This window comes from Arthrobacter mobilis (genome assembly GCF_012395835.1).
Lineage (GTDB): Bacteria > Actinomycetota > Actinomycetes > Actinomycetales > Micrococcaceae > Crystallibacter > Crystallibacter mobilis.
This window is the reverse complement of the sequence record NZ_JAAZSQ010000007.1, coordinates 1-54,410: the sequence shown is the minus strand read 5'-3', so window position 1 is coordinate 54,410 and position 54,410 is coordinate 1. Positions and strand designations below refer to the sequence as shown.

The window sequence follows — 54,410 nt, the reverse complement described above, 5'->3', positions numbered from 1 at the left end:
CCGGCGCTGAACATCATGGCGATCCAGGAGAGCGTGGAGAATTCCGCCTCTTCGCCTTCCTGCGCGAGCGGAATGTTGCCGTACCGGCCGAAGGCCAGCACCAGGGAAAAGACCACGAAGCCGGTGGCGGCCAGAATAAAAAGCCAGCCGAAGGTCCCGGTGACCCAGCCCAGGGCGGCTCCGGCCGCGTTCCCGACAGCGTCGGTGAAGACGACGCCCAGGATGCACACGGCCAGGATAATGGCGCCGGCGATGCCGAACACGGTCTTGTCCACGGTGGCCCAGCCTGCCGCAGCCGGCGCGCTGATGGCGTCTCCCAAACGTGTTTCGGGTGCATGGTCCGGCTGGTCGCTGCTCATGGAATCCTCATTGGCTTATGACCGCTGCGGTGCGGTGGGAATCCGGTATGCGGGAGGCACATCTCGTCGTCGTGAATCGTATCGTTCAGTATAGTGGCAGCCATGGACGGCACCAGCGGATCCGACTTCAGCCGGGGGGACTTCGGCACCACGGTATTCGGCGGCCACGGCGAAATCTCCAAGAACGATGTGCGGGTCCGTGCCTACGACGAGTGCGACGCCGCGAATGCGGCGGTCAGCGTCGCGATGGCCGGAGGCGGCATGCCTGTCCAGCTGACTGCCGTCCTGGTCAGTGTGCAGAACGACCTCTTTGATCTGGCGGCCGACCTGAGCGTTCCCCTGGCCAGCCCGGAGCCCGCGCAGGCCAGGATCATTCCTGCGCATACCGAACGCCTCGAACGAGCGATCGGCCATTTCCGGCAGGAGGTGGAGGGCCTGGCCGGCATGGTCCTGCCCGGCGGGACCATGGCCGCAGCCCTGCTCTACCAGGCCCGCACGGCCGTGCGGCGAGCCGAACGGACGGTCTGGCTGGCCATCGAGCACCACCCCGCCACGGTCAATCCTGAAACCGCCCGCTACCTGAACCGGCTCTCCACCCTGCTGTTCGTACTGTCCCGGCGCGCCAATGCCGAGCACGGGGATGTGGTCTGGGTTCCGGAATCGTCGGTGCGCGCGGTTGCCCCGTCCGAGGACAAGGGCGGCCCGGAGACGGATTAGCGCCGACCTGCGGCCGGTTTGTCCAGCCCGGCCGCACGGAGCATACTGGTACCCCGCCTGATTTTCCCGAGGATTCCCGTGCCCGCACCCCGCGCGATGCGCCCGTTTGCGCACCGCAACTACCGCATCCTGATCGCAGCCCTTGCCATCTCCATCTTCGGCACCGGCATGTGGGCTGTCGCCTTGGTCTACCAGGTCATGGCCCTGGGCGGCGGTCCGGTCGAACTGTCCCTGGTAACCGCCGCCGCCGGTGCCGGCCTGCTCGCCTTCGTCCTGCTCGGCGGGATCGCGGCGGACCGGCTGCCGCGGCGCCGACTGATCATCGCCGTCGAAGCCGTCAACCTGCTCGCCGTCGGCAGCACCGGGGTGCTGGCGCTCACGGGCACGCTGCAGCTGTGGCAATTGGCGGCGGCCGCGTTCCTGCTCGGCGTCGGGGCGGCGTTCTTCTTTCCGGCGTACTCGGCGATCCTGCCCCGGATCCTTCCGGCGGAGGACCTGCTGGCGGCCAACGGCATGGAGGGGACCATGCGGCCGCTGCTGCAGCAGGCCGCCGGCCCCGCCGCGGCGGGCATGGTGGTCGCCGCCTTCTCCCCGGCGGCCGCCATCGGGTGGATCGCCTGCTGCCATCTGACCGCCCTCGGCATCCTGAACCTGCTGGGCCGCGAGCCGGCGGCTGCCTCCAGGGAGATGGGCCCGGACGGCACCTCGGTGCCCGCCAAGCGTTCGGTCCTGGTGGATCTGCGCGAGGGCGTCGCCTACACGGTGAAGACCCCGTGGCTGCTGTGGACGCTGCTGTGGGCCGTGGTGGCCGTGCTGCTGTTCATGGGGCCGATCGAGGTACTGCTGCCGTTCGCCGTACAGGAGCAGCTGGGCGGGGATTCGAGGACCTTCGGCTTCCTGCTGGCCATCTACGGGGCCGGCGGCGCGGCCGGCTCGCTGGTGACCGCCTCGCTGCGGCTGCCCCGCCGCTACCTGACGGTGATGCTGATGCTCTGGGGCCCGGGCTCGCTGCCGCTGGCCGCCGTCGGCCTGACCGGAAGTTTCTGGGTGATGGCCGCCTGCCTGTTCGTGGTCGGGGCCACCGGCGGGACGGGCATGGTCATCTGGGGCACGCTGCTGCAGCGCCGGGTGCCCCCGCACCTGCTCGGCAGGATCTCCAGCCTGGACTTCTTCGTCTCCCTGGCCCTGATGCCGGTGTCGATGGCGGCTGCCGGCCCGCTGGCCGGGCTGGTGCCGATCTGGTCGATCTTCCTGGTGGTCGGGCTGGTCCTGCCGGTACTTTCGGTCCTGGCGCTGGTCCTGGGCCGGATGCGGAAGGACGAACTGGCCCACCCGCTGGAGCGGTCCCTCCCGGCCGAGGTGGCCGGGTAGGGACCGCAGGCGGTTACTGCGAATACTGCTTGCACAGGCGGTTACTGCGAATACTGCTTGCGCAGATCCGCCTTGCGGATTTTGCCGCTGGCGGTGCGGGGCAGGTCCTCGACGATGATGATGCTCTTGGGGATCTTGTAGCGGGCGAGCCGGCCCTGCAGGTGGTTCTGGATGTCTTCGGCCGTGACCTGGTAGCCGTCGCGGACGGTGACGATCGCCCGCGGCACCTCGCCCCACTTCTCATCCGGGACGCCGATGACGGCGGCGCTGCTGACCGCCTCCAGCTCGACGATGATCTGCTCGACCTCGGCCGGGTAGATGTTCTCGCCGCCGGAGATGATCATGTCCTTGAGCCGGTCGGAGATGTAGAGGTAGCCCTCCTCGTCCACATAGCCCATGTCCCCGGACCGGAACCACACGCCGTCGGCATAGCTTTCGGCGGTCGCGTCGGGCCGGTTCCAGTATTCCTTGATCACGTTCGGGCCCATGATCTGGATTTCGCCCACCTGGCCGGCCGGCAGCACCTCCCCGGCCGGATCGGCGATGCGCACATCGGTGAAGAAGTGCGGCAGGCCGGCGGACCCTGCCTTGTCCCGGGACTTGTCCGGGGCCAGGCTGGTGGCCCCGGGCGCGGTCTCGGTCATGCCGTAGCCGCCCGTGAAGGACAGCCCGCGGTTCTCGTAGGCCTCCAGCACGCGCATCGGCACGGCCGAACCGCCGCAGGTGAGCTTGGTCAGGGAGCTGATGTCGGTGCTCTCCCAGTCCGGGTGCTCGCAGAGCATCTGGTAGGTCGTCGGCACCCCGCTGATGCTCGTGGCCCGGTACTTCTCGATCAGGTGCAGCGTGCGGCCGGGCTCGAAGCGCGGCTCCAGGATCACGGTGGCGCCCTTGAGCAGGGCCGGCAGCACGCCCATGCCCAGCGAGGCGACGTGGAACATCGGGGCGATCATCAGGGCGATGTCGCTGCTGACCATGTCGTAGTCGACCAGCACGTTGACGCTGTTCCAGGTCATGTTCCCGTGCGTGAGCAGGGCGCCCTTGGGCCGGCCGGTGGTGCCGGAGGTGTACAGGATCATCGCCGCGTCCTCCAGCGAGACCTCCACGTCCGGGTGGGTGTCCTCGCCGCCGGCAATCACGTCCTCGAACAGCTCGACGGCCACGCCCGGCAGCGGTTCCTGCCCCCCGGCGGCACCGGCATCTTCGACCACCAGGCGGTGCGTCAGCGCGGTGTCCTTCCCGCCCCGGACCGCCAGCGGCTCCAGGGTGCGGGCATGGACCAGGACCCGGCTGCCGGAGTCCTGCAGCGCGAACTGGATTTCCGGCGGGGCCAGCCGGGTGTTCAGCGGCACGAACACCGCCCCCAACGTCCCGCAGGCGAAGAAGGTCTCCAGGAAGGCCGCGTGGTTCTCGCCCAGGTAGGCCACCCGGTCCCCCTTGGCAACGCCGCGGGCGGCAAAGGCGTTGGCCAGCCGGTCCACCCGGCGGGCGAACTCGTCATAGCTGAGCTCGGCCCCGCCGCTGATCAGCGCGGTCTTGCCGGCGGACTTCACCCGGCGACGATGGATCCACGTTCCCACGCCCTGGTTGCGCATCCTCACACATACCCTTCACGATGTCCCCGCTGCGGGGAACTGCATTTGCCTGTCCGGAGCCCGCGTGAGCACAGTCACGTTGGCCAAGACTTACGCTAGAGGCGATTGGTTGAAAAAGTCAATAGTTGTTAAAGATGGGATAAATGGCCGGGCCGGCCGCACAAAGAGGGGAAGGCGAAGCAGCACGCTTCAGCCTCCCCCTCCTGGAGCACGGATGTGGCTGCCGGCCCGGTTCACTCGGGCAGCAGCGCCTGCATGTCCGGCTTCTCCTCGATCAGCCCGTTCTTCAGCGAGATGTCCGCGATCGTCTCGATCGAGTCGGCGTTGACTTCCTGGGCGAACTTGGGCAGGGTCAGGTCCTTGATCACCGACGGGTCCAGCTGGGTGTACTCGGGCAGGATGGCGCGCACCTTGTCCGGGTTCTCCTCGGCGAAAGCCTGGGACTTCTTCATCGCGGTCACGAAGGCCTCGGTGACCTCCGGATTCTGCTGGGCGAACTGCTCGGAGGTGAAGTAGACCGCGACGGTCAGGTCATCCACCGGATGCGCATAGTTGGAGAAGACAGGCACGGCGCCGTCGCCCTTGGCCATGGTCACGAAGGGTTCCACGGCGGCAATGGCATCGACATTGTCCTGCTCCAGCGCCGCGCGCATGTCCGGGAAGGGCATTTCGACGAAGTCGATCTGCTTCGGGTCTCCGCCGGCTTCCTCGACCGCGGCACTGATGGTCGAGTCGCTGATGTTGTTCAGCGTGTTGACCGCGATCTTCTTGCCCACCAGGTCCTTGATTTCCTTGATGCCGCTGTCCGGCTTGACCATGACGGCTGCAAAGTCCGCGTCCTGGTCGCCGGTGGACGAGGAACCGCTGGCCATCATCTTCAGCGGCAGCCCCTTGGACCGGGCGATGATCAGCGAGGTGACGTTGCTGAAGCCGAAGTCCATCTGGCCGTTGGTGATCGCCGGCACGATGGCGGCTCCGCCCTGGGCCTGGGTGAGCTCGACGTCGAGCCCTTCGGCCTCGAAGATGCCCTCCTTGACGCCCAGGTAGATCGGCGCGACATCGACGATCGGGATGACGCCGACGTTGACCGGCGTCAGGCCGGGGCTGCCGCCGGCAGCAGGCTCGGTTTCCCCGCCGGACGGGCTGCCGCCGCCGCAGGCGGTCAGGGCCAGGACGGCCACCAGGCCCAAGGCCGCACTTAGTTTCCTCATGCTTTTGCTCCCTACCGATGGTTGGCATGGACCGCGGCGGGACGCCGCAGCGATGTGTCGCACATCACGCTACCTATGGCCATAGGGAGTGGTCAACGGGCGTCACCGGATCGTGTCCTGGCCGGTTTGGGCAGCCGGACGGCGGCGCAGGATAAGCCTGCGCCGCCGTCGTGGCCTCACTCTTCGTCGAAGGTGTGCGCCAGCACCCAGGACGGGAACGAGCTGATCTTCGCGTCGACCACCAGCGGGGTGGTCCGCTCCCCGGCCAGCCAGTCCCGCACACCCTGCAGGTCCTGTTCGGACCGTACCGTGACCCCGGTGCAGCCGAAGCCTCGGGCGATCGCGGCGATATCGGTCTCGGGGAACACTACGGTGCCCATCTTGTCGGTCTCGTGGATGAAGTGGTGGACCTCCGCTCCGTAGGCGTTGTCGTTGTAGACCACCACCACCAGCGGCAGCTTCAGGCGCACCGCGGTATCCAGCTCGGCCAGGCTCATCATGAACCCGCCGTCGCCGATGCCGGCCACCGCCATGCGGTCCGGGTTGGCCACCGCCGTGCCGATGGCGCAGGAGAGGGCCAGGCCGATGGACTGGAAGGCCAGCGGCAGGCAGTAGCCGCGGGCATCGGGGATCTGGAAAAACATCGCCGGATAGCCGTTGAAGTTGCCGCCGTCGGGCACCACCACGCGCTCCATCGGCAGCATGTCGTTCAGCGCCAGCGTCAGGGTGCGCGGGTCGATGGTGCCGCCGGAGCTGACCGGTTCGAATTCCACGTCCACCCACTGGCTGCCGGCCTTGATCCGGGCCTGCACCTCCTCGGAGCGGTAGCCGGCGGACTGCACGCCGCGGCTGGCGAGTTCGCGCTCCACGGCGGCGGCCACCAGGGCCGAATCGCCGATGACCCCGAACTCCACCGGCCGGTGGAAGCCGATGGCTTCGGGGCTGAGGTCCACCTGGACCACCGTGGCCGAGGGCAGCAGCGAGCCGCTGCGGCTGGTCCAGCGGTTGAGGCTGGCGCCGAAGGCCACGACGACGTCGGCACCCTGGATCAGTTCCGCCGTCGTGTCCGTGGAGAAGCCACCCATCACGTCCAGGTACCAGGGGTTGCCGGTGAAGATTCCGCGGCCCACCGCCGAGGTGGTCAGCAGCGCGCCCGTCCGGTCGGCGAGCGCCTCGATGTCGGCGCGGGCGGCGAGGGCCCCGCGGCCGCCCACCAGCACCGGCCGGCGGGCGCCGGCGAGCAGGTCGGCCAGCCGGGAGACCGCCTCCGGGGAGGGGCCCGGGACCAGGCGCGGGGCGGGGACGGGCACCGCTTCCGGCGTCCACTCGATCTGCTCCTCCTGGACGTCCAGCGGCAGGTTCAGCAGCACCGTGCAGCGCTCGTCGCGGGCCAGCGCAAAGGCCCGCACCGCGTCGGCGACGGCGGTTTCGGCCGAGTGGATGCGCTCCACCTTGGCGCCGAGGGCGGCCACGGCAGCTGCCTGGTCGATCCAGAAGTTGGAGGTCTTCTGCGTGGGTGGGGTGTCGCCGGAGAGCACCAGCATCGGGGTGCGGCTCTTGGCCGCCTCGCCGATGCCGGTCATGGCATTGGTCAGCCCGCAGCCCTGGTGCACGCTGACCGCCGACACCCGGCCGGTGCTGCGCGAGTAGGCGTCCGCCATGCAGGCCGCACCCATTTCGTGCCGTGCGGCGGTGAACTTCACGCCGGCGTCGATCAGGGCGTTGGTGACGTGGAAGTTCCCGCTTCCGGTCACCCCGAACACATGCGCCAGGCCCAGCTGCGCCAGGGTGCGGCCGACGGCTTCGGCTACTCTCATTGTTCGATTTCCTTTCGCATGGCTCAATTTCCTTCGGCGGGGAGCAGGGCGTCCAGGTCCGGGGCCTTCTTGATGGTTTCGTACTTGAGGGCCGCCTCGCCGAGCCTTTGGGCGGCGTCGCGGTGGAACTCAGGGGTGAAGCGGGGCAGCGTGATCTTCGCCAGCAGTTCCTTGTCCGTCTTGGTGTAGGTCCCGATGATTTCGCGGACCTCCTCCGGGTGCTCCTGGGCGTACTGCATGGACTTGGTCATCGCGGCGTCGAACTTCTGAACCAGCTCCGGCTTTTGCTCGATGGCCTGCGCGGTGGCGAAGTAGCCGCCGATGTCCAGGTCCGGGTGCGTCTGGGCGTACGGCCAGGCGACGGCCCGGGCTCCGCTTTCCAGGGCCGGGGTCAGGAACGGCTCCAGGATCAGCGCGGCGTCGACCTGTCCGTTCTCGACGGCGGCGAGCGCATCCGGGAACGCGACCTCCACGAAGGTCAGCGAGGAACCGTCCCCGCCGGCCTCGTCCACGGCGGCGCGGATGGTGGTGTCGCCGATGTTGGCCAGGTTGTTCGAGGACACCGTCTTGCCCTCCAGGTCGGTCACGGACCGGATGTCCGAATCCGCGGCCACGACGACGGCGGCGAAGTCCTTGCCGACCTCGCCGGTCGTCGTCGTGCCGTTGGTGACGTACTTCAGGTCCAGCCCCTGGTCCCGGGCGACCATCAGGGAAACCATGTTGCCGAAGGCAAAGTCGAAGCTGCCGCTGACCACGCCGGGGACGGCGACGGCACCGCCGGTGGTGCTCTCGATGGCCAGGTCCAGGCCTTCCTCCTCGAAGAAGCCCTTGGCCTTGCCCAGGTGCAGCGGTGCGACGTCGCCGATCGGGATGGCGCCGACGGTGACTTCGGTCAGGCCGGCCTGGGTTCCGGGGCTTTCCGCGGGGGCGGTGGTGCCCGAGCCGCAGGCTGCCAGCAACAGAACGGAGGCGGCGGAGGCGAGGGCTGTGGCGAGGCGGTTCATCATGCACTTCCTTGTGTTGAGTTCCCTTCCCCTGCAGTCTAGGAACATCGAAGGCATGCGGCTACTGAATATTCTCTCTAGCCTGAATAGATGCGCCTAATGAAGGCTTAACGGAGGGCGTCGAGCACCGTCCGCTGGAACCAAGCCAGGGCCGGGGATTCGCGTTCCGCGGTCCGCAGGTGCAGCGTCACCTCCAGCGCGGGCACCTCGAACGGCAGCTCCGCCGTCTTCAGCGGCCACTTCTGCAGCCAGCCGCGGGCCATGCTCTCCGGCGCGATGGCCACGAGGTTGCATTCGGAGACGATGTGCGGCAGGACCGCGAAATGGTGGACGGTGACCGTGGCCCGGCGGACGATGCCGAGGGAATCCATCACTGTTTCCGGCAGCTGGTGCCCGGTGGTCCTGGCGACGATCGCGTGGCCGGCTTCGGCGAACTGCTCCAGCGTGATCGCGCCGTTGCTAAGCGGGTAGTCGGCGCGCAGCAGGCAGACGTACTTCTCGGCCTTGAGCAGCGTGCTGTTGAAGGCGCCGCGGATCGGCCAGGAGGCGATCGCGGCGTCCACGCTCCCCTTGGTCAGCCACTCGGCGAGCAGTTCGATCTCCATCGGCACGACGTCGATCTCCACCAGCGGCGCTTCCCGGGAGACCCGCTTGAGGATCTGCGGCAGGAACCCGAGTTCGCCCAGGTCCGACAGCGCCAGCCGGAACCGGTGCGTGGAGGTGGCCGGATCGAAGCTGCGCACGCTGTCCACGGCCAAATCGATCCGGCCGACGGACTCCTTGAAGACCGGGTACAGCTCAACGGCCAGCGGGGTGGGCTCCATCCGGCCGCCGCCGCGGACGAAGAGGTCGTCGGCGAGTTCGCGGCGCAGCCGCGAGAGCGCGTGGCTGACCGAGGGCTGGGTGACGAACATGGCCTGGGCCGTGCGGGTAAGGCTGCCGGTCTCGTAGACGGAGATGAAGGTCCGCAGCAGGTTCAGGTCCAACGTCAGAGCCTCCGGCCGGATGGATGGTGTCTATGGTCATATGAAACCATGCGCGCCGACTTCTCCCCCGCAAACTTGAGTTCCCGGAACTTCTGCCGGCCCGGATCCCGAGTTGACGGGGCGGATACGGCCCTTTTCAGGCCTGAGAAGGGCGCTTTCTACGTCGTCAACGGGGAGGGGCGCTACCTTTTGCGGCCGAAGAGGAAGTAGGCAGAGGCGAGCGTGCAGCCGGCGCCCCGCACAGGGACTCTCCTGACCCGCCGAGGGCCGCAGAGCATAATGGGCCCATGACCATTATCAAGATCAATGCCATTACCGTTCCCGCCGACTCCGGCGACGAGCTCGCCAAGCGCTTCGCCGCCCGCGCCGGTGCGGTGGACAACCAGGACGGCTTCGAGGGCTTCGAGCTGCTGCAGCCCACGGACGACCGCAACACCTGGCTGGTGGTGACCCGCTGGCGCGACGAGGAGTCCTTCGAGGCGTGGCAGAAGTCCCGGGCCTTCGCCCAGGGCCACGCGCAGGAATCCGGCGGGGCGCCGGCGCAGAAACCGGTGGGCATGTCCTCCGAGCTCTGGAGCTACAAGATCGCCGGCGGCAGCACCGGCAACGCGGGCTAGCCCGAAGGACTTCGGTACAGAAGGTGGCGGCGCCTTGACAGGCACCGCCACCTTCCATCACCGGGCCGCTATTTTCCGGGCACCTCGGCCAGCTCCGGTTCCCGAACCGGAGCATTCACCGTTGACGGTCCCAGCATCCGCACGGCAGCCGCAGCGATCAGGACTACGGCGCCGACGCCGAGGTAGAGCTGGACCGGGGTCCACGCCGCATCCAGGAGGGCACCGGTAATCATCGGGGCGACAATTGCACCGATGCGCCCAATGCCGATTGCCCATCCCACGCCGGTGCTGCGCGCCCCGGTTGCGTAGAGCGATGGAGTGATCGTGTAGAGGCCGGCGATGCAGCCGTTGATGAGCATGCCCACGGCGACGCCGGCGGCGAAGGCCAGGGCCAGCACGCCGGCGGAGCTAATGAACAGGACCATGGACACCGCGGAAAGGGCCGCGAAGCCGGTGAATACGCCCCGGCTGCTCCACTTCGTCGCCAGCACCCCGTAGAGAATGGAGCCGAAGGTACCGCCCAAGGTCAACATCAGGCCGCCGACGACGCCTTGCTGTTCCGTCATGCCTGCTTCAACCAGCAGCCTCGGGGTCCAGCTGTTGACGAAGTAGAAGCCGAACATCGTGGCGAAGAATGCCAGCCAGATCAGCAGCGTGGCACGGCGGTTTGCCGGCGTGAGCAGGTCACCGACCGTGTTGCGGCTCCTGGCCGAGTTGCCCGGTCCGGCACCAAGCCTACCTGCCTGAACTTCGGCCAGGACGCCTACCGGGGGCTGGCCGATGCGGCGGGCGATTCGGTTGAGCCGCTCCACGACGTTGCGCGGACGCCTGGTCAACAGGAAGTCCACGGATTCGGGCAGCAGTGCGGCCAGCAGCGCCAGCGCCGCGGCAGTGGCGATCCCGCCAAAGACGAAGACCGAGCGCCACCCGTAGCTGCTCTGCAGCGACACAGCCGCCATGCCGCCCAAGGTGGCGCCGACACCGTAGCCAGCGGTGTAGATGCCGATGCTCAAGCCGCGCCAGCGGTCGGAGGAGTACTCACTGGCAATCACGTTGGTGCAGGCCAGGATGCCGCCTACGCCCAGGCCCGTGACCACGCGCCACAGCCCGAGCTCAACCGGCGAATGGGCCAGCGAGGACAGGAACATACCGGCGGCGGCCAGCGCCACGGAAGCCAGGATCATCGGCCGCCGGCCCACGATGTCGGCGAACGGCGCCAGCACGAGGGAACCGACCGCCATCCCTACCAGGCCGGCGCTCAGGAGCAGCCCGAGTTCGGCGCCGCTCAGCGCGAAATCATTGGTTACACTGGTGGCCGTGAAGGCCATGGCCATGACGTCGAACCCGTCGAGGGCATTCAGCAGGACACAGAGTCCGACAATGAGCCATTGATAGGGCGACATCCTCGAACGGTTGATGCTGTCACGCAGTTCCATTGGTGTTTCAGTCTTTCGGTGGCTTGTGTGCAGTAGTGGTCAAGGCTCAGGAGACGTCGATGGTGACGACGGCGGGCCCGCGGGACGGGTCGGCGTCGGCCCTGGCCCCGGTTTCGGTGGTGACGGCACGGGAGACGCAGCAGCACATCTTCGCGGCGGAGCGCTGCTGGCGCTCGCTGTAGAAGACGTCGCGGTGGTCGATGGTGCCGGCCAGGTCCAGGATGCGCACCTCGCAGAGTCCGCACTCGCCCTTGCGGCAGTCGAACATCATGTCCACGCCGGCGTCCTCGAGCGCCTCGAGCATGGACCGGCCCTGTCCGACCTTGGCCTCCACGCCCAGGCGCGGGATGCGGACCAGGAATTCCTCCGGGTCGTACCAGCCGGAGTTGCCGAAGGTCTCGTAGCGCAGGTTGGGCGCCTCCAGTTCGCGTTCGGTCCAGGCCCGGCGGACCGCGTCCATGAGCCGGATCGGCCCGCACATGTACAGCTCGGTGGCCAGATCCAGCCCCGCCACGAGGCCGGCCACGTCCAGGATGCCGTCCTCCTCGTCCACATGGACCACCAGCCGCTCCCCGTGCAGCTCGCGCAGCTGGTCCAGGTAGGCCATGGCCGTCCGGTTCCGGCCGGCATAGACCAGCGTGTAGTCCGCCTTGACGTTGCGCAGCACCGAGGCCATGTTCATGATCGCGGTGATCCCGATGCCGCCAGCCAGCAGCACGTAGCGTTCGGCCCCGACGCGCAGCGGGAAGTTCTGCAGCGGCTGGGTGATGCGCAGGCTGTCCCCGGCTTTCAGGGTGTGCATAAAGACGGACCCGCCGCGGGAGGCCGGGGCCTTGAAGACGCTGATGACCAGGCGGGTGCCGTCCTCGCTGGATTCGACCACCGAGTAGGAGCGCTTCTGCTGCTCGCCGTCGATGGTGACCATCAGGTCGATGTGTGATCCCGGGTCGGCCTTCTTCGGCATCGACGGCGCCAGTTCGATCCGGACGATGTCCGCGGCGACGTCGGCCACGGCCAGGACGCTGGCCGACTGCCAGACTTCGGTGTTGGTTGCTGCCATGGTGTTCCCCTCAGGTTTCCCGGCCGCCTACAGCGCCGCCGCCAGGCGGCCTTCGGCCACCAGCATCCGCTCGATCAGCCGGCGCACCCACATGCCGCCGGCGTCGATGTTCAGGCTGTAGAACTCGTAGTCCGGGTTGGCGTCGATAGCCTCCTGCTGGGCCTTGAGCATGGCCTCATCCTCGCCGAAGACGCCGTGGACGCCGTTGCGCAGCTGAGTGGTGATCAGCTGGCTGTCCAGGCAGTAGTTGCGCATGAAGGCCCAGAAGTAGTGGCAGGTCTTGTCCGTCTCCGGGCTGATGGTGTTCATGACGTAGCCGTTGACGCCCTGGCTACGGTCCCCCTCGGGGGCGCCGGTGCCGGCCTTGGCGACGCCGACGTCGATGCGGATGGTCGACGGCGCCTCGAAGTGGATGATCTGCCAGCGGTCCACCTTGCCCTCGAAGCCGGGGAACTTGTCCCGCATGTTCTTGAGCCAGAAGGGCGGGGCGTCGATATTGAGCATCCAGCGCGTAACCGTGACCGTGTTGCCGTCGTGGCTGACCACGAAGTCGGATTCGCTCAGTTCGTCCTGGCCGATGGACGAGGAGTGCACGAATTCCTCGTGGGTCAGGTCCATCAGGTTATCCAGGACCAGCTGGTAGTTGCACGGGGCGTAGATGGTTTCGCCGTCGCCGGCCCACTCCGGGTGGTCCATCTGGTGCATGTCCGGAACGAGGTCCGGGTCCGCCTTCGCCGGGTCGCCAAGCCAGACCCAGACGAAGCGGTGGCGCTCCACCACCGGGAAGGACGGCACGACGGCGGAGGGATTGATGGTCTCCTGCGCCGGCATGGAGGTGCAGCGGCCGGCCGAGTTGTAGCGGATGCCGTGGTACGGGCACTGGATCTCGTCCCGGCCCACCACCTTGCCCATGGACAGCGGGGCCAGCCGGTGCCAGCAGGCATCCGCAAGGGCCACGGCCTTGCCGTCCTCGGTGCGGTAGAGCGCCAGCGGCCGGTTGGCGATCTTCCGGGCCAGCGGCTTGCGGGTGACCTCATGGTCCCAGCCGGCCACATACCAGGCGTTCAGAGGATGGCCAAGGGTCTTGTTGGTGGTGGTGCTGCGGGTCTGGACTGCTGTCACGGTTGTTCCTTCCCAAGTGCAGGACTGCCGGCGGTGCCGGCGGCGGAAAGCTGGGTTCACTAACTATCTATGCACATAGTTAGTGTGTTCAGTCACAGATTATCTATCGATATAGTGATTGGCAACACTTCTCTGCCGGCTGTTGCCGCACCGGACCTTGGGAGCTCCGCATGAGCCTGCGCGCCGCGCTCCTGGCGCTGCTGACCGTCGAGCCGATGACGGGCTACGACCTGTACAAGCAGTTCGAGTCCTCCGTCGGCTACGTCTGGCATGCCCCGGACTCGCAGATCTATCCCGAGCTGCGCAAGATGGAGAAGGACGGGCTGCTGGTAGGCAGAGAAGTGCCCTGGGGCCAGCGAGGGCGCAAGACCGAGTACCACGTGACCGAGGCAGGCATCGCCGCGTTCCGGGACTGGATGAACTCAACCCTTGAGTACAGCCGCGAGCGGGACCCGATGCACCTGAAGGCGGCCTACCTGGAATGGGCCGAACCGGAAGCGGCCCGCCGCCAGCTGCACGCCCACGAGGAGCATTACCAGGCGCGCAAGGCACAGTGGGAGGAGAAGATCCGCGAGATCGACACGGGCAACAGCGAGATGCTCAACCGCCGGCTGGCCACCCTGCCGGCAGGCGAGCACCGGGCAGCCACGGCGTTCAAGCGGTTCACCTACCAAGGGCTGGTGGCCCGGGCGGAGCAGGAGATCCAGTGGGCCCGACAGGGGCTGGCCCTGGTGGATGAGCTGTACGAAGATTGGGGTGCTCCCGCAGTGTCGGCTCCGCCGCCACAGCGGGACCCTCGCACCCCACTCTAGGGGTGCTCCCGCAGTGTCGGCTCCGCCGCCACAGCGGGACCCTCACACCCCACTCTAAGAGGTGCGTTCGTAAACCCAGGGCAGGCGGGTCATGACCAGCCGGTTCCGGCCCGACGGCGGCGCCTGCCCCGGCTCGTAGTCGGCGTCGCCGGACCAGGTAATGATCCGGGCTCCGCCGGCATCGTCCAACATCCGGCTGCGGAAAACTGCGGGCCGGCTCCGCCGGGCCTGGGCCAGCACCGCGTCCACCGAGGCGGCCTGCAGCAGCCCGTGCAGCGTCACCCAGGTGGGCGGCATCAGCAGCAACTCTCCCTCGCCGTGCCGGCGCAGCACCTCCCGAGGCGTGAGCCAGGCGTGGGCCACATGTTCGCCGGGGTTCAGCACGACAGTGCCGTCCGAGGCCTGGCCGACGAAGAACCAGGTGTGGAAGCGCCGGGGTGCCTGGGCCGGCGGAATCCAGCAGGACAGTTCCACGAGTGCGGCCGGATCCAGCTCCAGGCCGGTCTCTTCCCGGACCTCCCGCACGCCCGCCCGGCGCGCGGCCGGCAGCTCGCGCTCCCCCGCGCCGGTGCCGTTGCCGGCACTGCCGTCCGCGGGAGCGCCGTCGTCATAGTCTTCCGGATCCACCCTGCCGCCGGGGAAAACCCAGGCGCCGGCGAAGGACCCGGTGTCGCGCGGCCGCTCCAGCAGCAGCACCTCGGGTCCCTCCGGGGCGTCGCGGAGCAGGACCACCGTAGCGGCAGCGTCCATCGCGGGCATTGTTCCTCCGTCCTGCACAGGCAGATATCCGTCCCGTCGACCGTACCGCGGATCCACGTCCCCGGTCCGCAAAAGCCGGAAAGGAAACGCCTGCCAATGCCATCCGGTTTTTCCATTGTGTTTCCCATGGTGGGGCTCTGGCGCCCCGGGGTGGTGATGTGCAAGGGTGGCGCATGGCCATGTGGATCGGCTGGATCGAATTCGACCTGCTCCTGGGGGACGTCCGCTCGCTGAAGGAAAAGCGTTCGGTGGTGCGTCCCGTCATTGCCGAGGTCCGCAAGCGCTTCGACGTTTCGGTGGCCGAGGTGGGCCATCAGGACCTGTACCGGCGGGCGGCCATCGGCGTCGGGCTGGTCGGTGCCGACCGCGCGCACCTGGTGGAGGTGCTCGACGCCGTCGAAGGCTACGTGGCGTACCGCCCGGGCGTGGACCTGCTGGGGGCCCGGCGCCGGCTCCTTTCCTCGGAGGACTAACGCCGGCTGCAGACCGGTCCAAGATCTTCACAAGATCACCCGAGCATCCTTGCATCGTGGGGGCTCCTCCCCGCGGAAATCCTCTGGAGTGCCAAGCTCCGTTCACGAAAGGATGCGTGATGAGGAAAAAGCTCCGCATCACCCGGGCAGCCATGGCCCGATCACCCGAAGGGCGCAGCAGGATGCGACCAGGACTGATCGCCGGAGGCACCGCCGTCGCCCTTGTTGCAGGCGGTGCCTCCATGGTCGTTGCCGCCAACCCGCCCACGGGCCCGGGCAACATTGAAATCTTCACCAAGCGGGACATGGTCGCCATCGAAGGCTACGCGGCCCAGACCGGCCAGAATGCCACCATCAAGGTCACGCGCGGGGATAACCTGATCGGCATCGCCCGCGGCGTCGTCGACGACACCGGCTTCCTCGAGGTGAACCACCCCGGCGGCGTCTGCTGGGACGTGGTGACCCCGAACATCCAGGGCACCGACGAGGTCACCGTGGAGTTCGACGATGGCAGCAGCGACGGTGCGATCGCGGGCACCGCTGTCATTACCTCGGTGGAGACCAACGACGAGGCCACACCGGAAGCCGGCGACGCCGAGCACCAGGTTGTCATCAAGGGCACCTACGGCGAAGGCGTGGATACGGCACGCATGCAGGTCGAAATCGTCAACCCCGACATGCGCGACACCAACATCGGCGAGCGTGCCCTCGGCTGGCCCACGGATGAAGCTCCCACCACCTACACGGTGGACGGCTCGGCCGACAACGGGGAATTCACCGTCACCTACGGTTTCTTCTCCGAGGAAGAGCGCGATACCGCCTTCGCCGGGGATCCCTCCGTGGCCAGTTGGCAGGCAGAGCCCGTGGGCATTGAGGCGCAGCTGGGCCTGACCATCTCCGAGTTCAAGGAGATTGACGGACCCGGCTTCGGCGGCTGTCCGGCAGGCCCCTCAGGCCAGGCTCCGAACCAGCCAGGCAATGTGTTTGCCAGCGCAGCCGGCAACGGCAGCATCAAGGCCACCTGGAGCCCGGCCACGGTTCCGGCGGACGCACCGGCCGTCACCGGCTACCAGCTCATTGCCGAGGACACGGAACTGGGCCAGGAGGTCAGCGTCAAGGTGGGCGCGGAAGCCACCTCCGCCACCCTCCGCGGCCTGGTCAACGGCCAGGCCTACCCAATCAAGGTCGTGGCCTTGAACGGCCAGTCCAGTGCGCCGGCCAGCGGCGGCAGCGTCATGGTCAGCGCGGACGCGCCAGGCGAACCCACTGCTCCCGCGGCGGCAACCGACGTGGAGGTCCGGGACGGCGAGCTCGCCGGAACGGCCACGGTCAGCTGGACGCCGGCATCGGCCAACGGTACTCCGGTCACCGGCTACCGGGTTGAGGCAATGTCCGGGGACACGGTCGCCGACTCCACCGAGGCCGGGCCGGGAGCCACTTCCGCCACGCTTGAGGAACTGACCCCCGGCACCGAGTACGGCTTCGTGGTGACGGCCTTGAGCGCGGCCGGCGAAACGGCCAGCCCTGCTGCGACGTACACCCTTGCCGCACCGGTACTGGAGGCGCCGTCGGCGCCGAACGTGGTCCGGGTCCTTCCCGGCAACGGCAGCGCCACGGTGGAATGGCAGCCGTCCACGGCAGCCAATACGCCGATCACCGGCTACAAGCTGACCGCCACGCCGGCAGCCGGGGACCCGGTCTCCACGACCACCGACGCCGCGGGCAGGAGTGCCGTGCTGACCGGGCTCACCAACGGCACCACCTACACGCTGAACCTGGTTGCCACCAGTGCCGGCGGTGACAGCCCGGCAGCCACCTTCGGGTCCGGGGCGTCCTCGACCGTGACTCCGGCCGATCAGCTGACGGCCACGGCCGAGTACCGCTCCGACCGGCGCGAATGGCGGATCGGCGGCAGTGCCAGCGTGACCACCGGCAACACGGTGACGGCGAAGAACTCGACGGGGGCTACCATCGGCTCCGCCACGGTCGCCGCCGACGGCAGCTGGACCATCCGGACCAGGAACTCGGGCGCGGCCTACACGACGAGGATCACCATCACGTCCTCCGCCGGAGGCTCCGTGACGGTGGCTGCCACCAGGCGGTAAGGATTGGGGCGCTCCCGCTGTGTCGGCTCCGCCGCCCGTTCGTAGCCTGCCCCGCACGCTTCGCGCACGGCGACCCCTGGCCGCTCACTTGCGGGGCCCTCGCGCCCCACTCCAGGGGCGCTCCTGTCCCTGACAACGCGGGTCCCGCCTTCACTGAAGGCGGGACCCGCTGCCGTGATCAGCCGGCTTAGCGGCCGAGCAGGCGCACGTGGTCCGGATTCAGGTCCGCCACCTTGTTCACGCCGAGCAGGCGCATGGTCAGCGCCGCCTCGGTGCGCAGGATGTCGATCGCCCGGTCCACCCCGGCGCGGCCGCCGGCCATCAGCCCGTACAGGTAAGCCCGGCCGACCAGCGTGAAATCGGCGCCGAGGGCCAGCGCAGCCACGATGTCCCCGCCGCTCATGATGCCCGTATCCAGCATGATCGCTGTCCTGCCCTTCAGCGCCGCCGCCACATCCGGCAGCAGGTGCAGCGGCACCGGCGCCCGGTCCAGCTGCCGGCCGCCATGGTTGGAAAGCACAATCCCGTCCGCGCCGTGGTCCACCACTCGCTTGGCGTCGTCGACGGTCTGGATGCCCTTGACCACCAGCTTTCCCTTCCAGGTGCTGCGCAGCCAGTCCAGGTCCTGGAAGCTCAGGGTCGGGTCGAACATGGAATTGATCAGCTCGGTGACCGTGCCGGAGTAGCGGGAAAGATTCGCGAAGGACAGCGGCTCGTGGGTCAGGAAATTGAACCACCAGGCCGGACGGTAGGAGGCATCCAGCAGTGTCTTCAGCGTCAGCGCCGGCGGGATGGTCATGCCGTTGCGCACGTCGCGCAGCCGTGCCCCGCCCACGGGTGTGTCCACGGTGACCATCATCGTGTCCACACCGGCCTTGGCGGCCCGGTCGACCAGGGCCAGCGACCGCTCGCGGTCCGTCCACAGGTACAGCTGGAACCAGTTCCGGCCAGTGGGTGCGGCAGCGGTGACGTCCTCGATGGAGGCAGTGCCCATGGTGGAGAGGGTGTAGGGGATGCCTGCCGCCGCGGCGGCCCGGGATCCGGCGTACTCGCCCTCCGACTGCATCATCCGGGTGAAGCCGGTGGGCGCGATGCCAAAGGGCAGGGCCGCGGACTTGCCCAGGATGTCGGTGCGCAGGTCCACGTCCTTGACGTTGCGCAGGATGCCGGGCCGGAATTCCAGGTCCAGGAAGGCCTGGCGGGCCCGGGCCAGGGTGATCTCCGCTTCGGCCGCGCCGTCGGTGTAGTCGAAGGGCGCCTTGGGCGTGCGGCGCTTGGCGATCGTCCGCAAGTCGCCGATGGTGTTGGCCCGGCGCAGCCTGGCCGCCGTCCCGATGGCCGGTTTCTTGAACTGCATCAGCGGGGCCAGTTCCGCCGGCTTCGGCACCCGGCGCCTCAGGGCCGGCGGCAGGTAGGGGTCGGGGCTTGTGCTCATGGAACCTCGCTCGGTTGGCATCTCGGTTACCGTTAGGTGGAGACGCAGCACACATTACCGGAGGACACCGTGACCACTTCCCCCGCCACCGAGAACTTCGGAAGCGTCGAGGAGCTTATCCGCCACCGCTACTCCTTCGACAAGTCGTCCCAGCATCTGGGCATCGAGGTGGTCGAGGCCGAGGAAGGCCGCGTGGTCATGGCGATGGACGTCCAGGAGTCCATGCTGAACGGCCACCACATCCTGCATGGCGGCTACCTGTTCACCCTGGGCGACACCTGCTTCGCCTTCGTGTGCGAATCGATGGGGGCTCCCTCGGTATCCCGGCAGGCGGAAATCACCTATATTGCCCCTGGCGGTGCCGGTGCCCGGCTGGTGGCCACCGGCATCGAACGCACGCGCTTTGGCCGCAACAACATCGTGGACATCAGCATCCACGACCAGGACGGCCAGCACCTGGCCGAAATGCGGGTCTTCGGGGTCCTGGTGCCCAAGAAATAGGCACTGGCAGTCCGCCGATGCGGATCTTAGGCTAGGGGCAGGAACCGTCTTACGAGCGAAGGGTCCCCGCCATGGCCAACGTTCCGCTGATCAGGCTGAACAACGGCGTCGCCATTCCGCAGCTTGGCTTCGGCGTGGGCCGGGTGCCGCCGGAGGAAACCCAGCGGACGGTGGAGGCCGCCCTGGAGGCCGGCTACCGGCACATTGATACCGCGGCCGCCTATCGCAACGAGGCGGGGGTCGGTGCCGCAGTCAGGGCCAGCGGCCTGCCGCGGCAGGAAGTCTTCATCACCACCAAGCTGCGCAACGGCGAGCAGCGCACCGCGCGCCGGGCGTTCGAAAACAGCCTGCGCGAGCTCGGCCTGGACTATGTGGACCTGTACCTGATCCACTGGCCGGTGCCGGCGCAGAACCTGTACGTGCACGCCTGGCACGAGCTGGAGCAGATCGTCGATGAAGGCCTGGCGCGGGCCGTGGGGGTTGCGAACTTCCTGCCCGAGCATCTGGCCACGCTGCTGGCGGCGGCGGACACGGTGCCGGCCGAGAACCAGATCGAGCTGCATCCGAGCCTGCAGCAGCATGCGGTAGCGGAGTGGAGCAGGGAACACGGCATCGCCGTGGAGGCCTACAGCCCGCTCGGCCGCGGCGCCGACCTGGCTGCCGCGGCCGTGACCGCCCTGGCGGCCAGGCACGGGGCCACACCGGCGCAGATCGTCCTCGCCTGGGAGCTGGCCCAGGGCTACATGGCCATCCCGAAGACGGTCAGCCGGGAGCGGATGGCCGAGAACCTGGCCGCCGTCGACATCCGGCTCAGTGCGGAGGAGATCGAGGCCGTGACCGGGCTCGAAGCCGGCAACCGGCTCGGGTCCGATCCGGCAACGCTGAACGTCAGCCAGCTGTAACGGCTGCCCGGCCGGCTGCCCGTCAGGCCACGGGTGCCGCCAGGCCCGCACCAGCAGCGCGTCCAGCCTGGTGAAGGAGCTTTCCCAGCCCTCGTGCGTCTGGTCCCTGAAGCCGGCCCCACCGGGCCGAACCAGGCGCTGAGCTGGCCAGGGTCGATGAAGGCCTTGAAGACCAGCTCGCGCGGTTCCTGAATGCTCCATCGCCGCACCGGGAGCTGTGGGGGAACGGGCCGGATATGGCTATTGCGGAAAAGTACTGTACAGTTGAGCGCGTAGTTGTTGTGTTGCGCATTTGATTTTTAGCAACAGGATCCTTCACCGAAGGGCTTGTGCTTCTCTGAACGGCGGTCAAGAACACCGCTGCAAACGGACCGCGAAAACCGCGGCCGGGATAAGAGCTTCAGAAGGAGCACAAAATGGCAACTGGAACCGTGAAGTGGTTTAACTCCGAAAAGGGCTTCGGCTTCATTGCGCCCGACGACGGCAGCGCCGATGTCTTCGCCCACTACTCCGCCATCGAGTCCAACGGCGGCTACCGTGAACTGCGCGAAGAGCAGAAGGTGGAGTTCGAGGTCACCCAGGGCCCGAAGGGCCTGCAGGCTGCCAACATCCGCGGCCTCTAAAACATCATGAAGGGCCTTGTGCCCTGACCTGATCGGCGACGCGGGCCGGTCCCTTTGCGAACAGGGACCGGCCCGCGTTTGCGTCTGCACTCCCGCTGGCTTCCGGACGGCGTTCCGGGGCACACTGGTTGCATGCCCGGAGTGAATGCAGCCGCCATGGACAGTGTCAGCGAGAGTGCCGCCGAGGTGCTCGGTGGACTTATGCTGCTGGGTGGCACGGTCCTGCTGGTTTTCGGCATGGCCGCGGTCCTGTCCACCTGGCTGGTGGTCCGCCGGATCAAACGTTCCCGCCGGCTCCGCAACGGGTGGCGGCAGGGCCGGCTCACCGTCCGGTCCCTGGCTGCCGACGACGCCGGACGGCGGCTGGCCCGGCTGCGCCTGATGCTGCACCGCTCGGCCGAGGCGACGGAACGGACCCTCGCCGCGGCCGGCACGCATGGCCGGCCAGCCGGCGACCTGCCGGCGGTCGCCGCCACCCTGGCCCGGGCCGAGCGCACGCTGGACGAACAACTGCGGCTGGCCGAACGCGAACCCGACCCGGCGCTGAAGAGGATCCTGGCCGGCAGGCTGGACGAGCAGGTCCGGCGCGCGGCAGCACTGGCCGCTGAACTGCGGCAGACGCTGCTGCTGGCCGGCGACTCGATCGGCGACGCGCAGCTCGAACGTGCCAGCCGGCACCTTGCCCTTGAGGCCGACGCCCTGCGGACCTGGAACCACAGCTATACCGCCCGAACCGGTGCGCGGGCCGCCACCGTCCGCCGGTACGCGGAAGAACAGTAAGGACAGGACAGCGGGCCTGCCATGTCCATCCGCCGCCGTTTCAGCGCCATCTTCCGTTCCACCCGCACCGACGCTGCGGAGGTCCCGGATCCCCTGCAGCGCCTTGACGCCAGCTACCAGCAGCAGCTGGACCTGCTGGAGTCGGCCCGGCGGAGTACCGCCGACGTCGCCGCCAACCGCCGCCGCGTCCAGCTGCTGGCCGAGCAGGCCGCCGCCGAGGCGGAGTCGCTCAACCGCCAGGCCGCAGCCGCCGTCGCCGCCGGGGACGACGACGCCGCCCGCGAGGCACTGCGGGGCGCACTCGCCGCGGGCAAGCGGCAGGAGGCACTCGGCGCCAGGCAGGGGGCGCTCGAGGTGCAGCTGCGCGGTCTGGAGCAGACGCTGGGGCGGCTGGAGCAGCGCATCGAGGAGGCCCGGCTGCACTATCTGGCGCTCAAGGCCGACCACGGGGCCGCTCAGGCAGCGCTGGGCATGCAGGAAGCACTGCGCGCCTCCGGGCAGGAAGCGGCCGATGCCCGCTCGGCCAGCGCGGCTGCCGAGCGGGAGATCCGGCAGCTTCGGGCACTGGCCGAGGCGCGCGAAGAGCTGTCCTGGTCCGACCCGCACTCGCCCCTGGTTCGCGAAGCCTTCGAGGAACTCGAGACCAGGCTGACGGCCGACGCGGAACTGTCGCGGCTGAAGGCGCGGATGGATCCGCCCGGGGGCGGGACCGGAACGGACGGGCGCGTCGAATGAACGTGAGTGGCTGAGAACCCGAAATACATCGAGTGGCGGGGCCGCTTCAAGGGCCACAGCGGGCTGGCGATCGAAGCCCGCAGCTTCGTCCAATGCCTGCAGCACCACGGATTCCAGGTGCGCGAGATAACGGTCCCGGACGAAGGCGCAGAGCCCGGGCCGGAAGCAGGCCGGCAGCGCCCGGACGGCCCCGTCCCCGCAGCGGACCTGAGCATCGTCCATTTACCCTGGCACGACCGCGGCTGGGAAAACCTTTCGGGCACCGTGGTGTGGCGGGCGATGTTCGAAACCGACTCGGTCCCCGCTGCCTGGCTGGACCGGACAGCCGCCGTCGACGAGGTGTGGGTCCCCTCGCAGTTCAACGCCCGCACGTTCACAGCCGCGGGAGTCCCGCCGGAAAAGCTGCACGTCGTGCCGGAAGCCGTCGAACCGGCCTGGCTGGACACCCACGCCCGGCCCTACCGCGGCGACGGCCCGTTCAAGTTCCTGTCGGTCTTCCGCTGGCAGTACCGGAAAGGGTGGGATGTCCTCCTGCAGGCCTACCTTGCCGAATTCAGCGGCAACGACGACGTCGAGCTTGCCATCCGTGCCGATCCGTTCGGGGAAAGGATGGGCTACGACATCGCCGGGAGCATCGAGTCCATGGTCAAGGCGGTGCGGCCCCGGAACCCGCCCCGCATCCGGCTGCTGTCCCGGCCGCTGCCGGCCGCGGAGCTGCGCCGGCTGTACGCCGGTTCGCACGCATTCGTGCTGCCGACCCGGGGGGAAGCCTGGGGACGGCCGTTCATGGAGGCCATGGCCTGCGGCCTGGTCACCATTGGCACCGGCTGGGGCGGACAGCTGGACTTTATGGACGCATCGAACTCCCTGCTCGTCGACTACGAACTGGTGGACGTGCCGGAGGAGGCCGCGGCCGAGTGGCCGAACTTCCAGGGCCAGCGGTGGGCCGAGCCCTCGGCCGCCAGCCTGCGGCAGTGCCTGCGCCGGGCCGCGGAGAACGGCCCGGACCTGGACGTCCTGCGGAACAAGGCCGCCGCCACCATCCGGCAGCGGTACAGCCAGGACAAAGTCAACGGCATCTTCCTGCAGGAAGTCCGCCGCATCCTGGCTCGGTAACCTCCGGCCCTGCGGCGCACCTTAGCCCTTGCCGGGGGCGACCGTGCCGAACATCAGCGTCTGACGGCCGATGTCGTAGAAGACGGTGCCGGCCGTGGAGAGCAGATCCTGCAGGTTGTCGGCGTCGTCGGCATCGATGGTCAGTACTTCCTCCCAGGCCCCTTCGTCCAGGACCAACTGCAGGGTCCAGGTACCCGGCTGGCCGGGATCGCCGGCAATCCAGCTGAACTGGTAGTGGCTGAGCTGGCGGACCCTGATGCTGTCGTCGGTCAGGGGCTGCTTCGGATGGGGGGTCATGGTCCTGCTCCTTTGCCATTCGCACTTGGCGGCCAGCCCTGTGTTCCGGCGGATGGCGGAGCCGGAAAGGCCCGCCCCTACCCAATACCAAGGTTGCTGACCGAGCCACCAATCTAGCCCCGTCCCGGCAACGGTGTAAACGGCAGGACAGGCATTTGGCCGCGGAAAGCCCGAAGCCGCTGCCGCCGTCGTCAGGCGGTGCCCGCCGCGGCCGGTGCCGGAAGGCCCAGCCACAGCTTCAGCCGGCCGCCGAATCCGCGGAACTCGTGGTCCTCGCCGCCGCGCCGCAGGTCGCGGTAGATCCGGTGCCACAGGAAACCCAGCAGCACCGGAGCCAGCACGTCCGGCCAGCCGTAGCGGCCGACGGCGGCGTCCCGGATGATGCCCACGCCGATGTGGGCCAGGGCAGGCCAGAGCATCAGCCACATCACCCCGGTCAGCCGGTAACGCTGCCGCGAGCGCCTGACGGCAAAGAGCCTCAGGACGTAGGCGCACACCAGCAGGAGGTAGGGAATCATGGTGGCCAGGTCCAACCCGGTCAGCAGGAAAAACGGCGCTGTGGAGCTCATCGGCATTCCTCACGGATCGCATGCTGCTCGTCCCGGATCCGAAGCTACCCGGTACGCCTTGGGAAATCCCTGCCGATGCACGGCGGCCGGGCGGAGGCTCGCTGCCTCCGCCCGGCCGCAGGTCTGCCCGGTGGGCGGTCAGTCCCTGAGCGGGATGCCCTTGGCGTCGGTCCTGAAGCTCTGGGCACCGCAGAGGATCATGATGCCTTCGATGAAGCCCCACAGGCCCACGAGCCCAAAGGTGAACAGTCCGAGCAGGACGGTCAGGACGAGCTGGATGACACCGATGGTGGTGTAGCCCAGGTAGAACCGGTGGATGCCCAGGCCGCCGAGGAAGATGCCCAGCAGACCGGCGGCAATCTTGGACTTCTGCTGCGCAGCGTAGCCGCCGTACTGCTGGTCGTAGGGGTAGTTAGCGTACTGTCCGGGCGGCGGGTAGCCAGGCTGGGTCGGGTACCCGGGCTGGTGCGGGTAACCGCCAGCCGGCGGCTGGGGCGCGGACTGCCCTGACGAGGAATGGTCGGAAAAGGAACCTGAATCTGACATGGTGCTGCCTTCCGTGGGGTTGGGCGGAAGGGCCGGGCCCCTCAGGTACGGCACGGCACGGCATGGTCTGTACCCTTCCGCAGGTTCTGCCACACGTACCAATCGGCCGGCTCGGCTCCCCGGTAAGCCGCCCGGTCCCGTGCACCCGGGGACTCAGGCGCCGCGCAGCACCCCGGCGCCGTCGTCGCCGGTCAGTTCCCCGTGGTAGATCCACGGTTCCCGCGGCAGCGCTGCGGGGTCGAAAACTGCCAGCGCCGCCTCGAGCGGACCGGCCGGAAGCCCCAGCGACGCCAGCAGGGCGTCCCGGACGTCGTCGGTGCTCAGGCCGCGCCGCACCAGCTCCCCCAAGGTCACCGCGCCGTCGCGCTTGGCCAGCCGGCGGTGCTCGGAGTTCAGCACCAGCTGCACGTGGGCGTACCGGGGCGCCGGCAACCCGAGCAGGCCGGCCAGATAGGCCTGCCGCGGCGCGGAACTGAGCAGATCATCCCCGCGCACCACCTGGTCCACGCCCTGGGCGGCGTCGTCCACGACGACGGCGAGGTTGTAGGCGGGCACGCCGTCGTTGCGCAGCAGCACCATGTCGTCCACCATGCCGGTGTAGTAGCCGTGCAGCTGGTCCCGGATGGTGAAGTGGTCGGTGTCCGCGCGCAGCCGCAGCGCCGCGGGGCGGCCGCGGCGGCGTTCCTCGCGCTCGTCCTCGCCGAGATTCCGGCAGGTACCCGGATAGGCGCCCTGCGGGGCATGCGGGGCGGTAGGCGCATGGAGGATTTCGCGGCGCGTGCAGTAGCACTCGTAGACCAGGCCGTGGCCGCGCAGCTCCTCGACGGCCTGCAGGTACCCGTCGATGCGGGCCGACTGGTGTACCACCTCCGGGTCCCAGGCCAAACCGAGGGCAGCCAGGTCCGCCAACTGCCGGTGCTCGGCCCCGGCGCGGACCCGGTCCAGGTCCTCGATCCGGAGCAGGAAGCGCCGTCCGGTGCTGCGGGCGAAGAGCCAGGCCAGCATGGCGGTGCGCAGGTTGCCCAGGTGGAGGTCGCCGGAGGGGCTGGGGGCAAAGCGCCCGGCGCCGGCAGGCTCAACAGGGTTCACTCCCCCAGCGTACTGGGCGGCGGCGGGGCGGGGACAAAGCCCGTAGTGTCCGTCCACGGCAGCCGGAACGGAATCAGGCATGCATGGCCGGTGCGGCTTTATCTTGTCTTTTCCTGAAGCTGGGGAGGCACTCGGGTGCCTAACGCTGCGGATAAGCTAGGTGTGAAGTGAGTCCGGGAAACTGGGCTCTTCGTATTTTGGCATGGTGAGGAGACCGCAGCCGGGTGGACGACCGCCTCGATGAGGGAAGCCTTGGGCGTGCCGTCCGGCTGACATTGGCAGGATGGGCGGTCGGGCTCATCGTGACCGGCCTCGTGGTGTGGAGCCCCCACGTGCTGTTCGGGTACCGCAGTCCGTCTTTGCATCTGGTGGTGGACTCGGTGGATGCCTGCGTGGCCTTGCTGGTCGCGTATTTGCTGGCCGGACGGTTCGTGCGCCGCCGCAAGCTGCAGGACCTGCTGCTCGCCCAAAGCCTGGTGCTCCTGGCGGTTGCCGGGACGGGCCTGTCCTGGGTGACCGGGTCGTTGAGCGAAGATAGCGACGGAATCCTCGACGTCTGGCTGCCCCTGACGCTCAGGCTAATCGGTGCGGTCCTTGTCGCGGTCGCCGCACTGGTGAGCCCGGCCCGGGAGGCGCCATTCAGGTCGGGGGTGTGGGCGGTGGCCGTGCCCGCGGCAATCCTCGTTGTGACGTCCGCGGCCCTGTGGGCGGGGCGGTTCCAGCTGTCCGTGGCTTTCGACCAATCTGTGAACGCGGCCATGCAACCTACGCTGCTTGCCGTCCATCCAATGTTCCTGGCCGCCCAAAGCGCCGCGGCGCTGTGCTTTTTCGTGGCGTCCATCGGCTTCACCCTGCGCGCGGCCGATCGCGCCGATCCGCTGCTGCGTTGGCTCGGCCCGGCTTGCGCCCTGGCCGCCTTCGCCCGCGTCAACTACGCTTTGTTCCCCTCGCTGTACTCGGACTGGTTCTACACCGGAGATTTGTTGCGGACCGGTTTCTACGTTCTGCTGCTGCTCGGGGCCAGCCGTGAGATCAGGCAGTACTGGGACGCTTACTCCCGGGTGGCTGTGCTTGAGGACCGGCGACGGCTCGCCCGCGAGCTGCACGACGGGGCCATCCAGGAGCTTGCGTTGCTGCGGATGGAAGGCTCCTCCCTTCCGCCTGATCTCCCGGCCAGGGCCCGGATCCTCGCCGCCTGCGATCGGGCGCTGGACGAGGCTCGTGCTGCGGTGCATGCCCTTGGCCGTGACGTGGATGAACCCCTGAGTCTCGTCCTGCAGCGAACGGCGCGGGAGCTGTCCCAAAGGTACCAAGTCCGCCTGGAGGTCGAGGCCGACGACTCCATCGAAACCAGCACGGAGCAGCAACATGCGTTGCTGCGCATCACCCGCGAAGCAGTGGCCAACGCAGTGCGTCATGGCCGCGCCGGTCATCTGTGCGCGCGCCTAAGCAGGGACGGTGGCCGACGGCGCCTGGTAATACAGGATGACGGCACGGGCTTCGACGTCGCCGGTGCCGCAGGCGCCGACGCAGGCTATGGTTTGATCAGCATGCGGGACTGGGCCCGGACCTTGCCCGGTTCCCTTGAGGTGACGTCACGGCCGGGGGAAGGAAGCGTGGTGATGGTGACGTGGTAGAGCAGCACCGGCTTCGGGTGGTGATGGCCGACGACCATGCCTGGATCCGCGGGAAGGTCCGCCAGGCGCTGGAAGCAGGCGACTGGGAGGTGTGCGGTGAGGGAGCCACCGCCCAGGAAGCGATCCAGCTCGCGATGGAACACCGTCCTGACGTGGTATTGCTCGACATCAGTATGCCCGGCAACGGGATCTACGCAGCTCAGGAGATCAGCCGGGCGTTGCCCGAGGCCGCCGTCGTGATGCTCACCCAGTCCGCTGATGACGAGGATCTCTTCGACTCTCTGCGGGCAGGAGCTTCCGGGTACCTGCTCAAGAGTACGGACCCGGCCGCCTTGGCCGACGTCCTGCGCGGGGTACTCTCCGGCGAGGCTGCGATGTCCCCCGCGCTCGTCACGCGCATCCTGCAGGAGTTCAGGGCGCCCAGCCGAAGGGTCCTGCGCCGGAAATCGGCGGCTGCCGCCAAGTTGAGTCCCCGGGAGTGGGAGGTGATGGAACTCCTCGCCCAGGGGCTGTCCACGGAGGATGTCGCCAACAAGCTGTTCGTCTCCCCGACCACGGTCCGCGTCCACGTCTCAACGGTCCTGCGCAAACTTCGGGTCAAGGACCGGGAGAGCGCCTTCCACGTGCTGAGGGAATAGCGAGGGGTCCCGCGGCCGACGGCCGCGGGACCCCTCACACCCCTGGGGTTCGACCACGTGTCAAGACTGCGCCAGGACGACGGTGACGATGTTGTAGAAGGCGGACAACTCCGAAGTCCGGGGGACAACACCGCGTCCGCACCCGCCGTGCACCATTGCCTTTGGACGGGCGGGCTTTACTGAAGCAGTGAGGACAGTCCGAGGCCGTTGTGGTTGACGTACAGGCCACCGCTTCCGTTGCCAACCTCCGTCACCGAAATGTACGTGCCATTCGCACCGTCGCCGATGCATCCCCCTCCAACAGTGGGAACGGTACCTGTAGTTGTTGTCGATCCAATCCCGGTGAGCGTGAATCCGGTGATCTGGTTCTTGGTGCGGGCTTCGTAAACGACAGTGCTCTCCAAGGAAGTCTTCTTCTTCTGCGGCACCGTGTGGGTCTTTTGACCCTTCTTCCCCTCCCCGGTCACCCACTCACAAACCGCGTCGTAAGTGGTTTCGGACTCGTACGTGAACGAGAGTCCGGAGGCATTGCTCTGCAACTGACTGTTATTCCAGCTGAAGGCCAGCTGCACATCACCCTTGCCGACGAACCCTTGGCCGGTGCCCGGATCGAATGTGACTGCCGCGGCAGCCGGTGCCGCCAGCGCCAGCGTTGCCGCGAACGCGGTAGCCGCGACGCCGGTCAGTATTCCTTTGTTCATGGTATTCCCCAATATCCATGCCCTGATGAGGGCGTCCTGTTATAAAAGGGCAGGGATGAATGCATCCGCTGCCATTGTTGTCTTGGCTGCGGACCCCGCAACCGTCTGAACCGATCAGCAATGACGGAGGCGTCCTACTGATCTGTCGAGCAGTGTTCCAGGCCTGATGCCCCTGAACGTGCGGTAAGCCCCCTCCCGCCTGCCTGCATTCAGAGTAGGCATAAAAAAGTACTGTGAGACCCCCTTCAGGCGTTCAAAAGCCTAAACGGTGCCCCTCGCACACACTTGGCCCAGACCCTGCAGTTGGGCGAGCCAGCCACCGGGCACCTGTTCGGCCTCGCCGGGGCTCTGGAGGCAAGCACTGCCACAACTGCAATCCAGGCGGCAGTTGATCCGGATCTTATGACCGCCGCGCACGGACTTCCCCTGGTACCGATGTCTGCGTGGTCATCGACCGTGCCGGGGATGAGACCGGCTGGGCCGCCGGCTGCTCCACCGTTGTGCCTCCCGCCGAGGCCGTCACGCTCGAGCTCGGCGGAAACCTCCTGGTCATGATGGTGCCGTAAGCGGCTTCGGGGCTCCTGTGGCTAGCGTTGGGTTCCCGCGTCCGCGGTTTCGATGACGTAGGTGACGTCACCGGGGGCCGGCCAGGAGGCAAGGCCCTCCAGCGGGTCCGCGCCGTCGGGGCCTTCGGGTTCCTCCACGTCGAGGACCACGTCAACGAGGAGCGAGCGGAGCAGGCCGCCTTCGATGCCGAGCTCTGCCTGCAGGGGCGCCCCGGACGGGCCGGTAAAGCGCGCCCGGACCGGAAACGTGAAGTTGTGCGGAACCACCCGGGGCACCTCCTGGCCGACGGCAAAGTCGACCATGGAGCTGAAGCCCTCCGGCCCGTCCCAGGCCTCCTCTTTGGCCACGGCCAGCTGGGCCCGCAGGACCGGTGCCCCGTAGTCCTGGGTGTACCCGAGCATCCCCTCGACCAACTCCCGCACGGCCGGATCCAGCTCGACCAGCCGGGGCTCCTGGTCCCCGATCTCCTCCGGCACGGCCGGACGTGTCCGACGGTCGGCCAGGAACACCAGGAACGTCATGGCGGCTCCGGCGGCGGCCATCACCGCGCGCGGGCGGCGGATGCCGCGGCTGCGGAGCCAGTCCTGGATGCGCCCGTCCACCGCCTCGCCCAGGTCGGCCACACCGAAGGTCAGGCCCGCCATCCCTGCGGTGAAGCCGGCCTTGGCTGCGGGCTCGAAGGCCAGGACCGGGCTCTTGTTCAGCGGGATCAGGAAGGTCGCCCCGGTGACGGCTGCTGCGGCAGCGCGCAGCAGGAAGCGCCTTCCGGGTGAGAGCCGGGCCGGATCCACGAGGCTGAGCGCGCCGACGGCCGCGCTGGAGGCCAGACCGTACTCGATACGGTCGGAGTCAAGGAATCCACGCAGGCGGCTCAGCTGGATCATGGCTTCATCCTAAAGGGCGGTCAGGCCCGATTGGCGTCCACCCACTCACCCTGTGACCCGCAGACCGGCTAATTCATCTTCAGCTACCCGGGCCGGCAGAGTCCGTAGTCGTCAGGCACCCGCAGCGGTGTGCATTCCCGCGCAGGTACTGCAGCGGCAGTGGATGCGGCGGGGCCCGGAGAACCGGCCGGGCAGGCTATTGATACCTAGCCGAACGGGAGGTTCTGGATACTGCCCCGGAACTGGACCAGGCTGACCGCAATCAAGGCGGTGACAACCAGGGCAATCAGGGTGGCGGTGATACCCAGGATCAGCCCGGCGGTGCCGGTGATGGTGTCCTCCGGGGTGCGCGCTCGGCCGATGCCGCCGAAGACCATGGCCAGAGGTCCGAGCAAGAGCGCCGGCAGCCCCAGGACCGGGATGAAGGCGATGGAGATGGCGACGGTGCCGAGCACGAACGAGGCGAGGCCGAAGCCGTTCACCCGCGGGACCTCATCTCGGTTTCCGGGCACGTCGAATTTTTCGGTCACGCCATAAATGTTCCCTCAGGAGTAGGTGATGCGGCAGTGGCTGTTCCGCCGCGAACTGCACGCCAACCCGTCCCTGCTCAACTGTGCGGCCGCTAGCCGAAAGTACCCCCGTAGGGATCAGGTCCGGATTGTCTTTAGCTTCGTTGACCGGGAGATCACCTGTTCCAGCGATCTCCCGGGAGCTGGTTCAATAATCCCGCCCTCCAACGCACCACTCCCCCGGTAGAAAACTGGTGATGAAGATGCTGCGGTTCCGAGGGTCTCAGATTGGCCTATACCCCGCCCGCAAGAATGTCTGATGAAGGCACGCGGATTCCAGGCGTTGGGGCCACTAACTCCAGAAAAGGGCCGGATGGCGCCGATAAAAACCGGCCGGTGACTAACTCAGCAATGCCTTGTATTGTCGTGTGCAGCTGGTCCACCTCGCCCAAGGTAGTCCTACCGAGGAGAAAAGATGGCTGTCGACGAGAACGAAGCACGGATTCTGGCCCAGTGGATGCAGCAGCTGGCGCAGGCACTACAGATCGTGGATCTGGAAGTGGACCAGGAACTGCTCCTCGATCTGGCCAGGAAATCTGCGGGCTCGGTGATCCATGCGGCGGCACCGGTCACCACGTTCATGGTCGGATATGCGGCTGGCCTGAAAGCTGGCACAGGAAGCGGAGATTCCGAGTCGTCGGCCACTGCCGCGATTTCAAAGGCCGCCAACGTCGCCTTCCAGCTGTGCGAGGACGGAACCAGTGGCGGCCCAGCCGGTAAGGGCTGGGCGAACACCGCGCAGTAGCACCCCGGCTGCCGCCGGCGCCACCGCGGACTCGAACCGGACGATTACAGCCTTGGACGTCAGCGTCTCTTTTGACGGTTGACGGGGCCCGCCTGAGCTCGCGCCCGATGCGGCGGAGGGAACAGCCCAGCCACTGCAGGTCGGCGATCTGCAACCGTGCCCGCAGGGACAGATACCGCCCGGATGACACCGTCCCGGCCTGCCCCTGCAGTTGTGCCGCCCGCCGGTTTCGCAGCCAGGTCCCGATGCGTCTGATCATGCCCAAGTCCGACATCCTGCAGACCTGCGCTAATTCAAGGCTGTTCGGCCAGTGTGCCAGCCATCTACCATGAACGATTAAATCTGGTTGCTTCACCTAAATTGGCCATCAGGCATTGTCCGATCTAGTGGCAGCCTCCCCGGCATTCCACCAGCGACACAGGTGGAGGGCCTGAGCCCGGAAAACCGAGCGCAGACCCTCCACCGCTGAACATCGACACTTGCTGCGCAGGCGAGCTACTGCCTTCCAATACGCTGGTACACGTCCGGGTTCTTCCGGCGCAGCATTCCGGCTGTGATGACGCCTGCCACAAAGATGAACAATGATGACAGGAGCATGATGTTCGCCAGTAGCTGCGATACGCCGATGAGGGAGGGGAAGTTGATGATTCCCAGTACAACCATCACGGAGAGCGCCAGGAAGGCGAGCAGTGGAGCGCTAAAGGTTTTCCACTGCGACATGGTCCGGGCAGGATTCTTCTTGAAGTAGATGACTGCAGGGAGGCTGGTCAAGGTCATTGCCACCATGATGGTGAAGGCTGCTGCCCCGGCGAACCAGGAATAGATTTCCATGGCCGTGAGTGTTAACGCCGACCGAAAATAGGGCCATTTCTGCCAATTGAAAACGGGGCCACCGGGTTGTGGTTCTATTGTGCCTGAGGTCTGGTGGTGGTTCTGTTGCGGAGCCGGTAACTGCTGCCTGTGAGGTTGAGGACCTCGGCGTGGTGCACGATGCGGTCGATCATGGCGGAGGCCACGGTGGCGTCGCCGAAGACCTCGCCCCACCGGCTGAATGCCAGGTTCGATGTCAGGACCAGCGAGGCGTGCTCGTACCTGGACGAGACCAGTTGGAAGAACAGGTTCGCCGAGTCCTGGTCGAACGGGATGTATCCAACCTCGTCGACTATCAACAGCTTGTAGCGGCGCAGCTTTGCCAGTTCCTGGGGCAGCCGGCCGCGTTCGTGGGCCTCAGCGAGACGGGTGACCCAGCCGGTGGCAGTGTCGAACAGGACCCGGTGCCCGGCGCGTGCGGCCTTGATCCCGATGCCGACGGCCAGGTGGGTTTTTCCGGTGCCGGGCGGGCCGAGCAGGACGACGTTCCTGGCTTCCTCGAGGAAGACGCCGGTGCCGAGGTGGGCCACGAGGTTGCGGTCCGCGGCCGGCTGGTGGTCGAAGTTGAACTCCTCGAGGGTTTTGGCGCCGGGGAAGCGTGCGGCGCGGATCCGCAGGGCGGCACCGGAGGCCTCGCGTTCGGCGACCTCGCGGCCGAGCACGGCGGCGAGGTATTCCTCATGGGACCAGCCCGCTTCCCGGGCGCGGTCGCCAAGGTCCCGGTAGCCGTCGGTGATGCGCGGGGCGCGCAGTGCCCGGGCGTAGTACTCGATGCTCTTCGCTGCCTCGCTCACCGGCCCACCTCCGTCAGCTCGCGCGCGTCGTCCGGGACGGCGAGGCCGAACAGGTCGTCGTAGATGCCCAGGTCGCGTTCCTGGACCTCTGCATGGCGCGCGGTCCTGACGGTGCGGTGGGCGCGGCGCAGGGCCGCGGCCTTGTCGACATGGGCCGGGTCGGTGAGGATTTGGTGGCGGGCCCAGCGGCGTTCGTGCCTGGCCAGGACCGTCCCGCCGGCGATGACGGTGACCTGCTCGAGGTCCGCCATGACCTCGACGATGCGGCCGATTGCCGCCGGGTCGACGGAGTAGTCGTTGGAGAACACGCGCACGTAGTAGTCCCGCGGAAGCCGGATGCTCTTGCGGAACCTCGTCTCCGGGGCCAGCGGCGCCAGCGGGCGCATCGCTTCCCGGTCGCGCAGCACGAGTTCGGCGGGCCGGCCGTGGCGGGAACGCGAGTAGCGGGCGTTGGCCCGTGGAAGCCAGTCGGCCAGCTGCTCGTTGAAGTCGCCCGGGGAGGCGAAGGTCCGTCCGGGCATGAAGCCCTGGCGGAAGAACCGGTTCATCCGCTCCACCATGCCCTTGGACTCCGGGTCGTTCGGCGGCAGCTGGCGGATGGTGCAGCCCAGCACTCCGGCGAACGACGCGGCCGGGTCCGTCAGCCGGCCCTGCCCGATGCCGCTCTCGTTGTCCCAGACCAGCCGTGCCGGGACCGCGGCCGCGTCCTGGATCAGCGACCACATCCCGCCCAGCAGGTCAGCAGTGGTGCGGGTGGGGATCATCCGGGCCTGGATGAAGCCGGAGAACGTGCTGGTCATGACCAGCACCGGCGGTTTGCCCTGCTGGCCATGACCGAGTGGCAACGGTTCATGCGGGAACCACAGGTCGCACTGCACCGCATTCCCCGGTTCGTGCACCAGGCGGTCCACCGGATCCGCCGGCAGGTACTCGGGCCGGATCCGGCGGACCTTGTCGCGGAACAGGGACGCAGATCCCGTCCATCCGACGCGTTCGGCCAGCACGGTCGCCGGCATCGTCGGGGTCCGCGCCAGCAGGGTGCGGACCCGGCCGGCGCAGGCGTCGAAGCTCGAACCGGCCGGAGTCCGCTCATACTTTGGCGGCCGGTCTGATTCCAACGCCCGGTCCACTGTTCCCCGCGAAACCCCGAGCTGTCTGGCCAGCTCCCTCTTGGAGATCTTCTCCGTTGCGTACCGGTGGCGGATCTGCGCCCAAACGTCCAATGTGATCACCTTCCATGATGGTCAGGTGACCTCATTTTCAGTTGGCGTTTTTGGCCCTATATTCGGTCGGCGTCAACAGTGAGGCCGACAACCACCAGAAATCCGATCAGGATTAGGTAGGTGAAGCTCACGGTCAGGGATGCCCGGTGGGGTGAACCGAAATCCCGCCAGCTACCACAACGGGTCGGTCTGGCCACATGACAATGCAATCATCGCGGCGGGCCTATTGCGCTACGGTTTCATTGAAGAGGCACAGCGGATCGCCACTGACCTGCTGGAGGCGGCCGATTGCACCGACGGCCGGCTCCCGGAGCTATTCTGCGGGTTCAGCCGCGACCAGATCATCGAGCCCCTGCCCTACCCAACAGCGTGTTCTCCGCAGGCATGGGCAGCGACTACGCCAATTTTGTTGATTACCAGCCTCATGCGATATGACGTCCATGTGTCCCGGGGTGGCTTCTGGATGGACCCGGTGCTCCCGGAATCCTACAGCGACCTCCATATCACCAACGCACCCGTAGGCGGAGACCGGATCGCCATCGACATCAGCGGTTCCGAACCTTCCGTGCAAGGGCTGCCCCAAGGAATCGCATTCCACCGTGGACACCGGCCATGGCTGACAGAACTGCTGGAGCAGGCCGGTCGGCAAAGTCAGGCCTAGCGAGGCGCGTTCCACATCCCAAGAGCATTGGACCCGGTCCGGCGAGGAACCATCCCGTCCAGGCGCCTTTCAGGCAGATCCCGGAGGCCGTCCGCAGCGTGGTCGCGAAGCTGATGGCCGGCACACGGAAGACTTCCAGGTGGCTCCGCTTTCCCAAAACGTGTCGAAAACGTGCCGTCAGGCCCGTGCCGGGCAAGGAAAAAGCTCCCCGATCCAGCATTTGCGCCGGTCGGAGAGCTTTCGAAGTGGAGCTAAGGGGAATCGAACCCCTGACCTTTTCATTGCGAACGAAACGCTCTACCAACTGAGCTATAGCCCCGTGTTCCGGCGGCTTTGCCGGTTCACTGCGTTCGATCATATGTCCCGAACTGTGATTTTGCCATTCCGGCCGTAACGAATCCGCCACCGGTCCGCGGCCGCGGCGGCATCGACGCGGGCCAGGCCTAGGATTTAGGCACGGCCGGAACCATCCCGCCGTCCGCTTACCTAAGGCTGGAGCCGCCATGGAGAACCAGGTTCTGAAGATCGTTTACGTCCTCTTCCTCGGCAGCATGATCGCCCTGTTCGTGGGCCTGGGTATCCGTTCCTTCTATGCCCCGCCCGAGCCGCCTCAATATCCGGTCACGCTGATCGAGAAGGCGAACCCTACGGACGAGGAACTGGCAGAACAGCAGAGGCAGCAGCAGGAACACGAACGTGCTGCCCGGGCCTGGGAGGAGCAGAACAGCATTTACAACAGGAACGTCAGCACCGTCTCGCTGGCGGCCTCGGTGATCCTGCTGGGCGCGAGCCTGCTGCTGGAGAAACGGAACCGGGTGCTGGCCAACGGCATCCTGCTGGGCGGGCTGTTCACCCTGCTGTACAGCATCGGCCGGGGGTTCGCCTCGCAGGACACCATGATGACCTTCATCGCCGTGGCGGTGGGCCTGGCCGTGGCGCTGGTGCTGGGCTACCGGCGGTTCTTCGACAAACCCTCCCCGCAGGCTTAACACCAAGACCCCCGGTCCTCCGTTGCCGGAGGCGCCAGGGGTCTGTGGCTGTGAACAACATGGCCGGACCTGTGCCAAGGCCCCGGACAGTTCCGCGACGGGGTATGCCGCAGGCCTGCGCGCCGCGGACCCCGAGGCTTGTGGCCGGGGTCCGCATTGGTTGACATCACAGCAGTTTTCCGGCAATCCGTGCAAGGGCCGATAATGGTACTGGTCAATCTGACCAGCACGCGGACGGAAACATGGCAGGAAGTGGTCAATTTGCAGGAACTGGACGCGACCGACCGGCGGATCCTGCTCGCCTTGGACGAGGATCCGCGCATCCCGGTGATGCTGCTGGCCCAGAAGCTGGGCCTGGCCCGCGGCACCGTGCATTCGCGGCTCGAGCGGATGGCTGCGTCCGGCACCCTGCGGCCGAATTCGGCCCGCATCCTGCCCGCGTCGCTGGGCCGCGGCGTGACGGCCATGGTCAGTGCCGAACTGGACCAGAGCAAGCTTAACGAGGCGGTCGAGGCGCTGCGCCGCATTCCGGAGGTGCTGGAGTGCCATGCGCCGGCCGGGGATACGGACCTGCTGCTGCGCGTGGTGGCCGTCAGCCCGGACGACCTGTACCGGGTCAGCGAGGAGATCCGGCTCTGCCCGGGCATCATGCGCACCTCGACCCAGATGTTCCTGCGCGAGGTGATCCCGTACCGCACCACGGAACTGTTGCGCGGTGACTGAGCCCGCGGAATCGTGTTACAGGAAAAAGTGCAGGATGACGCCGACTGTCCAGACGGAGCCGACGACGAAGGCACAGCCCAGTTCCGCGAGGATGCCCAGCCCCATCGCCTTCAAGGCCACCGCACTGGCGCTGGCGGCGGCGCGGAAGTCCCGGCGACGGACGAACTCGCTGAGCAGCAGCCCGGCGGCGAAGCCGACGAACAGCCCTACCACCGGGAGCAGGAACATGCCGACGATTCCCGCGGCCACGCCGACCAGGATGGAGTAGTTGGGGATGCGGCGCTCCTTGAGGCGCCTGCCGGTCAGCACCGCCCCGGCGAGCATGCCGGCGGCCACGAACACCAGCCCCACGGCGAACACGACCCAGCCCACGGTGTTCTGCAGCACGAGGGCCCAGACCAGCAGCCCGGCGGCGACGGTCACCAGCCCGGGCAGGACGGGCACGACGACGCCGAGGGTACCGATGGCGATGAGCAGGCCGCAAACGATGGTGGCGGCGATCTGAGCTTCCATGCTCCCAGCCTACGGCCGGGTGCGGGGGCCGCTACGCGGTGGCGCAGCCGGGTCGGCGGCCAGGCGGCCACCGCCGGCGTCATCGCCCGCGCCGCCCGCACTGCCGTCGTCGGCAGGAGCAGTGTCCGGAACCTGCCGGCGGCGGCTGCGCCAGATCACCCAGACAATTGCCACCACCACGGCGACGGCCAGCGCCGCCGCGGTGACGGGAGACTCCAGCATCAGCGTGAACCAGGCGGCCAGCGCGGCCAGGCCGATGGTCGCGTAGACGACGGCCCAGATCAGCCCGCCCAGTACGACGGCCGGGAGAAAGCGGCGCTGCGGCATGCGGGCCAGACCGGAGCTGACGATGACGGCCGTCTGCAGACCGACGGTGAGGAAGCAGAGGGTGACCGCGAACGGCCCGAACTTATTGATGAGGTGCCCGGCGCGGTGCATGACGTTGTTGTCGAGGCGCTTTTCCAGGCGGCTGCGCCGGGCGCCGGCGGCGAGGCCGCGGCCCAGCCAGTAGGTGGCGTTGGCGCGCAGCATCACCACACCGAAGAGCGCCAGAACTGCCCAGCCCAGCGGAAGGCCCAGGAATATCTCCATGTGCTTCCTCCTCCAGATGGGCCGGACACATCCATTCTACGACCTGTAGAAAAAGTCTGCAGGCGGAAACTCCCCCTTTAGACAACGGGGACGTGCGCATGGATGTTCCGCCGGGCCGCTGGCGAAGCCAGGAGGCGGAGATCAGCGGGCCGAGAAGGTGGCGGTGAATGATCCTTGGGCGAGGGTGTGCTGGTTGATCGCCGAGCGCGCGGTCGCGTGGTCCGCGCGGGCGGGCACCCCCAGTTTCTCCACGTCCAGGGCATGGACGGTGAAAATGTAGCGGTGCGTCTCACCGGCGGGCGGGTTCGGGCCGCCGTAGCCGGGATGGCCGTAGTCGTTGGCCACCGTCACGGTGCCGCCGACCTGCGCGTCTGAGCCGAAGTCCGTGGTGCCGGCGGGGATGTCGAATTCGATCCAGTGCCAGAAGTCGCCGCGCGGGGCGTCCGGGTCGACGCAGGTGACCGCGAAGCTCCTGGTGCCCTCGGGAGCTCCCTCCCAGTGCAGGTCCGGCACGTGGTTCTGCCCGCCCGCGCCCTTGGCTGCGTAGTCGGGCTGGATGACGGAGCCGTCCGGAATCGCCCGGCTGGTCAGCGTCATGCTTTCGGCCTTGCCAGCCGACGGGTCCTCGGTTGCAGGGGCCATGATGGATCCTCCTTCGCATCGGGTGCGCGGGTCTACTCAGGCTACCGCGCCCGGGCTCCAGCGGGGAGAGGCGGACGACGGCGGGTGCGCGAGGTGCCGTCCGCCGTCGTTGGCTAGCGCACGCCCCGGATCTTCACGACGAAGACCGCCCCGAGCAGCCCGATCACCGCGGAGACCAGGAAAAGCGTGCTGTACCCGCCGAGGTAGAGCACGATCGGGGCCGCAAGCAGCGGGGCAATCACCTGCGGGGAGGAATTGGCGATGTTGAACACGCCCAGGTCCTTGCCGCGGTCGGCAGCGCTGGGCAGGACCTGGGTCAGCAGGGCGAAGTCCACCGCGAGGAACATGCCGAACCCGATCCCGAGCACCGCCGCCGCGACCAGGGCCGCCGTCCAGGTCTGTGCGAAGGCGACGACCACCGACGCCGTGGCAATCGTGGCCGAGGAGGCGATGACGAAGGGCTTGCGCCGGCCCACCTTGTCGCTCCAGGGGCCGCCGAGGACGGCAGTGACCATCACCGCGACCGCATAGATGCCGGTAAGAACGAGCACGCCCGCGGCGGGATCGGGATGGTCCACGGCGTCCTGCAGGAAGTAGAAGAGGTAGAGCGTGAACAGGTTGTTGCCGAGGTTGACCAGGAAGCGGGTCAGCCAGGCCCAGCCGAAGTCCGGGTACCTGCGCGGCGAGATGTAGAAGCCCTTCAGAAATGCCGCCCACCGGAACGGCGGCCTGTCCGCGCGGTCCAGCGGTGCGCTGCGCCCATGGAACAGGAACGGCAGCGCGCAGGCCAGCAGGAACACGGCGCAGTAGAGGTAGCCGAGCACGAACCCCCCGGCAAGCGTAGCCAGCAGCGCCCCGAACACGATGCCGACGGTCTGCCCCAAGGCGGCCAGCCCGCCCACCTGGCCCCGCTGGAACGTGGGGACCCGGTCCGGGATCGACGCAGTGACCGCCGCGTAGGCGCCGTTGCAGCCGGCCTGCACAAGGCACCAGCCCAGCACCATGACGGCGATGCCCGGCGCCCCGGCCAGCAGCAACAGCGCGGTGAAAGCCAGGACGGTGCCGGCGAGGACCCAGGGCACGCGGCGGCCGAAGCGCGAGATGGTCCTGTCGCTCAGCGCCCCGGCCACCGGGTTGGCCACCAGGGAGACTGCCGCGCCGCAGCCCGTGGCCAGGGCCAGCACTGCTTCCTTGTTGACGGGGTCGAAATACTGGGACTGCTGGGCCAGCAGCACCTGCAGGGGCCCGAAAAAGGCCGCGTTGATGCCCAGGTTGGCCAGGATCACCGCGCTGATCCAGCCGGCGCGCACCCGCTCGACGGGCTCCCGCAGGGCCGGTGGCGGCAGCGCCGGGGAGGTCCCGCTGCCCTGCCCGCCGGCTTCCTGGAAGGTCATCTGCGTCCTCGCTTTATGTGAACAGTTTCACTCAGCGTATCGCCGCAGACCGGTCCGGGGGCGACGGGCCTCGCCGGTACCGTAGTGTCCCGGTCTGGCAGCCGGACGGCCCGCAACGGCGCGGACACGCCGTCGTACCCGTTGAAAGCCGGACACTACGGAACGGAAGCCTCAATGAGCCGGGGAGGCACCGGCGCCGTGCACGGCTGATCCGCCGGCCGGCGCCTGCTGCAGGCGTTCCCGGGCCAGTTTCCGCAGGCCGCGCGAGACCTCGACCGGCTCGGGCCAGCGTGGGGAGAGCGCATCGCCGAGGGTGACCCGGCGCAGCTTGCGGCCGAACAGCGGGAAGACCCATTCGTCGAGCCACTGCCAGTCGCGCTGGGTCCGTTCCAGCCAGCTGCCGCGCTGGAACGGACCCAGTACCACCGGCTTGAGCGTGTGCCGCACGCCCAGCACATCCAGCACCTTGCCGGCCATCAGCCGGTGCCCTGCCGGGGACATGTGCAGCCGGTCCGAGTCCCACAGCCGCGGGTCCTGGTAGACCTCGAAGGCCCAGTGGTCCACCAGCAGCGCGTTGTAGCGCCGGGCGATGTCCCGGACGGCCTCGTTGTACAGCCAGTTCCGCCGCTTCATGTGCTCGAGCACCGGCGGCAGCATGACGTCGAAGCCGGTGAACAGCACCAGCCGCGCGCCGGTGGCGGCCAGGCGCTGCACCGCCGCCTCGTAGCGCTTCATCAGGGACGACATGTCCTGGCGGATCTCCAGGATGTCGTTGCCGCCGGCGTAGAAGGAAATCAGCGTCGGCCCCATGGCCACGGCCGGCTCCAGCTGGTCCTCGACAATCTGGTCCAGCCGCTTGCTGCGCACGGCCAGGTTGGCATAGCGCCACCCCGGATCCTGCTTGGCCAGCTGCTTGGCCACCCGGTCCGCCCAGCCGCGCACGCCGTTGGGCAGGCGTGGGTTCCTGTCCCCTACACCCTCGGTAAAACTGTCCCCCAAGGCAACATAAATACCGCCCACAGCGACATGGTAAGCCCGCGTGGTATCCGCTGGATACAGACAGGAAAACTCTTCATGAACACTGCCCGGACTGCGCCCGGTACGGCCTATGCTGGAGCCCATGGGTACCGATCCGCAGAGCGTCCCGGATGCCTCCGAGAATGCTGCAGCGAATACCGAAACCGCCGTCACCGGAGCCACCGGCCGGCTCGGGGGTGCCGTGGCCAGGCTGCTGTCCGAGGCAGGGGTTCCGGTGCGGCTGATCGTGCGCGATCCCGCCCGTGCCCCGCAGCTGCCGGGCACGACGGCGGCGCAGGCCGGGTACGGCGACCGGCAGACCGCCGGCGCGGCGCTGCAAGGCATCCGCACCCTGTTCATGGTCTCCGCCGACGAGGCCCCGGACCGGCTGGAGCAGCACTTCGAGTTCATTGATGCCGCTGCCGACGCCGGCGTGGAGCACATTGTCTACACGTCCTTCTGCGGGGCGGGCCCGGACGCGGTCTTCACGCTGGCGCGGGACCACTTTGCCACCGAGGAGAAGCTGCAGGCCTCGGGGCTGAAGTACACGCTGCTGCGGAACAACCTCTACCAGGACGTGCTCACCGACTTCGCCGGCCCGGAGCGGATCATCCGCGGCCCGGCCGGGAACGGCAGGGCCGGCTTCGTGGCCCGGGAGGACGTGGCCCGGGTGGCGGCGAAGATCCTGGCTGAGCCGTTCGCGCACGCCGGCTTTACCTACGAACTGACCGGGCCCGAGTCACTGACCATGGCCGAGGCGGCGGCGATCATCACCGAGGCCACCGGCAGGCCGGTGTCGTTCCTGAACGAGACCGTCGAGGAGGCCTACGCCTCGCGGGCCCGCTACCAGGCGCCGGACTGGCAGGTGGAGGCCTGGGTGAGCACCTACACCGCCATTGCCTGCGGCGAGCTCGACAAGGTGACCAACGACGTCGAACTGCTCACCGGGCACCGGCCGCTAAGCCTGCGCGAGCTACTCGACCAACGGCGAGGCCGCTAAGCGTTCCAGAGACCGTAGGAATCCGCGAGCGCGGAAATCTTCTCGGCACGGGCCAGGCGCGGCAGGTAGGATCCGTCGCCGACCACGGCCCCGGCAGCGTGGGCGTTCAGCAGCTCGTGCGCCCACCTGATTTCGGACTCGCTCGGGGACAGCCCCTTGTTGATGGTGTCCGCAGCCTCGACCATCAGGCAGAGCTTGCCGGTCATGCCCATGGAAGCGGTCACCTTGCAGGCCGCCAGCAGTTCATCGCCGAGTGCACCAACGGTGGGGCCGTCGATCGGCCCGGGCAGCTGGCCCACGCGGGAGGCCACCACGAGCTTGGAGCGGGCATATGCCAAGGCCATGGGGTCATCGCTGGCACCGGTATCACGCCGGAAGTCGCCCACACCGAACGCCAGCCGGAAGGTGCCCGGAGCCTTGGCGATCGCCGTCGCGTTCTCGATGCCGACGGCGGACTCGATCAGGGCCAGCACCGGGGTGCCGGCCTGCAGGCGCATCGCCGTGTGCGTAACCTGCTCGGGCCGCTCGGTCATGGCGAGCATGACGCCGCGCAGGCCGGGGGCCCTGGACAGCGCCGCCAGGTCCTCGGCCCAGTATTCGGTTTCCATGCCGTTAACCCGCACCCAGGCGGTCATGCCGGTGGACAGTGCCTCCACCACGCGTTCGCGCGCCTCGGCCTTGCCGGGGGCCGGAACCGCGTCCTCCATGTCGAACACCACTGAATCCGCCTCGGAGGCAAGGGCCGGGGCGAAATTGGCTTCATCGGCGGCCGAGGCCAGAAGCCAGGATCGGGAAAGCTTGGCGGGCAGGGCTGCAGCGCGGACGTTTCTAAAGGCGGGCATATCTCTACCCTATGTTTCCCTGATTGCAGGTTCCAAGTAGGAACCGGAAGCGTCACAACCGGCGCTTGGTCCTGGCCGTGGCCGGCGCCGTCCACGGATCCTCCGGCCACGGGTGCTTCGGGTAGCGGCCCCGCATCTCGGCACGAACCTGGGCGTAGGGCCCGGACCAGAAGGACGCCAGGTCTTCCGTGACGGCCAGCGGCCGGCCAGCCGGAGACAACAGGTGGAACAGCACCGGCACCCGCCCGTCCACCAGCCGCGGCGTCCGGTCCCAGCCGAAGCACTCCTGCAGCTTGACGGCCACGACCGGCCGGCCGCCGTCGTCCTCCGGGGCGGGGTAGGCGATGCGCACCTGCGAGCCGCTCGGAACCTCGAGCCGCTCCGGTGCCAGTTCGTCCAGCCGTGCTGCTTCCGGCCAGGGCAGCAGGCGCCGGAGCGGGTCGGCCAAGTCGATCCCGGCTGCTGCCGCCCCGCCGGCCAGCGCCTCCAGTTCCGGGGCCAGCCACCCGTCCAGCCGGGCCAGCAGGGCCGGCTCGGACATGTCCGGCCACGGTTCGCCCAGTTCGCGGTGCAGCAGCGCCAGCCGGCGCCGCAGGGCGTCCGCCCCGGGCGACCAGCCGATGGTTCCGAGCCCGCCGGCTTCCAGGGCGCGGGCCACCGCCTCCCGCCCCTCGCCGGCGGACGGGCGGACGGGAGTGGACGAGAGCGTGATGGCCCCGAGCCGGCGTTCGCGCCGGGCGGCGACCCGGCCGCCGTCGAACTTCGCCTCAATCTCATCGGAGAGCAGGTGCCGGGCCGCGGACAGGGCGGTTTCCTCCTGAAGCGGGGCGGCCGCGCGGATCACGGCACCGGTCCCGGCGGCCTCGCGGCCCTGGACCCGGGACACCTCGGCCACGGCCAGCCACTCGTGTCCGGCCAGCGGGCTGCCGGCCGGCAGCCCGGCCCGCGTGCCCGAAGCCAGCAGGTAGGTCTCCCCCGACGCGCCCGGCATCCGGCGCGCCACCCGGTCCGGGAAGGCCAGCGCGATGACGAATCCCACCGACTCATGGTCCGCCACCGGAGGGAAATCCTCGGGAGCAGCGGCCTCGGCGGACACATCCTGCCGCACGAAGTCCTCCAGGCGCCGGGCCTCGTCCGCCCAGCGCCGGGCCGAGGCGTCCCGGCCGGAGTGCAGCGCGGACAGCAGCCTGGTGAGGTCCGCGCCGGGGGCGCGCAAGTCGCCGGAGACCAAGGCGACGGCCTCGGCCGCCTTCCGCCTCCCCACCGTGCCGGCGCCGTCCAGCAGGGCACGGGCCAGGCGCGGATCCGCCGGGATGCGGGCCAGCAGATGGCCCAGCCCGGTGGCCCGGCCCCCGGCGTCGACCGCCCCGAGGTCATGCAGAACGTGGACGGCGTCGCGCAGCGCGGCCGGGGGCGGGCCGTCCGGCAGCAGCAGCCCCTCACCGCCGGGGGCGCCCCAGCAGCTGAGGACGAGGGCGGCACCGGCCAGGTCGGCCACCGCAATCTCCGGGGTGGGGTGGGCCGGGGCGGCGGCGAACGTCTTCTGGTCATAGCAGCGGATGACGGTGCCCGGCCCCTGCCGGGCGGCCCGTCCGGCGCGCTGTTCCGCGGAGGCGCGGGAGCAGGAGACGGTCACCAGCCCGGACATGCCGCGGGCCGCGTCCCGGCGCGGTTCGCGGGCCAGCCCGGAGTCGACCACCAGCCGCACGCCGGGGACGGTGAGCGAGGATTCGGCCAGCGACGTGGAGACGATGATGCGCGGGGCTTCCCCGGGAGCCCGGCCGGAGACGGCGCGGTCCTGGGTGGCAGGATCGGCCTGGCCGTGCAGTTCCAGGATGTCCGTCCCCGAGGTGCTGCCGCGGAGCCGGGCCGCGATGTGCGAAACCTCCCGGGCGCCGGGAGCGAACACCAGCGCATCGGCTGCAGGGTCGCGGGCCAGCGCCGCCGCGTGCGCGGCGGCGGCCGTGTCCGCCACGTGGTCCAGGAACCCCCGGGAGACGCCGCGGCCGTCCAGCCGCGGCACCGGCGCCGGCGCCCATTCGACCTGCAGCGGATACAGTGCGGACGGGCAGTCGACGACGGGAGCCGGCCCGCCGCCGTCGTACGCCCCGAGGAGCGAGGCGAACCGCGGCGCGTCCAAGGTGGCGGACATGGCCACCACCGCCAGGTCCCCGCGCAGCTGGCGGACCTCGCCGAGCATACCGAGCAGCAGGTCGGTCTCCAGGGCGCGCTCGTGGACCTCGTCGAGGATGACGGCGGCGGTCCCGTCCAGCCCCGGGTCGGCGAGCAGGCGGCGCAGCAGGATGCCGGGGGTGACGAACTCGACCAGGGTGCCCGGGCCCGTGCGGCGTTCCCCGCGGACGGTATAGCCGACGCGCCCGCCCACGCCGCCGGCGTCGAGCCCGGCGAGGCGGCGCGCGGCGGCGCGGGCGGCAATGCGGCGGGGCTGGGTGACCACGACGCGCGGCGGGCGGGCGCCGGCGCTCCCTGCGGTGCCGGAGACGAGGTTGGCAACCAGGGGCGGGACCAGCGTGGTCTTGCCGGTGCCCGGAGGCGCCTGGACGACGGCGCTGGCGGCCGGCAGGCCGCCGGCCAGTACCGCGGCCAGGTCCGGCAGCGAGCCGGTGAAGACCAGCCCGGCCCCGATGGCGGCCAGGTCGAACGGGCCGGCGGGGAACGCGGGGTAACTGGTCACGCGTTCCATTGTGCCCCGCGCTTCTGCAGGGCGGGACGGACGGCCCGGACACGACCGTCATTTAAGCTGGGGCGCATGGCCCAGTTCAAACCCCGCACCACCGATGCCCTGTCCGAGGAGGAGGCCGCCCGGCTGCGGCGTGCCCTCGAGGACAGCACTGATGTGACCGTCTTCGTCAACGGCACCACGGTGAAGCTGCCCGCCCAGGCCACCGGCGCCGTCATCGACCTGCTGGAACGCTTCGCCCGGGGCGAGGCCGTGGTGGTCACCTCCGCGGAAAAGCTGCTGAACACCTCGCAGGCAGCGGAGGTGGCGGGGGTATCCCTGACCTATATGCGCAGGCTCACGGACAACGGCACGATCCCGGTCCAGTACCGCGGCACGCACCGGCGCATCCGGCTCGCCGACGTCCAGGCCTGGCTGGAACAGCGCGCTGCCGCGCCGCCCGAACCGGGTGGGTGACCAAGCCCACAGCCGTTCAGGTGCCTCCGCGGGAATGATGACATGTCATCGAGTCGTTACAGTTTGCGCACGTACACACTGCACCACCCTAGGAGAAACATGAGCATCCAGGTTCTCGCCCTCGTCGGCAGCCTCCGCAACGCTTCCGTCAACCGCCAGCTGGCCGACGCCGCTGCCGCCGCCGCTCCGGAAGGCACCGAGGTCACCATCTACGAAGGCCTGGCCGAGGTTCCGTTCTACAACGAGGATCTGGACGTGGAGGGTTCCGTGCCGGCTGCCGCCGAGGCGCTGCGCGAGGCCGCCAAGGCCGCCGACGCCGTCCTGCTGGTCACCCCCGAATACAACGGCACCACCCCGGCCGTGCTGAACAACGCCATCGACTGGCTTTCCCGCCCCTACGGCGCTGGGGCCATCAAGGACCTGCCGGCCGCCGTGGTCAGCGCCTCCCCCTCCCCCTACGGTGCCCAGTGGGCCAACGGTGATGCCCGCAAGGCCCTCGGCGTGGCCGGCGCGAAGGTGCTCGAGGATGCCTCGGTCGCCGTCGGCGGGCGCTTCGAGCTCTTCGCCGAAACCCACCCGAAGGACCATGCCGAGACCGCCGCCGAGCTGGCCGGCGTGCTCTCCGCACTGGCCGGCGCCGTGGAGCCGGTCGCCGTCTGACGCGGCGGGCCCCCCGGCCCCAGCTGCCGCAGGCCGCAGGAGCGGCCCGGCTTTCCCGCGAGTGGACAGCACACGCCCTCATCACCTTTGATCCGGGCGCGTGCTGTCCACTCGTTTCTGGCGGCTTATGGACGGCGGTCTTGCGGCGGGACGCCGGACGGCTATGCTGGGTCGCGGTGGCACCGCCGCTGCCTACGACCAACCGGAGGTTTGCGCCGTGAATCCTGATGCGGCTCCTGAGCTGGCTCCCGTGGTAACCCTGCGCAACGGCGCCAAGATGCCGCTGCTGGGACTGGGCACGTGGCCGATGGAAAACGCCGAGGCCGCCGAGGTGGTGGAGGCGGCGCTGGACATGGGCTACCGGCTGATCGACACCGCCGAAAGCTACCGCAATGAAAACGGTGTCGGGGTGGCGATCAAGCGCAGCAGGGTCCCGCGCGAAGAAATTTTCGTGACCACGAAATTCAACAAGGAATGGCACAGCTACGACGGCGTGGAGCTGGCTTTCGAGGCCAGCGCGCGGCGGCTGGGGCTGGACTATGTCGACCTGCTGCTGATCCACTGGCCGAATCCGGCGCAGGACCGCTACGTGGACGCCTTCGCCGGGATGGCCAAGTTGCTGGCCGACGGCCGGGTCCGGGCCATCGGCACGTCCAATTTCAAAACCACGCACCTGCAGCATCTGTTCGATTCCGGCCTGGTGCCGGAGGTCAACCAGATCCAGCTGGACCCGCGGCATACCCGGCCGGATGTGGTGGCCATGCACCGCCAGCACGGCATCGTCACCGAGGCGTGGAGCCCGCTGGGCCGCGGCGGCGACCTGCTGCAGCTGCCGGCTGTCACGACGCTGGCGGAGAAGTACGGCAGGACCCCGGCGCAGATCGTGCTGCGCTGGCACACCCTCGTGGGGAACGTGGCCATCCCCAAGTCCTCGCACCCGGAACGTCTGGCCGAGAACCTGCACATCTTCGACTTTGTGCTCAGCGGGGACGAGCTGGATTCGCTCAGCGCGCTGAATACCGGGGAAGAGGGACTGCTGGACGCCGACGTCTTCGGGCACTGACCCGAGCCCATCGCCACCTTGGGTTGACGGCGCGGATGATGCCCTTTTCACGGCTGAAAAGGGCATCATCCGCCCCGTCAACCGGGAGGGGCGGGGAGGGGTGTGGATAACCGGACTGCCCCGGTCCAGGCATGCGCACAATGGCTCATGCGCTATCCGAAGAAACTCCCGGACCACTTGTCCGGCACCTCGTTTTCCGTCGGGGAGGGGCTCGACGCGGGACTGACGCGCAATCAGTTGCTGGGCAGCTCAGTCCGCCGGCCCAGCCGGAGTCTGCGTGCGCCCGCCGGTCCCGAGCTGGACCTTGCGGTCCAGGTGCGCGCCCTATCCTGGATCACGTCGGGCTCCGCGATCTCGCATGCGACGGCTGCGAGGATCTGGGGTTTCCCGCTACCCGCCTGGATGGCTGAGGACCCGGCAATCCACGTCACCCGGCCGGACAGCGTTTCGGCGCCGCGACGCAATGACGTCGTCGGACACCATGCTCTGCTGCACGCGGAGGAAACGACCGTGGAAAACGGCGTGCGGTTAACCACGAGGCCCAAGACGTGGCTCGATCTGGCGTCGCGCCTGTCGGTCGACGATCTCGTGGTGACCGGCGACCACTTGGTCCGCCTCCCACGGCCTGTCTTCGAAGACCGGGCAGACCCCTACGCCACCAAGGCCGATCTCGAGCGCCTCATTCAGAGCCACAAGCGCAAACGCGGCGTGGCCAAGGCAAGGGAAGCACTGGAACTGGTACGCATGGGCGCGGATTCTGCCCAGGAAACACGGCTGCGGCTTGCGCTGGCCTACGCCGGGCTGCCCGAGCCGGAGCTCAACACACCCCTGCTGGACCTGTCCGGCAGACGGCTGCATTCGCCCGATCTCCAATACAGCGCCTACCGCATCGCCATCGAATACGAGGGCGACCACCACCGCTCAGCTGAACAGCTGGCCCGCGATATACGGCGCGGCGAGGCGGCTGCGCGTGCCGGATGGCTGGAAATCCGGATCAGCCGGGAGGACATGCTCGACGACGCGCGCCCGGCGGTGCGTCGGATCCGGCAGGCGCTGTACGCACGCGGCTGGCGCCCGTCGTCGTCATAAGTTCAATCTCCTCCATTGACGTAGCGGAAGGTGCCCTTCCCATGGTTGAGAAGGGCACCTTCCGCGCCGTGAACGGGGAGGGGGACGGCTACTTGACCGTCATGGCCTCGACGTCGGGCTGCTTGGACACGTACTCGTACTTGAGCATCAGCTCGCTCATGTCGCTGAGCACCTGGGTGGGCACCTGGGCGTCGAAGGTTTCCATCTTCAGCCCCTTGGCCACTGCCTCGTCCATGCCCATGAACTTGGGCAGGATGGCGCGGACCTCGTCCGGGTTTTCCTCGGCCTGGGCCAGGGTCTCCGCGACGGCGGCCTTGAAGTCCGCCACGACCTCCGGGTTCTGCTCGGCGTAGCTGCCGCTGGTGAAGGTCACCATGGTCGGCAGGCCGGGCAGTGCCTTCTGGTTGGGGTAGCCGACCAGCTTGTTCTCCTTGTTGGCCAGCGCCCGGCTCAGGAAGGGCTCGGGCAGCCAGATGGCGTCAACGTTGCCGCGCTCCAGCTGGGCCTCCATGTCCGGGAACGGCATCTCGCTGAACTTGAGCTTGGACGGATCCCCGCCGTCGATCGCGGCGCTCTCCATAATGGTCAGGTCGCCCTGGGTCTTGAGCGTGTTGACCGCCGTGGTCTTGCCGGCCAGGTCCGCGAAGTCGCTGATGCCGGAGTCCGCCTTGGCCACGACGCCGTTAATGTCCTCGCCCTCGGCCTTGGAGTTGCTGTAGCCGGTGACGATGCGCATATCCAGGCCCTTGGTCGCGGCCACCATCACCGAGAGCGGATTGCCGACGGCGAAGTTCATGGTCCCGGTGGACACGGCCGGGAGCATCGCCGCGCCGCCCTGGCCGGTCTGCAGTTCCACGTCCAGGCCGTGCTTTTCGAAGATGCCTTCGTCAATGCCGTACTGCATGGCGGCCGAGGGGGCGATGGGCAGGATGCCCACGGTGACGTTCGTCAGGCCTGACGTGCCGCCGGCACCGCCGGCGGCGGTCTCGGTGGAACCCGACGGCGAGCCGGAGCCGCAGCCGGCCAGGGCCAGGGCGGCAATCGCGCCGCCGGCGAGCACCTTGGCGATGTGCTTTTTCATGGAGATCCTCTTCCTCGAGGGCTGGTGTGGACAGGCGCGGTGCTGCTGCCGCAGCGGCGGTACCTAGGCGTAGAAGCGGGCCAGGAATTCGGCGACGACGGCGGGGCGTTCCTCGCCTTCGATCTCGATGGTGTTGCTGGTCTTGATCTGCACGCCGCCCTTAACCTCGGTGACCTCGGCGATGACCGCGTGCAGGCGGATCTTGGAGCCGACCTTGACCGGGTTGGTGAAGCGGACGCGGTCCAGGCCGTAGTTGACCTTGGTCTTGACGCCTTCGACGTCGAAGAGCTGGGTCCACAGCGGGATGATCAGCGACAGGGTCAGGAAGCCGTGGGCGATCGGGGCGCCGAAGGGGCCCTCCTTGGCCTTCTCGGGGTCGGTGTGGATCCACTGGTGGTCATCGGTCGCGTCGGCGAAGGTGTTGACCTGTTCCTGGGTGATCTCGAGATAGTCGGTGTAGCCCAGGTCCTTACCGGCCAGGCCGGAGAGTTCTTCGAAGGTGACAGTAGTCTTGCTGGTCGTGCTCATGTTCTGCTCCTTGGGAAGGTGGCGGGGTTGTGGTTCTAGCGGAAGGCGCCGGTGCCGGTGATGGCGCGGCCGACGATGAGGGCGTTGATCTCGTGGGTGCCCTCGTAGGAGTAGACAGCTTCGGCGTCGGCGTGGAAGCGGGCGACGTCGGTGTCCAGGGTGATCCCGTTGCCGCCGGCCACTTCGCGGGCCAGGGCCACGGTCTCGCGCATCCGGGCGCTGGTGAACATCTTGGCCAGGGCCGAGTTCTCGTCCTTGTAGATGCCCTCCTCCTGCTGCTGGGTCAGGCGGACCACCATTCCCAGCGAGGCGGTGAGGTTGGCCAGCATGACGGCGAGCTTTTCCTGGATCAGCTGGAAGCTTGCCAGTGGCCTGCCGAACTGCCGGCGTTCGGTGACGTAGCGCAGCGCAGCCTCGTAGGCCCCGGCCTGCACCCCGGTGGCAATCCAGGCCACGTCCGAGCGCATGTTCCGCAGCAGGGAGGCGACGTCCTTGAACGAGTTGACGTTCTGCAGCCGGGCCGACTCGGGCACTGCCACGTCCGTGAGCGTGATGTCGGCGTTCTGCATGATGCGCAGGCTGGTCTTGCGGTGGATCTTGGCCAGGGCCACACCGGGGGCATCGACGGGCACCAGGAACGCCTTGACCTGGCCGTCGGCCTGGTCCCGGGCGAAGACCGCCAGCGCGTCCGCCGCCGCCGCCCCTCCGATCCAGCGCTTGGCGCCGTTGATCACCCAGCCGGCACCCTCGCGCCGGGCGGAAGTTTCCAAGCCGCCGGCAATGTCCGAGCCGTGGCCGGGCTCGGTCAGGGCGAACACACCCTTGTATTCGAAACTGCGGATCTTCGGGTCCAGCTCCGCAGCCTGCTCAGCGCTGCCGCCGAGGTTCACGGCCGTGCGGAAGAGCCCGGACTGGGCGTTGTACCAGGTGGCCACGGAGGCGTCCGTGCGGGCGAGCTCGAAATTGCGGAACCCGCCGTAGAGGCCGGACGGGGCGGCGCCGGCCAGTTCCTCCGGGTCCATCAGGTCCAGGCCGATGAGCGGGGAAACGATTTCCTCCGGGAATTCACCGCGCTCCCAGTAGTCGGCCAGCAGCGGCTGGACCTGCTTGTCCAGGACCTTGCGCAGCCGGCCCAGCACGGCCAGTTCGGCCTCGGTGAGCAGGGTGGAGAAGCCGTACTGGTCCGAGGGGTAGAACCCGCTCATGCGGACCCTTCCTGCTCCTGCGCCAGGCCGAGCAGGCGCACGGCGTTGTCCTTGAGGATCTTCGGGCGGACCTCGTCCTTGATGGGCAGCTCGGCGAAGGCGCCCAGCCACTTGGCCGGGGTGATCAGCGGGAAGTCGGTGCCGAAGAGCACCTTGTCGGCCAGCACCGTGCTGGAGAGCCTGACCAGGGACTCCGGGAAGTACTTGGGCGACCAGCCGGAGAGGTCGATGAAGACGTTCGCCTTGTGCGTGGCGATCGAGTTGGCCTCCTCCTGCCACGGCACCGAGGGGTGGGCCATGATCAGGGTCAGGTGAGGGAAGTCCGCGGCGACCTCGTCCAGCAGCAGCGGGTTGGAATAGCCCAGCTTGATCCCGTAGCCGCCGGGCAGGCCCGCCCCCATGCCGTTCTGGCCGGTGTGGAAGATGGCCGGCAGGCCGAGTTCCTGCAGCGCCTCCCACAGCGGGTAGAACTGTTCATCCGCCGGGCTGAAGCCCTGCAGGGACGGGTGGAACTTGAACCCGCGCACCCCGAAGTCCCCGGCCAGGCGCTTGGCCCGGTCAATCGCCTCCGGACCGGTAAGCGGATCCACGGAGCCGAAGGGGATCAGCACGTCGTTGTTGCGGGCGGCGCCCTCGGCGATCTCCTCGATGCTGTTCGGTTCGTGCTTGAGCCGGGTCCGCGCATCCACCGTGAACACCACGGCCGCCATGTTCAGCGCCCGGTAGGTTTCGGCGATGCTGTCCAGCGAGGGCGTGCGCTCGGCGGCCTTGAAGTACTTGCTCGAGGCGTCCATCAGCGGCTGCGGCAGCGAGCAGTGGCCGTGGCCGTCGACCTCGACATGCACATGCATGTCGATGGCAGCCAGCGACGCGACGTCCAGCGCCGGCTCGTAGCGTACGGCAGCCACGGCTACTTCGCCGCCGGCTCGGGCTGCAGCTCGGCCGGCAGCTCCGGGAACCGTTCGCCCACGGACTGCAGCTTGGCCCCGAAGAGGGAATCGAACTGCTCCACGAGGGTCTCGAAGTCCCAGCCGCCGTCGTGGTATTCGGTGGCCACGGCCTCCGGGTGGCTCCACAGCTGCAGCCGGTCCCCGCCCACGCCGATCGCCTGGCCGGTCACCTTCGCCGCGGCGTCGGACGCCAGGAACGCGACCAGCGGCGCGACGTCGCCGGCGGTGCCGAAGCCGAGCTCCTTGCGGAAGAACTCCGGCATCGGCTCGCCCTTCTCCTCGGCCTGGACGGCCTTCTGGAAGAAAGGGACGGTCTTGGTCATGGCTGTGGCGGCCACCGGGATCACCGCGTTGGCGGTCACCCCGGCCTTCCTCATCTCCAGCGCCCAGGTGCGCACCATGCCCACAATGCCGGCCTTGGCCGCGGCGTAGTTGGTCTGGCCGAAGTTGCCGCGCTGGCCCGTCGGGGAACCAATGGTGATGATCCGGCCGGGAACGTTGTTTTCCTTGAAGTACGCGTATGCCTCCCGCACGCAGGTGAAGGTCCCGCGCAGGTGCACGTTGATCACCACGTCGAAGTCCTCGTCGGTCATCTTCAGCAGGGACTTATCCCGCAGCACGCCCGCATTGGTGACCAGGATGTCCAGCCGGCCAAAGTTCTCCACGGCCGCGGCCACCAGGGCCTTGGCAGTCTCGGTCGAGCCGACCGCGGCCGCCACCGCCACGGCCTTGCCGCCGGCGTCGGTGATCGAGGCGGCCGCCTCATCGGCCACGGCCGCGTCGACGTCGTTGACCACCACGGCCGCACCCTGCCTTGCCAGCTCACGGGCATAGGCCAGCCCCAGCCCCCGGCCGCTGCCGGTCACAATCGCAACTTTCCCTGCCAGGTGCTGAGTCGGGGACATCTGGTGCTCCTCTGCTTCTGTTCGCTATTGCCGGTTCCATGACCGGGACATTGGGGATATGCTGAACTAAAATCAATGACAACCTATATCATTGAGAAAGTCAATTATTAATTCCTTCGACCCACGATATTGCGAGGAACCATGTCCGCACAGCCCACGGCGGTATCCGCCACGCAGCAGCGCGCAGCGGCCCCGGCCGGGATATCCGCCGGCATCGAGCGGCTGGAGGCAACCGAACTCGCCGCCGAGATCGAGTTCCTGACCGCCCGGGCGCGCTCCTTAGGTTCCGGGCGCGCCAACCGCATGCTGGCGGACCTGGACCTGAAGGTGCGGTCCTACTCGGTGCTGTCGCTGGCCTGCAGCGGCGAGAATCCGTCGCAGCGCGAACTTGCGGACTTCCTGAGCCTGGACCCGAGCCAGATCGTCTCGCTGGTGGACCAGCTGGAAAAGCGCGGCGCCGTCACCCGGGAAGCGGACCCCCGTGACCGCCGCTCCAAGGTCATTACCGCCACCGCCGCCGGCCGCCGGCTCTACCAGGAGGCATCCGCCGTCGTGCGCGAATCGGAGGCGCGGTCCCTGCGCGCCTTGGACGAGGCCGAACGGGAGACGCTCAGGGGCCTGCTGCGGCGCGTCGCCTTCGACAACGGGGACTGATCCCCCGCACCCACTCCGAAACGGGAATCTGCTGCCGGTTTGACCCTCTGTGTCAGCCTGACGTGTGACAGTTTTGTTGCCGTC

The 54,410-nt window shown here is 68.3% G+C and carries 57 protein-coding genes, 1 tRNA gene and 2 pseudogenes (1 of these 60 running past the window's edge); 25 read left to right on the top strand and 35 right to left on the bottom strand.

All coding sequences use genetic code 11. From position 1 onward, the window contains the following. Window positions 1-359, bottom strand: partial view of a BCCT family transporter gene (locus HGG74_RS09250; protein ID WP_168486067.1) — the 5' portion only. It extends 1,345 nt beyond the left edge of the window; only the first 359 of its 1,704 coding nucleotides appear in the window; it begins with the start codon at window positions 357-359; its stop codon lies off the left edge, out of view. Between the two features lie 102 nt (window positions 360-461). Between HGG74_RS09250 and HGG74_RS09245 the strand changes: the two genes are divergently transcribed. After that, complete coding sequence (locus HGG74_RS09245; RefSeq protein ID WP_168486066.1) at window positions 462-1,076, top strand: cob(I)yrinic acid a,c-diamide adenosyltransferase; 615 nt, start codon at window positions 462-464, stop codon at window positions 1,074-1,076. A 57-nt stretch (window positions 1,077-1,133) separates the two neighbouring features. Next, the gene (locus tag HGG74_RS09240) at window positions 1,134-2,447 is read left to right on the top strand and encodes an MFS transporter (RefSeq protein WP_446680204.1); all 1,314 of its coding nucleotides are present in this window, start codon (window positions 1,134-1,136) and stop codon (window positions 2,445-2,447) included. Between the two features lie 41 nt (window positions 2,448-2,488). Here the strand turns inward: HGG74_RS09240 and HGG74_RS09235 are convergent, their stop codons facing one another. The 5 genes from HGG74_RS09235 to HGG74_RS09215 all read right to left on the bottom strand — a co-directional run bounded on the left by HGG74_RS09235 (window position 2,489) and on the right by HGG74_RS09215 (window position 9,057). Further along, the gene (locus HGG74_RS09235; protein WP_168486177.1) at window positions 2,489-4,039 is read right to left on the bottom strand and encodes an acyl-CoA synthetase; all 1,551 of its coding nucleotides are present in this window, start codon (window positions 4,037-4,039) and stop codon (window positions 2,489-2,491) included. Window positions 4,040-4,272: 233 nt separating this feature from the next. Further along, a complete protein-coding gene (locus tag HGG74_RS09230) occupies window positions 4,273-5,250 on the bottom strand; it encodes an ABC transporter substrate-binding protein (RefSeq protein WP_168486064.1) in 978 nt (325 codons plus the stop codon). A 176-nt stretch (window positions 5,251-5,426) separates the two neighbouring features. Next, entirely contained in the window at window positions 5,427-7,067 is a 1,641-nt protein-coding gene (locus HGG74_RS09225; protein ID WP_168486063.1) for a thiamine pyrophosphate-binding protein, read from the bottom strand. 23 nt (window positions 7,068-7,090) lie between these two features. Beyond that, the gene (locus tag HGG74_RS09220) at window positions 7,091-8,074 is read right to left on the bottom strand and encodes an ABC transporter substrate-binding protein (protein ID WP_312856798.1); all 984 of its coding nucleotides are present in this window, start codon (window positions 8,072-8,074) and stop codon (window positions 7,091-7,093) included. Between the two features lie 104 nt (window positions 8,075-8,178). Next, window positions 8,179-9,057, bottom strand: a complete 879-nt coding sequence (locus HGG74_RS09215; protein ID WP_168486061.1) for a LysR family transcriptional regulator — start codon at window positions 9,055-9,057, stop codon at window positions 8,179-8,181. Between the two features lie 287 nt (window positions 9,058-9,344). On the opposite strand from HGG74_RS09215, the gene HGG74_RS09210 reads away from it, so the two are divergent. Beyond that, window positions 9,345-9,674 carry an antibiotic biosynthesis monooxygenase family protein gene (locus HGG74_RS09210; RefSeq protein WP_168486060.1) on the top strand — a complete coding sequence of 110 codons (330 nt, stop codon included), beginning with the start codon at window positions 9,345-9,347 and terminating at the stop codon, window positions 9,672-9,674. 68 nt (window positions 9,675-9,742) lie between these two features. Here the strand turns inward: HGG74_RS09210 and HGG74_RS09205 are convergent, their stop codons facing one another. The 3 genes from HGG74_RS09205 to HGG74_RS09195 form a co-directional block, all read right to left on the bottom strand. Further along, a complete protein-coding gene (locus HGG74_RS09205; protein ID WP_246262781.1) occupies window positions 9,743-11,077 on the bottom strand; it encodes an MFS transporter in 1,335 nt (444 codons plus the stop codon). 79 nt (window positions 11,078-11,156) lie between these two features. Continuing rightward, a complete protein-coding gene (locus tag HGG74_RS09200; RefSeq protein ID WP_168486058.1) occupies window positions 11,157-12,170 on the bottom strand; it encodes a PDR/VanB family oxidoreductase in 1,014 nt (337 codons plus the stop codon). Between the two features lie 27 nt (window positions 12,171-12,197). Then, window positions 12,198-13,292 carry an aromatic ring-hydroxylating oxygenase subunit alpha gene (locus tag HGG74_RS09195; protein WP_168486057.1) on the bottom strand — a complete coding sequence of 365 codons (1,095 nt, stop codon included), beginning with the start codon at window positions 13,290-13,292 and terminating at the stop codon, window positions 12,198-12,200. Between the two features lie 170 nt (window positions 13,293-13,462). Between HGG74_RS09195 and HGG74_RS09190 the strand changes: the two genes are divergently transcribed. Continuing rightward, window positions 13,463-14,104, top strand: a complete 642-nt coding sequence (locus HGG74_RS09190; protein WP_168486056.1) for a PadR family transcriptional regulator — start codon at window positions 13,463-13,465, stop codon at window positions 14,102-14,104. A 54-nt stretch (window positions 14,105-14,158) separates the two neighbouring features. Here HGG74_RS09190 and HGG74_RS09185 read toward each other — a convergent pair whose 3' ends face one another. Further along, complete coding sequence (locus HGG74_RS09185; RefSeq protein WP_205761645.1) at window positions 14,159-14,854, bottom strand: NUDIX hydrolase; 696 nt, start codon at window positions 14,852-14,854, stop codon at window positions 14,159-14,161. Window positions 14,855-15,042: 188 nt separating this feature from the next. On the opposite strand from HGG74_RS09185, the gene HGG74_RS09180 reads away from it, so the two are divergent. Together HGG74_RS09180 and HGG74_RS09175 are read left to right on the top strand one after the other, a co-directional pair. Next, entirely contained in the window at window positions 15,043-15,336 is a 294-nt protein-coding gene (locus HGG74_RS09180; protein WP_168486176.1) for a DUF503 domain-containing protein, read from the top strand. Between the two features lie 119 nt (window positions 15,337-15,455). Next, a complete protein-coding gene (locus HGG74_RS09175) occupies window positions 15,456-17,441 on the top strand; it encodes a fibronectin type III domain-containing protein (RefSeq protein WP_168486054.1) in 1,986 nt (661 codons plus the stop codon). Window positions 17,442-17,628: 187 nt separating this feature from the next. Here HGG74_RS09175 and HGG74_RS09170 read toward each other — a convergent pair whose 3' ends face one another. Beyond that, complete coding sequence (locus tag HGG74_RS09170; protein ID WP_168486053.1) at window positions 17,629-18,876, bottom strand: alpha-hydroxy acid oxidase; 1,248 nt, start codon at window positions 18,874-18,876, stop codon at window positions 17,629-17,631. A gap of 69 nt (window positions 18,877-18,945) precedes the next feature. On the opposite strand from HGG74_RS09170, the gene HGG74_RS09165 reads away from it, so the two are divergent. From HGG74_RS09165 to HGG74_RS09140, 6 genes are all read left to right on the top strand, one after another. Then, the gene (locus HGG74_RS09165; protein ID WP_205761644.1) at window positions 18,946-19,377 is read left to right on the top strand and encodes a hotdog fold thioesterase; all 432 of its coding nucleotides are present in this window, start codon (window positions 18,946-18,948) and stop codon (window positions 19,375-19,377) included. 71 nt (window positions 19,378-19,448) lie between these two features. Beyond that, complete coding sequence (locus tag HGG74_RS09160; RefSeq protein WP_168486052.1) at window positions 19,449-20,279, top strand: aldo/keto reductase; 831 nt, start codon at window positions 19,449-19,451, stop codon at window positions 20,277-20,279. A gap of 416 nt (window positions 20,280-20,695) precedes the next feature. Next, window positions 20,696-20,902: a cold-shock protein gene (locus tag HGG74_RS09155; RefSeq protein WP_168486051.1), complete on the top strand. Its 207-nt coding sequence runs from the start codon at window positions 20,696-20,698 to the stop codon at window positions 20,900-20,902. Window positions 20,903-21,034: 132 nt separating this feature from the next. Beyond that, complete coding sequence (locus tag HGG74_RS09150; protein ID WP_168486050.1) at window positions 21,035-21,682, top strand: hypothetical protein; 648 nt, start codon at window positions 21,035-21,037, stop codon at window positions 21,680-21,682. Window positions 21,683-21,703: 21 nt separating this feature from the next. Beyond that, window positions 21,704-22,417 carry a PspA/IM30 family protein gene (locus tag HGG74_RS09145; RefSeq protein WP_168486049.1) on the top strand — a complete coding sequence of 238 codons (714 nt, stop codon included), beginning with the start codon at window positions 21,704-21,706 and terminating at the stop codon, window positions 22,415-22,417. 6 nt (window positions 22,418-22,423) lie between these two features. Then, complete coding sequence (locus tag HGG74_RS09140) at window positions 22,424-23,533, top strand: glycosyltransferase family 4 protein (RefSeq protein ID WP_168486048.1); 1,110 nt, start codon at window positions 22,424-22,426, stop codon at window positions 23,531-23,533. Between the two features lie 21 nt (window positions 23,534-23,554). Here HGG74_RS09140 and HGG74_RS09135 read toward each other — a convergent pair whose 3' ends face one another. The 4 genes from HGG74_RS09135 to gluQRS all read right to left on the bottom strand — a co-directional run bounded on the left by HGG74_RS09135 (window position 23,555) and on the right by gluQRS (window position 26,034). Beyond that, complete coding sequence (locus HGG74_RS09135) at window positions 23,555-23,830, bottom strand: hypothetical protein (protein ID WP_168486047.1); 276 nt, start codon at window positions 23,828-23,830, stop codon at window positions 23,555-23,557. Window positions 23,831-24,021: 191 nt separating this feature from the next. Continuing rightward, complete coding sequence (locus tag HGG74_RS09130) at window positions 24,022-24,399, bottom strand: hypothetical protein (protein ID WP_168486046.1); 378 nt, start codon at window positions 24,397-24,399, stop codon at window positions 24,022-24,024. A gap of 138 nt (window positions 24,400-24,537) precedes the next feature. Continuing rightward, the gene (locus HGG74_RS09125) at window positions 24,538-24,945 is read right to left on the bottom strand and encodes a TM2 domain-containing protein (RefSeq protein ID WP_168486045.1); all 408 of its coding nucleotides are present in this window, start codon (window positions 24,943-24,945) and stop codon (window positions 24,538-24,540) included. Between the two features lie 153 nt (window positions 24,946-25,098). Continuing rightward, a complete protein-coding gene (gluQRS, locus tag HGG74_RS09120; protein ID WP_312856797.1) occupies window positions 25,099-26,034 on the bottom strand; it encodes a tRNA glutamyl-Q(34) synthetase GluQRS in 936 nt (311 codons plus the stop codon). Window positions 26,035-26,258: 224 nt separating this feature from the next. On the opposite strand from gluQRS, the gene HGG74_RS22130 reads away from it, so the two are divergent. Beyond that, on the top strand, window positions 26,259-27,671 hold the full coding sequence (locus tag HGG74_RS22130; protein WP_168486043.1) for a sensor histidine kinase: 1,413 nt from the start codon (window positions 26,259-26,261) through the stop codon (window positions 27,669-27,671). Further along, window positions 27,665-28,309: a response regulator gene (locus HGG74_RS09110; RefSeq protein WP_168486042.1), complete on the top strand. Its 645-nt coding sequence runs from the start codon at window positions 27,665-27,667 to the stop codon at window positions 28,307-28,309. The genes HGG74_RS22130 and HGG74_RS09110 overlap by 7 nt, the downstream gene beginning before the upstream one ends. Before the next feature lie 176 nt (window positions 28,310-28,485). On the opposite strand, the gene HGG74_RS09105 is transcribed toward HGG74_RS09110, so the two are convergent. After that, window positions 28,486-29,010 (bottom strand): hypothetical protein, encoded by a 525-nt coding sequence (locus HGG74_RS09105; protein WP_168486041.1) that lies wholly within the window; start codon window positions 29,008-29,010, stop codon window positions 28,486-28,488. Window positions 29,011-29,453: 443 nt separating this feature from the next. On the opposite strand from HGG74_RS09105, the gene HGG74_RS21930 reads away from it, so the two are divergent. Then, window positions 29,454-29,576, top strand: coding sequence for a hypothetical protein (locus HGG74_RS21930; protein ID WP_281356107.1), 123 nt, complete (start codon window positions 29,454-29,456; stop codon window positions 29,574-29,576). Between the two features lie 21 nt (window positions 29,577-29,597). Here HGG74_RS21930 and HGG74_RS09100 read toward each other — a convergent pair whose 3' ends face one another. After that, window positions 29,598-30,461, bottom strand: coding sequence for a hypothetical protein (locus HGG74_RS09100; protein WP_168486040.1), 864 nt, complete (start codon window positions 30,459-30,461; stop codon window positions 29,598-29,600). A 206-nt stretch (window positions 30,462-30,667) separates the two neighbouring features. After that, window positions 30,668-30,991, bottom strand: coding sequence for a hypothetical protein (locus HGG74_RS09095; protein WP_168486039.1), 324 nt, complete (start codon window positions 30,989-30,991; stop codon window positions 30,668-30,670). A 454-nt stretch (window positions 30,992-31,445) separates the two neighbouring features. Between HGG74_RS09095 and HGG74_RS09090 the strand changes: the two genes are divergently transcribed. Continuing rightward, a complete protein-coding gene (locus tag HGG74_RS09090; protein WP_168486038.1) occupies window positions 31,446-31,775 on the top strand; it encodes a DUF6457 domain-containing protein in 330 nt (109 codons plus the stop codon). A 79-nt stretch (window positions 31,776-31,854) separates the two neighbouring features. Here HGG74_RS09090 and HGG74_RS21545 read toward each other — a convergent pair. From HGG74_RS21545 to istA, 4 genes and pseudogenes are all read right to left on the bottom strand, one after another. Then, a pseudogene (locus HGG74_RS21545) lies at window positions 31,855-32,034 on the bottom strand (helix-turn-helix domain-containing protein); the annotation flags it as partial. 236 nt (window positions 32,035-32,270) lie between these two features. After that, window positions 32,271-32,606, bottom strand: a complete 336-nt coding sequence (locus HGG74_RS09085; RefSeq protein ID WP_168486037.1) for a hypothetical protein — start codon at window positions 32,604-32,606, stop codon at window positions 32,271-32,273. Between the two features lie 74 nt (window positions 32,607-32,680). Continuing rightward, window positions 32,681-33,439 (bottom strand): IS21-like element helper ATPase IstB, encoded by a 759-nt coding sequence (istB, locus tag HGG74_RS09080; RefSeq protein WP_168486036.1) that lies wholly within the window; start codon window positions 33,437-33,439, stop codon window positions 32,681-32,683. Next, window positions 33,436-34,671: an IS21 family transposase gene (istA, locus tag HGG74_RS09075; RefSeq protein WP_168486035.1), complete on the bottom strand. Its 1,236-nt coding sequence runs from the start codon at window positions 34,669-34,671 to the stop codon at window positions 33,436-33,438. Before istA ends, istB begins: the two co-directional genes overlap by 4 nt. 151 nt (window positions 34,672-34,822) lie before the next feature. Between istA and HGG74_RS09070 the strand changes: the two are divergent. Then, window positions 34,823-35,323, top strand: a pseudogene (locus HGG74_RS09070) (glycogen debranching N-terminal domain-containing protein); the annotation flags it as partial. Between the two features lie 246 nt (window positions 35,324-35,569). Here the strand turns inward: HGG74_RS09070 and HGG74_RS09065 are convergent. Next, window positions 35,570-35,642 (bottom strand) — tRNA-Ala (locus HGG74_RS09065). A gap of 184 nt (window positions 35,643-35,826) precedes the next feature. Here HGG74_RS09065 and HGG74_RS09060 point away from each other — a divergent pair. Both HGG74_RS09060 and HGG74_RS09055 read left to right on the top strand, forming a co-directional pair. Further along, complete coding sequence (locus tag HGG74_RS09060) at window positions 35,827-36,312, top strand: hypothetical protein (RefSeq protein ID WP_168486034.1); 486 nt, start codon at window positions 35,827-35,829, stop codon at window positions 36,310-36,312. Between the two features lie 204 nt (window positions 36,313-36,516). Beyond that, the gene (locus HGG74_RS09055) at window positions 36,517-37,035 is read left to right on the top strand and encodes an Lrp/AsnC family transcriptional regulator (RefSeq protein ID WP_205761643.1); all 519 of its coding nucleotides are present in this window, start codon (window positions 36,517-36,519) and stop codon (window positions 37,033-37,035) included. Between the two features lie 15 nt (window positions 37,036-37,050). On the opposite strand, the gene HGG74_RS09050 is transcribed toward HGG74_RS09055, so the two are convergent. The 5 genes from HGG74_RS09050 to HGG74_RS09030 all read right to left on the bottom strand — a co-directional run bounded on the left by HGG74_RS09050 (window position 37,051) and on the right by HGG74_RS09030 (window position 41,186). Next, the gene (locus HGG74_RS09050; protein ID WP_168486032.1) at window positions 37,051-37,548 is read right to left on the bottom strand and encodes a DUF456 domain-containing protein; all 498 of its coding nucleotides are present in this window, start codon (window positions 37,546-37,548) and stop codon (window positions 37,051-37,053) included. 9 nt (window positions 37,549-37,557) lie between these two features. Further along, on the bottom strand, window positions 37,558-38,139 hold the full coding sequence (locus HGG74_RS09045) for a DedA family protein (protein ID WP_168486031.1): 582 nt from the start codon (window positions 38,137-38,139) through the stop codon (window positions 37,558-37,560). Window positions 38,140-38,280: 141 nt separating this feature from the next. Continuing rightward, window positions 38,281-38,781: a YbhB/YbcL family Raf kinase inhibitor-like protein gene (locus HGG74_RS09040; protein WP_168486030.1), complete on the bottom strand. Its 501-nt coding sequence runs from the start codon at window positions 38,779-38,781 to the stop codon at window positions 38,281-38,283. A gap of 113 nt (window positions 38,782-38,894) precedes the next feature. Then, window positions 38,895-40,175, bottom strand: a complete 1,281-nt coding sequence (locus HGG74_RS09035) for an MFS transporter (RefSeq protein ID WP_168486029.1) — start codon at window positions 40,173-40,175, stop codon at window positions 38,895-38,897. A 171-nt stretch (window positions 40,176-40,346) separates the two neighbouring features. Next, complete coding sequence (locus HGG74_RS09030) at window positions 40,347-41,186, bottom strand: SGNH/GDSL hydrolase family protein (RefSeq protein ID WP_312856805.1); 840 nt, start codon at window positions 41,184-41,186, stop codon at window positions 40,347-40,349. A 109-nt stretch (window positions 41,187-41,295) separates the two neighbouring features. On the opposite strand from HGG74_RS09030, the gene HGG74_RS09025 reads away from it, so the two are divergent. After that, a complete protein-coding gene (locus tag HGG74_RS09025) occupies window positions 41,296-42,192 on the top strand; it encodes an SDR family oxidoreductase (RefSeq protein ID WP_168486027.1) in 897 nt (298 codons plus the stop codon). On the opposite strand, the gene HGG74_RS09020 is transcribed toward HGG74_RS09025, so the two are convergent. Then, a complete protein-coding gene (locus tag HGG74_RS09020; RefSeq protein WP_168486026.1) occupies window positions 42,189-43,034 on the bottom strand; it encodes an HpcH/HpaI aldolase/citrate lyase family protein in 846 nt (281 codons plus the stop codon). The genes HGG74_RS09025 and HGG74_RS09020 overlap by 4 nt on opposite strands. A gap of 52 nt (window positions 43,035-43,086) precedes the next feature. After that, entirely contained in the window at window positions 43,087-45,738 is a 2,652-nt protein-coding gene (gene hrpB, locus HGG74_RS09015) for an ATP-dependent helicase HrpB (protein ID WP_168486025.1), read from the bottom strand. 66 nt (window positions 45,739-45,804) lie between these two features. Between hrpB and HGG74_RS09010 the strand changes: the two genes are divergently transcribed. From HGG74_RS09010 to HGG74_RS08995, 4 genes are all read left to right on the top strand, one after another. After that, window positions 45,805-46,191: a helix-turn-helix domain-containing protein gene (locus HGG74_RS09010; RefSeq protein ID WP_168486024.1), complete on the top strand. Its 387-nt coding sequence runs from the start codon at window positions 45,805-45,807 to the stop codon at window positions 46,189-46,191. Between the two features lie 99 nt (window positions 46,192-46,290). Continuing rightward, window positions 46,291-46,851: an NAD(P)H-dependent oxidoreductase gene (locus HGG74_RS09005; RefSeq protein ID WP_168486023.1), complete on the top strand. Its 561-nt coding sequence runs from the start codon at window positions 46,291-46,293 to the stop codon at window positions 46,849-46,851. 217 nt (window positions 46,852-47,068) lie between these two features. Beyond that, complete coding sequence (locus HGG74_RS09000; RefSeq protein ID WP_312856795.1) at window positions 47,069-47,914, top strand: aldo/keto reductase; 846 nt, start codon at window positions 47,069-47,071, stop codon at window positions 47,912-47,914. Window positions 47,915-48,061: 147 nt separating this feature from the next. Then, window positions 48,062-49,003, top strand: a complete 942-nt coding sequence (locus HGG74_RS08995; RefSeq protein ID WP_168486021.1) for an endonuclease domain-containing protein — start codon at window positions 48,062-48,064, stop codon at window positions 49,001-49,003. 88 nt (window positions 49,004-49,091) lie between these two features. Here the strand turns inward: HGG74_RS08995 and HGG74_RS08990 are convergent, their stop codons facing one another. The 5 genes from HGG74_RS08990 to HGG74_RS08970 all read right to left on the bottom strand — a co-directional run bounded on the left by HGG74_RS08990 (window position 49,092) and on the right by HGG74_RS08970 (window position 53,672). Beyond that, window positions 49,092-50,084 carry an ABC transporter substrate-binding protein gene (locus tag HGG74_RS08990; protein WP_168486020.1) on the bottom strand — a complete coding sequence of 331 codons (993 nt, stop codon included), beginning with the start codon at window positions 50,082-50,084 and terminating at the stop codon, window positions 49,092-49,094. A 63-nt stretch (window positions 50,085-50,147) separates the two neighbouring features. Then, window positions 50,148-50,612: a MaoC family dehydratase gene (locus tag HGG74_RS08985; protein WP_168486019.1), complete on the bottom strand. Its 465-nt coding sequence runs from the start codon at window positions 50,610-50,612 to the stop codon at window positions 50,148-50,150. A 35-nt stretch (window positions 50,613-50,647) separates the two neighbouring features. Next, on the bottom strand, window positions 50,648-51,817 hold the full coding sequence (locus HGG74_RS08980) for an acyl-CoA dehydrogenase family protein (RefSeq protein WP_168486018.1): 1,170 nt from the start codon (window positions 51,815-51,817) through the stop codon (window positions 50,648-50,650). Next, the gene (locus tag HGG74_RS08975; protein ID WP_168486174.1) at window positions 51,814-52,668 is read right to left on the bottom strand and encodes an amidohydrolase family protein; all 855 of its coding nucleotides are present in this window, start codon (window positions 52,666-52,668) and stop codon (window positions 51,814-51,816) included. Before HGG74_RS08975 ends, HGG74_RS08980 begins: the two co-directional genes overlap by 4 nt. A gap of 59 nt (window positions 52,669-52,727) precedes the next feature. Then, entirely contained in the window at window positions 52,728-53,672 is a 945-nt protein-coding gene (locus HGG74_RS08970; protein WP_168486017.1) for an SDR family oxidoreductase, read from the bottom strand. Window positions 53,673-53,813: 141 nt separating this feature from the next. Between HGG74_RS08970 and HGG74_RS08965 the strand changes: the two genes are divergently transcribed. Beyond that, a complete protein-coding gene (locus HGG74_RS08965) occupies window positions 53,814-54,326 on the top strand; it encodes a MarR family winged helix-turn-helix transcriptional regulator (RefSeq protein WP_168486016.1) in 513 nt (170 codons plus the stop codon). Window positions 54,327-54,410 lie beyond the last annotated feature (84 nt).

Bases quoted from the DNA above. Each gene is read 5' to 3' on its own strand.
- HGG74_RS09005 (WP_168486023.1), top strand. From the start codon at position 46,291: ATGAGCATCCAGGTTCTCGCCCTCGTCGGCAGCCTCCGCAACGCTTCC.
- HGG74_RS09220 (WP_312856798.1), bottom strand. From the start codon at position 8,074: ATGATGAACCGCCTCGCCACAGCCCTCGCCTCCGCCGCCTCCGTTCTG.
- HGG74_RS09190 (WP_168486056.1), top strand. From the start codon at position 13,463: ATGAGCCTGCGCGCCGCGCTCCTGGCGCTGCTGACCGTCGAGCCGATG.
- HGG74_RS09245 (WP_168486066.1), top strand. From the start codon at position 462: ATGGACGGCACCAGCGGATCCGACTTCAGCCGGGGGGACTTCGGCACC.
- HGG74_RS09155 (WP_168486051.1), top strand. From the start codon at position 20,696: ATGGCAACTGGAACCGTGAAGTGGTTTAACTCCGAAAAGGGCTTCGGC.
- HGG74_RS09200 (WP_168486058.1), bottom strand. From the start codon at position 12,170: ATGGCAGCAACCAACACCGAAGTCTGGCAGTCGGCCAGCGTCCTGGCC.
- HGG74_RS09210 (WP_168486060.1), top strand. From the start codon at position 9,345: ATGACCATTATCAAGATCAATGCCATTACCGTTCCCGCCGACTCCGGC.
- HGG74_RS09035 (WP_168486029.1), bottom strand. From the start codon at position 40,175: ATGACCTTCCAGGAAGCCGGCGGGCAGGGCAGCGGGACCTCCCCGGCG.
- HGG74_RS08990 (WP_168486020.1), bottom strand. From the start codon at position 50,084: ATGAAAAAGCACATCGCCAAGGTGCTCGCCGGCGGCGCGATTGCCGCC.
- HGG74_RS09135 (WP_168486047.1), bottom strand. From the start codon at position 23,830: ATGACCCCCCATCCGAAGCAGCCCCTGACCGACGACAGCATCAGGGTC.
- HGG74_RS08975 (WP_168486174.1), bottom strand. From the start codon at position 52,668: ATGCATGTGCATGTCGAGGTCGACGGCCACGGCCACTGCTCGCTGCCG.
- HGG74_RS09090 (WP_168486038.1), top strand. From the start codon at position 31,446: ATGGCTGTCGACGAGAACGAAGCACGGATTCTGGCCCAGTGGATGCAG.
- HGG74_RS09205 (WP_246262781.1), bottom strand. From the start codon at position 11,077: ATGTCGCCCTATCAATGGCTCATTGTCGGACTCTGTGTCCTGCTGAAT.
- HGG74_RS09170 (WP_168486053.1), bottom strand. From the start codon at position 18,876: ATGAGCACAAGCCCCGACCCCTACCTGCCGCCGGCCCTGAGGCGCCGG.
- HGG74_RS09025 (WP_168486027.1), top strand. From the start codon at position 41,296: ATGGGTACCGATCCGCAGAGCGTCCCGGATGCCTCCGAGAATGCTGCA.
- HGG74_RS09085 (WP_168486037.1), bottom strand. From the start codon at position 32,606: ATGGAAATCTATTCCTGGTTCGCCGGGGCAGCAGCCTTCACCATCATG.
- HGG74_RS09055 (WP_205761643.1), top strand. From the start codon at position 36,517: ATGGTACTGGTCAATCTGACCAGCACGCGGACGGAAACATGGCAGGAA.
- HGG74_RS09160 (WP_168486052.1), top strand. From the start codon at position 19,449: ATGGCCAACGTTCCGCTGATCAGGCTGAACAACGGCGTCGCCATTCCG.
- HGG74_RS09050 (WP_168486032.1), bottom strand. From the start codon at position 37,548: ATGGAAGCTCAGATCGCCGCCACCATCGTTTGCGGCCTGCTCATCGCC.
- HGG74_RS09150 (WP_168486050.1), top strand. From the start codon at position 21,035: ATGCCCGGAGTGAATGCAGCCGCCATGGACAGTGTCAGCGAGAGTGCC.
- HGG74_RS09060 (WP_168486034.1), top strand. From the start codon at position 35,827: ATGGAGAACCAGGTTCTGAAGATCGTTTACGTCCTCTTCCTCGGCAGC.
- HGG74_RS09185 (WP_205761645.1), bottom strand. From the start codon at position 14,854: ATGGACGCTGCCGCTACGGTGGTCCTGCTCCGCGACGCCCCGGAGGGA.
- HGG74_RS08985 (WP_168486019.1), bottom strand. From the start codon at position 50,612: ATGAGCACGACCAGCAAGACTACTGTCACCTTCGAAGAACTCTCCGGC.
- HGG74_RS09235 (WP_168486177.1), bottom strand. From the start codon at position 4,039: ATGCGCAACCAGGGCGTGGGAACGTGGATCCATCGTCGCCGGGTGAAG.
- HGG74_RS09045 (WP_168486031.1), bottom strand. From the start codon at position 38,139: ATGGAGATATTCCTGGGCCTTCCGCTGGGCTGGGCAGTTCTGGCGCTC.
- HGG74_RS08980 (WP_168486018.1), bottom strand. From the start codon at position 51,817: ATGAGCGGGTTCTACCCCTCGGACCAGTACGGCTTCTCCACCCTGCTC.
- HGG74_RS08995 (WP_168486021.1), top strand. From the start codon at position 48,062: ATGCGCTATCCGAAGAAACTCCCGGACCACTTGTCCGGCACCTCGTTT.
- HGG74_RS08970 (WP_168486017.1), bottom strand. From the start codon at position 53,672: ATGTCCCCGACTCAGCACCTGGCAGGGAAAGTTGCGATTGTGACCGGC.
- HGG74_RS09180 (WP_168486176.1), top strand. From the start codon at position 15,043: ATGTGGATCGGCTGGATCGAATTCGACCTGCTCCTGGGGGACGTCCGC.
- HGG74_RS09175 (WP_168486054.1), top strand. From the start codon at position 15,456: ATGAGGAAAAAGCTCCGCATCACCCGGGCAGCCATGGCCCGATCACCC.
- HGG74_RS09100 (WP_168486040.1), bottom strand. From the start codon at position 30,461: ATGATCCAGCTGAGCCGCCTGCGTGGATTCCTTGACTCCGACCGTATC.
- HGG74_RS09125 (WP_168486045.1), bottom strand. From the start codon at position 24,945: ATGTCAGATTCAGGTTCCTTTTCCGACCATTCCTCGTCAGGGCAGTCC.
- hrpB (WP_168486025.1), bottom strand. From the start codon at position 45,738: ATGGAACGCGTGACCAGTTACCCCGCGTTCCCCGCCGGCCCGTTCGAC.
- HGG74_RS09230 (WP_168486064.1), bottom strand. From the start codon at position 5,250: ATGAGGAAACTAAGTGCGGCCTTGGGCCTGGTGGCCGTCCTGGCCCTG.
- HGG74_RS09105 (WP_168486041.1), bottom strand. From the start codon at position 29,010: ATGAACAAAGGAATACTGACCGGCGTCGCGGCTACCGCGTTCGCGGCA.
- HGG74_RS08965 (WP_168486016.1), top strand. From the start codon at position 53,814: ATGTCCGCACAGCCCACGGCGGTATCCGCCACGCAGCAGCGCGCAGCG.
- HGG74_RS09040 (WP_168486030.1), bottom strand. From the start codon at position 38,781: ATGGCCCCTGCAACCGAGGACCCGTCGGCTGGCAAGGCCGAAAGCATG.
- HGG74_RS09145 (WP_168486049.1), top strand. From the start codon at position 21,704: ATGTCCATCCGCCGCCGTTTCAGCGCCATCTTCCGTTCCACCCGCACC.
- HGG74_RS09130 (WP_168486046.1), bottom strand. From the start codon at position 24,399: ATGAGCTCCACAGCGCCGTTTTTCCTGCTGACCGGGTTGGACCTGGCC.
- HGG74_RS09020 (WP_168486026.1), bottom strand. From the start codon at position 43,034: ATGCCCGCCTTTAGAAACGTCCGCGCTGCAGCCCTGCCCGCCAAGCTT.
- HGG74_RS09225 (WP_168486063.1), bottom strand. From the start codon at position 7,067: ATGAGAGTAGCCGAAGCCGTCGGCCGCACCCTGGCGCAGCTGGGCCTG.
- HGG74_RS09010 (WP_168486024.1), top strand. From the start codon at position 45,805: ATGGCCCAGTTCAAACCCCGCACCACCGATGCCCTGTCCGAGGAGGAG.